44 protein-coding genes, 1 tRNA gene and 5 pseudogenes (1 of these 50 running past the window's edge) are annotated in these 57,671 nt (G+C 72.4%); 36 read left to right on the top strand and 14 right to left on the bottom strand.

Going from position 1 to position 57,671, the window contains the following annotated elements; translation table 11 throughout:
- The 4 genes from ABZT03_RS20820 to ABZT03_RS20805 form a co-directional block, all read left to right on the top strand.
- Positions 1 to 509 carry the 3' portion of a cellulase family glycosylhydrolase gene (locus ABZT03_RS20820; protein ID WP_356041369.1) on the top strand. 958 nt of this gene lie to the left of the window's left edge, so only the last 509 of its 1,467 coding nucleotides appear in the window; the start codon falls outside the window, past its left edge; the stop codon is at positions 507 to 509.
- Between the two features lie 250 nt (positions 510 to 759).
- Positions 760 to 2,478 (top strand): glycoside hydrolase family 6 protein, encoded by a 1,719-nt coding sequence (locus ABZT03_RS20815; RefSeq protein WP_356041367.1) that lies wholly within the window; start codon positions 760 to 762, stop codon positions 2,476 to 2,478.
- Between the two features lie 216 nt (positions 2,479 to 2,694).
- Complete coding sequence (locus ABZT03_RS20810) at positions 2,695 to 3,633, top strand: class I SAM-dependent methyltransferase (protein ID WP_356041365.1); 939 nt, start codon at positions 2,695 to 2,697, stop codon at positions 3,631 to 3,633.
- 216 nt (positions 3,634 to 3,849) lie between these two features.
- The gene (locus tag ABZT03_RS20805; protein ID WP_356041363.1) at positions 3,850 to 4,551 is read left to right on the top strand and encodes an SDR family oxidoreductase; all 702 of its coding nucleotides are present in this window, start codon (positions 3,850 to 3,852) and stop codon (positions 4,549 to 4,551) included.
- Between the two features lie 13 nt (positions 4,552 to 4,564).
- On the opposite strand, the gene ABZT03_RS20800 is transcribed toward ABZT03_RS20805, so the two are convergent.
- Together ABZT03_RS20800 and ABZT03_RS20795 are read right to left on the bottom strand one after the other, a co-directional pair.
- Positions 4,565 to 5,260, bottom strand: coding sequence for a glycoside hydrolase family 75 protein (locus ABZT03_RS20800; protein WP_356041361.1), 696 nt, complete (start codon positions 5,258 to 5,260; stop codon positions 4,565 to 4,567).
- 188 nt (positions 5,261 to 5,448) lie between these two features.
- Positions 5,449 to 6,285: an aldo/keto reductase gene (locus ABZT03_RS20795; protein WP_356041360.1), complete on the bottom strand. Its 837-nt coding sequence runs from the start codon at positions 6,283 to 6,285 to the stop codon at positions 5,449 to 5,451.
- Positions 6,286 to 6,698: 413 nt separating this feature from the next.
- On the opposite strand from ABZT03_RS20795, the gene ABZT03_RS20790 reads away from it, so the two are divergent.
- The 5 genes from ABZT03_RS20790 to ABZT03_RS20770 are packed head-to-tail and all read left to right on the top strand — an operon-like array spanning position 6,699 to position 15,343.
- Entirely contained in the window at positions 6,699 to 7,901 is a 1,203-nt protein-coding gene (locus ABZT03_RS20790) for a glycoside hydrolase family 88 protein (protein ID WP_356041358.1), read from the top strand.
- Positions 7,898 to 8,686 (top strand): heparin lyase I family protein, encoded by a 789-nt coding sequence (locus ABZT03_RS20785; RefSeq protein WP_356041356.1) that lies wholly within the window; start codon positions 7,898 to 7,900, stop codon positions 8,684 to 8,686. Before ABZT03_RS20790 ends, ABZT03_RS20785 begins: the two co-directional genes overlap by 4 nt.
- Before the next feature lie 11 nt (positions 8,687 to 8,697).
- Entirely contained in the window at positions 8,698 to 11,955 is a 3,258-nt protein-coding gene (locus ABZT03_RS20780) for a glycosyl hydrolase family 28 protein (RefSeq protein ID WP_356041354.1), read from the top strand.
- Positions 11,952 to 13,316, top strand: coding sequence for a glycoside hydrolase family 27 protein (locus tag ABZT03_RS20775; protein ID WP_356041352.1), 1,365 nt, complete (start codon positions 11,952 to 11,954; stop codon positions 13,314 to 13,316). The genes ABZT03_RS20780 and ABZT03_RS20775 overlap by 4 nt, the downstream gene beginning before the upstream one ends.
- Positions 13,313 to 15,343, top strand: a complete 2,031-nt coding sequence (locus tag ABZT03_RS20770; RefSeq protein ID WP_356041350.1) for a PQQ-dependent sugar dehydrogenase — start codon at positions 13,313 to 13,315, stop codon at positions 15,341 to 15,343. Before ABZT03_RS20775 ends, ABZT03_RS20770 begins: the two co-directional genes overlap by 4 nt.
- Before the next feature lie 82 nt (positions 15,344 to 15,425).
- Here the strand turns inward: ABZT03_RS20770 and ABZT03_RS20765 are convergent, their stop codons facing one another.
- On the bottom strand, positions 15,426 to 17,252 hold the full coding sequence (locus ABZT03_RS20765; RefSeq protein ID WP_356041349.1) for an AMP-dependent synthetase/ligase: 1,827 nt from the start codon (positions 17,250 to 17,252) through the stop codon (positions 15,426 to 15,428).
- 325 nt (positions 17,253 to 17,577) lie between these two features.
- Entirely contained in the window at positions 17,578 to 19,077 is a 1,500-nt protein-coding gene (locus ABZT03_RS20760) for an MFS transporter (RefSeq protein ID WP_356041347.1), read from the bottom strand.
- A gap of 120 nt (positions 19,078 to 19,197) precedes the next feature.
- Here ABZT03_RS20760 and ABZT03_RS20755 point away from each other — a divergent pair, with 120 nt between their 5' ends.
- Positions 19,198 to 20,178, top strand: coding sequence for an Lrp/AsnC family transcriptional regulator (locus ABZT03_RS20755; protein ID WP_356041345.1), 981 nt, complete (start codon positions 19,198 to 19,200; stop codon positions 20,176 to 20,178).
- 40 nt (positions 20,179 to 20,218) lie between these two features.
- Here ABZT03_RS20755 and ABZT03_RS20750 read toward each other — a convergent pair whose 3' ends face one another.
- A complete protein-coding gene (locus ABZT03_RS20750; RefSeq protein ID WP_356041343.1) occupies positions 20,219 to 21,097 on the bottom strand; it encodes a LysR substrate-binding domain-containing protein in 879 nt (292 codons plus the stop codon).
- A 189-nt stretch (positions 21,098 to 21,286) separates the two neighbouring features.
- On the opposite strand from ABZT03_RS20750, the pseudogene ABZT03_RS20745 reads away from it, so the two are divergent.
- Both ABZT03_RS20745 and ABZT03_RS20740 read left to right on the top strand, forming a co-directional pair.
- Positions 21,287 to 22,252: pseudogene (locus ABZT03_RS20745) on the top strand (bile acid:sodium symporter family protein); the annotation flags it as partial.
- A 595-nt stretch (positions 22,253 to 22,847) separates the two neighbouring features.
- Complete coding sequence (locus ABZT03_RS20740; protein WP_356041341.1) at positions 22,848 to 23,408, top strand: isochorismatase family protein; 561 nt, start codon at positions 22,848 to 22,850, stop codon at positions 23,406 to 23,408.
- A gap of 70 nt (positions 23,409 to 23,478) precedes the next feature.
- Here ABZT03_RS20740 and fdhD read toward each other — a convergent pair whose 3' ends face one another.
- From fdhD to ABZT03_RS20725, 3 genes and pseudogenes are all read right to left on the bottom strand, one after another.
- Entirely contained in the window at positions 23,479 to 24,327 is an 849-nt protein-coding gene (gene fdhD, locus ABZT03_RS20735; RefSeq protein WP_356041339.1) for a formate dehydrogenase accessory sulfurtransferase FdhD, read from the bottom strand.
- 7 nt (positions 24,328 to 24,334) lie between these two features.
- A pseudogene (locus ABZT03_RS20730) lies at positions 24,335 to 24,620 on the bottom strand (4Fe-4S binding protein); the annotation flags it as partial.
- An 87-nt stretch (positions 24,621 to 24,707) separates the two neighbouring features.
- Positions 24,708 to 24,908: pseudogene (locus ABZT03_RS20725) on the bottom strand (oxidoreductase); the annotation flags it as partial.
- Positions 24,909 to 24,995: 87 nt separating this feature from the next.
- Between ABZT03_RS20725 and ABZT03_RS20720 the strand changes: the two are divergent.
- The 4 genes from ABZT03_RS20720 (at position 24,996) to ABZT03_RS20705 (ending at position 28,411) form a co-directional block, all read left to right on the top strand.
- The gene (locus tag ABZT03_RS20720; protein ID WP_356041338.1) at positions 24,996 to 26,327 is read left to right on the top strand and encodes an OFA family MFS transporter; all 1,332 of its coding nucleotides are present in this window, start codon (positions 24,996 to 24,998) and stop codon (positions 26,325 to 26,327) included.
- Entirely contained in the window at positions 26,296 to 26,430 is a 135-nt protein-coding gene (locus ABZT03_RS20715) for a hypothetical protein (RefSeq protein WP_356041336.1), read from the top strand. Before ABZT03_RS20720 ends, ABZT03_RS20715 begins: the two co-directional genes overlap by 32 nt.
- A 150-nt stretch (positions 26,431 to 26,580) precedes the next feature.
- Complete coding sequence (locus ABZT03_RS20710; RefSeq protein WP_356041334.1) at positions 26,581 to 27,528, top strand: beta-ketoacyl-ACP synthase III; 948 nt, start codon at positions 26,581 to 26,583, stop codon at positions 27,526 to 27,528.
- Positions 27,529 to 27,733: 205 nt separating this feature from the next.
- Positions 27,734 to 28,411, top strand: a complete 678-nt coding sequence (locus ABZT03_RS20705) for a GntR family transcriptional regulator (RefSeq protein ID WP_356041332.1) — start codon at positions 27,734 to 27,736, stop codon at positions 28,409 to 28,411.
- A gap of 916 nt (positions 28,412 to 29,327) precedes the next feature.
- On the opposite strand, the gene ABZT03_RS20700 is transcribed toward ABZT03_RS20705, so the two are convergent.
- Entirely contained in the window at positions 29,328 to 30,665 is a 1,338-nt protein-coding gene (locus ABZT03_RS20700; protein WP_356041331.1) for a DUF2254 domain-containing protein, read from the bottom strand.
- Between the two features lie 141 nt (positions 30,666 to 30,806).
- On the opposite strand from ABZT03_RS20700, the gene ABZT03_RS20695 reads away from it, so the two are divergent.
- From ABZT03_RS20695 to ABZT03_RS20660, 8 genes are all read left to right on the top strand, one after another.
- A tRNA-Leu gene (locus ABZT03_RS20695) sits at positions 30,807 to 30,894 on the top strand.
- Positions 30,895 to 31,092: 198 nt separating this feature from the next.
- Positions 31,093 to 32,601 (top strand): hypothetical protein, encoded by a 1,509-nt coding sequence (locus tag ABZT03_RS20690; protein ID WP_356041329.1) that lies wholly within the window; start codon positions 31,093 to 31,095, stop codon positions 32,599 to 32,601.
- Between the two features lie 547 nt (positions 32,602 to 33,148).
- The gene (gene fusA / locus ABZT03_RS20685; RefSeq protein WP_356041327.1) at positions 33,149 to 35,197 is read left to right on the top strand and encodes an elongation factor G; all 2,049 of its coding nucleotides are present in this window, start codon (positions 33,149 to 33,151) and stop codon (positions 35,195 to 35,197) included.
- 543 nt (positions 35,198 to 35,740) lie between these two features.
- Positions 35,741 to 37,054 (top strand): sugar ABC transporter substrate-binding protein, encoded by a 1,314-nt coding sequence (locus ABZT03_RS20680; protein WP_356041325.1) that lies wholly within the window; start codon positions 35,741 to 35,743, stop codon positions 37,052 to 37,054.
- 8 nt (positions 37,055 to 37,062) lie between these two features.
- On the top strand, positions 37,063 to 38,070 hold the full coding sequence (locus tag ABZT03_RS20675) for a sugar ABC transporter permease (RefSeq protein ID WP_356041323.1): 1,008 nt from the start codon (positions 37,063 to 37,065) through the stop codon (positions 38,068 to 38,070).
- A gap of 16 nt (positions 38,071 to 38,086) precedes the next feature.
- On the top strand, positions 38,087 to 38,926 hold the full coding sequence (locus ABZT03_RS20670) for a carbohydrate ABC transporter permease (protein ID WP_356041423.1): 840 nt from the start codon (positions 38,087 to 38,089) through the stop codon (positions 38,924 to 38,926).
- 29 nt (positions 38,927 to 38,955) lie between these two features.
- Positions 38,956 to 40,314: a GH1 family beta-glucosidase gene (locus ABZT03_RS20665; protein ID WP_356041321.1), complete on the top strand. Its 1,359-nt coding sequence runs from the start codon at positions 38,956 to 38,958 to the stop codon at positions 40,312 to 40,314.
- A gap of 249 nt (positions 40,315 to 40,563) precedes the next feature.
- A complete protein-coding gene (locus ABZT03_RS20660) occupies positions 40,564 to 41,607 on the top strand; it encodes a MerR family transcriptional regulator (RefSeq protein ID WP_356041319.1) in 1,044 nt (347 codons plus the stop codon).
- 108 nt (positions 41,608 to 41,715) lie between these two features.
- Here the strand turns inward: ABZT03_RS20660 and ABZT03_RS20655 are convergent, their stop codons facing one another.
- A complete protein-coding gene (locus ABZT03_RS20655) occupies positions 41,716 to 42,492 on the bottom strand; it encodes a CDP-alcohol phosphatidyltransferase family protein (protein ID WP_356041317.1) in 777 nt (258 codons plus the stop codon).
- A 108-nt stretch (positions 42,493 to 42,600) separates the two neighbouring features.
- Between ABZT03_RS20655 and ABZT03_RS20650 the strand changes: the two genes are divergently transcribed.
- The 5 genes and pseudogenes from ABZT03_RS20650 to ABZT03_RS20630 all read left to right on the top strand — a co-directional run.
- Positions 42,601 to 43,584, top strand: coding sequence for a zinc-binding alcohol dehydrogenase (locus ABZT03_RS20650; protein WP_356041315.1), 984 nt, complete (start codon positions 42,601 to 42,603; stop codon positions 43,582 to 43,584).
- A 161-nt stretch (positions 43,585 to 43,745) separates the two neighbouring features.
- Positions 43,746 to 44,144 carry a 6-carboxytetrahydropterin synthase gene (locus ABZT03_RS20645; protein WP_356041313.1) on the top strand — a complete coding sequence of 133 codons (399 nt, stop codon included), beginning with the start codon at positions 43,746 to 43,748 and terminating at the stop codon, positions 44,142 to 44,144.
- Entirely contained in the window at positions 44,141 to 45,322 is a 1,182-nt protein-coding gene (locus ABZT03_RS20640) for a glycosyltransferase family 4 protein (protein ID WP_356041311.1), read from the top strand. Before ABZT03_RS20645 ends, ABZT03_RS20640 begins: the two co-directional genes overlap by 4 nt.
- Complete coding sequence (locus tag ABZT03_RS20635; protein WP_356041310.1) at positions 45,319 to 46,311, top strand: class I SAM-dependent methyltransferase; 993 nt, start codon at positions 45,319 to 45,321, stop codon at positions 46,309 to 46,311. The genes ABZT03_RS20640 and ABZT03_RS20635 overlap by 4 nt, the downstream gene beginning before the upstream one ends.
- Positions 46,308 to 47,384: pseudogene (locus tag ABZT03_RS20630) on the top strand (lysylphosphatidylglycerol synthase transmembrane domain-containing protein); the annotation flags it as partial. The gene ABZT03_RS20635 and the pseudogene ABZT03_RS20630, both read left to right, overlap by 4 nt.
- 161 nt (positions 47,385 to 47,545) lie before the next feature.
- Here ABZT03_RS20630 and ABZT03_RS20625 read toward each other — a convergent pair.
- Complete coding sequence (locus tag ABZT03_RS20625) at positions 47,546 to 48,316, bottom strand: creatininase family protein (RefSeq protein WP_356041308.1); 771 nt, start codon at positions 48,314 to 48,316, stop codon at positions 47,546 to 47,548.
- A gap of 38 nt (positions 48,317 to 48,354) precedes the next feature.
- On the opposite strand from ABZT03_RS20625, the gene ribA reads away from it, so the two are divergent.
- The 4 genes from ribA (at position 48,355) to ABZT03_RS20605 (ending at position 52,483) form a co-directional block, all read left to right on the top strand.
- The gene (gene ribA / locus ABZT03_RS20620; protein ID WP_356041306.1) at positions 48,355 to 49,014 is read left to right on the top strand and encodes a GTP cyclohydrolase II; all 660 of its coding nucleotides are present in this window, start codon (positions 48,355 to 48,357) and stop codon (positions 49,012 to 49,014) included.
- Between the two features lie 133 nt (positions 49,015 to 49,147).
- A complete protein-coding gene (locus ABZT03_RS20615; RefSeq protein ID WP_356041304.1) occupies positions 49,148 to 50,293 on the top strand; it encodes an FAD-binding oxidoreductase in 1,146 nt (381 codons plus the stop codon).
- On the top strand, positions 50,290 to 51,327 hold the full coding sequence (locus tag ABZT03_RS20610; protein ID WP_356041303.1) for a saccharopine dehydrogenase: 1,038 nt from the start codon (positions 50,290 to 50,292) through the stop codon (positions 51,325 to 51,327). The genes ABZT03_RS20615 and ABZT03_RS20610 overlap by 4 nt, the downstream gene beginning before the upstream one ends.
- Positions 51,320 to 52,483 carry a saccharopine dehydrogenase family protein gene (locus ABZT03_RS20605; RefSeq protein WP_356041301.1) on the top strand — a complete coding sequence of 388 codons (1,164 nt, stop codon included), beginning with the start codon at positions 51,320 to 51,322 and terminating at the stop codon, positions 52,481 to 52,483. Before ABZT03_RS20610 ends, ABZT03_RS20605 begins: the two co-directional genes overlap by 8 nt.
- 4 nt (positions 52,484 to 52,487) lie before the next feature.
- Here ABZT03_RS20605 and ABZT03_RS20600 read toward each other — a convergent pair whose 3' ends face one another.
- From ABZT03_RS20600 to ABZT03_RS20590, 3 genes are read right to left on the bottom strand one after another with little or no spacing between them, the layout of a single operon-like run.
- Positions 52,488 to 53,717 carry a serine hydrolase domain-containing protein gene (locus tag ABZT03_RS20600; protein WP_356041299.1) on the bottom strand — a complete coding sequence of 410 codons (1,230 nt, stop codon included), beginning with the start codon at positions 53,715 to 53,717 and terminating at the stop codon, positions 52,488 to 52,490.
- A gap of 59 nt (positions 53,718 to 53,776) precedes the next feature.
- A complete protein-coding gene (locus ABZT03_RS20595; RefSeq protein WP_356041297.1) occupies positions 53,777 to 55,171 on the bottom strand; it encodes an MFS transporter in 1,395 nt (464 codons plus the stop codon).
- Positions 55,172 to 55,230: 59 nt separating this feature from the next.
- Positions 55,231 to 55,812: a TetR/AcrR family transcriptional regulator gene (locus ABZT03_RS20590; protein ID WP_356041295.1), complete on the bottom strand. Its 582-nt coding sequence runs from the start codon at positions 55,810 to 55,812 to the stop codon at positions 55,231 to 55,233.
- Positions 55,813 to 55,904: 92 nt separating this feature from the next.
- On the opposite strand from ABZT03_RS20590, the gene ABZT03_RS20585 reads away from it, so the two are divergent.
- The 3 genes and pseudogenes from ABZT03_RS20585 to ABZT03_RS20575 form a co-directional block, all read left to right on the top strand.
- Complete coding sequence (locus ABZT03_RS20585) at positions 55,905 to 56,354, top strand: PPOX class F420-dependent oxidoreductase (RefSeq protein WP_356041293.1); 450 nt, start codon at positions 55,905 to 55,907, stop codon at positions 56,352 to 56,354.
- Between the two features lie 349 nt (positions 56,355 to 56,703).
- Positions 56,704 to 57,114 carry a VOC family protein gene (locus ABZT03_RS20580; protein ID WP_356041292.1) on the top strand — a complete coding sequence of 137 codons (411 nt, stop codon included), beginning with the start codon at positions 56,704 to 56,706 and terminating at the stop codon, positions 57,112 to 57,114.
- Positions 57,115 to 57,373: 259 nt separating this feature from the next.
- Positions 57,374 to 57,671 (top strand): annotated as a pseudogene (locus ABZT03_RS20575) (hypothetical protein); the annotation flags it as partial.

The following is a 57,671-nucleotide window of genomic DNA, read 5'->3' as shown; positions in this document are numbered from 1 at the left end:
CCTCCACCGCCACGCAGGCGTGGCAGTGCTGGCGGGACGGCGGGACCTGCTCCGGCATCGGGTACGAGGTCGCCGGTATGCAGGATCTCGTCGACGCGGTGCGCTCCACCGGCGCCAAGAACACGATCATGGCCGGCGGGCTCGCCTACTCCAACGACCTCAGCCAGTGGCTGACCTACCGGCCCACCGACCCGGCGGGCAATCTCGCCGCCGCCTACCACGTCTACAACTTCAACACCTGCTCGAACGAGAGCTGCTGGAACTCCACACTCGCGCCCGTCGCCGCCCAGGTACCCCTGGTGGCGGGCGAGATCGGAGAGAACACCTGCTCACACGGGTTCGTCGACCAGGTCATGAAGTGGTTCGACGACCGGGGCCTGTCGTACCTCGGCTGGACCTGGAACACCTGGGACTGCTCCTCGGGCCCGTCCCTGATCTCCGACTACGGCGGTACGCCCACGCCGTACGGCATCGGGCTGCGCGACCACCTGCGCGCCCTCAACCCGTAAAACCCCCCGCACCAGCCGCGATCCGCACCACCCCGAGATCCGCTGTGCCCGAAATCCGCACCACCACGGTCCGCACCACCGGCACCACCGGCACCACCGCTCCACCGGCACGGCTGCTCCACCGGCATCAAGTGCACCGACGGCTCCAACCGCACCGACCGCACCAACCGCACCGACCGCACCAACCGCACCGACCGCACCAACCGCACCGGAGAACGCGACACCCGCTACGGAGAAGGAACCCGCACTCATGAGTCGTACCAGAACAGCGATACTCGCCGCCCTGGCGCTGGTCGCCGGGGCGTCCGGGACGGCGCTCGCCGTCGCCCCCGGGGACACCGGGCTCGCCGCCGTCCCCTGCACCGTGGACTACAAGGTGCAGAACCAGTGGGACACCGGCTTCACCGCCGCCGTCACCGTCACCAACAACGGTGCCGCCAAGAGCAGTTGGGCGGTGAAGTGGTCGTACGCCGGGAACCAGAAGGTCACCAGCGGCTGGAACGCGAAGATCAGCCAGAGCGGTGCGGCCGTCACGGCCGCCAACGAGACCTACAACGCCTCGCTGCCGGCCGGGGGTTCGGCCAGCTTCGGCTTCCAGGGCACCTACAGCGGGACGAACGCCGTGCCCGCCACGTTCACCCTCGACGGCGTGACCTGCAACGTCGACGGCGGTGGCGGTCCCACCGACCCCGGTCCGACCGGCCCGGGCACGCCCTCCACCAAGGTCGACAACCCCTACGCCGGCGCCAAGGTGTACGTGAACCCCGAGTGGTCCGCGAAGGCCGCCGCGGAGCCGGGCGGCACCCGCGTCTCCAACCAGCCGACCGGTGTGTGGCTGGACCGCATCGCCGCCATCAACGGGTCGAGCGGCAGCATGGGACTGCGCGCCCACCTCGACGCGGCCCTCGCGCAGAAGGGCAGCGGCGAGATGGTCGTCCAGCTGGTCGTCTACGACCTGCCCGGACGTGACTGCTCGGCACTCGCCTCCAACGGCGAGCTCGGTCCGACGGAGATCGACAAGTACAAGACGCAGTTCATCGACCCGATCGCGGCGATCCTCTCCGACAGCAAGTACAGCTCGCTGCGGATCGTCACCGCCCTAGAGATCGACTCGCTGCCCAACCTCGTCACCAACACCGGCGGCAAGGCCACCGCCACTCCGGCCTGCGACACGATGCTCGCGAACGGCAACTACGTGAAGGGCGTCGGCTACGCCCTGAACAAGCTGGGCGCGATCCCCAACGTCTACAACTACATCGACGCCGGTCACCACGGCTGGCTCGGCTGGGACGACAACTTCGGTCCGACCGCGACCCTGTTCAAGCAGGCCGCCACGGCCGAGGGTGCCACGGTCGACGACGTGCACGGCTTCATCACCAACACGGCCAACTACAGCGCCCTGAAGGAGAACAACTTCACCATCAACGACTCGGTGGCGGGCAAGTCGGTTCGTGAGTCGAAGTGGGTCGACTGGAACCGGTACGTCGACGAACTGTCGTACGCCCAGGCGTTCCGCAACCAGCTCGTCTCGGTCGGCTTCAACTCAGGCATCGGCATGCTGATCGACACCTCCCGCAACGGCTGGGGCGGCACCGCCCGGCCCACCGGCCCGGGCGCGACGACCAGCGTGGACACCTACGTCGACGGCGGCCGCTACGACCGCCGTATCCACGTGGGCAACTGGTGCAACCAGGCCGGTGCCGGCCTCGGCGAGCGCCCGAAGGCCGCCCCGGCCGCCGGGATCGACGCCTACGTCTGGATGAAGCCGCCGGGGGAGTCCGACGGTTCCAGCTCCGCCATCGCCAACGACGAGGGCAAGGGCTTCGACCGCATGTGCGACCCCACGTACACCGGCAACGCGCGCAACGGCAACAGCATGTCGGGCGCCCTGCCCAACGCGCCGCTGTCCGGACACTGGTTCTCCGCGCAGTTCCAGGAGCTCATGAAGAACGCCTACCCGGCGCTGTGACGCCGTGCGGCACGGTGCGGTGAGACGCACCTGACCCGTGGGTGACACGCGGGTGATCCGCCGGGACCGGCCTCGCGGGGCCGGCCCGGCGGATCGTCGCGTCCGGCCGCCACCGGCACGGGGCGGTGCGTGGTTTTGCCGCCCCGGCAACAGGAGTGGCCCCGGTCCGGTGCGTCGGAGCACGCTGGCGGCATTCCGGACGAGAGGCTGACCACCATGGCGCACGAACACGACGAACACCACGATCACCAGGTCCACCAGGGTCAGCAGGGACCTCAGAGCCACGGCCACAGCCACCGTCACGACCACCACACGGACATCGACTGGGCCGAGATGGCACCGCATCTGGAGGCGCAGGCCGAGCTGTTCGCGCCGCTGTACGAGCGGGCCCTGTCCTGGCTGGGCCGGGAGGTGACCGAGCCGGGGCTGATCGTCGACGCGGGCAGCGGCCCCGGGGTCGTCTCCTGCCTGTTCGCCGAGACGTTTCCCGGCGCCCGGGTCATGGCGGTCGACGGTTCCGCACCCCTGCTGGAGCGGGCGCGGGAACGGGCCGGCCGGCTCGGGTACGGAGACCGCTTCGGCACCCTGGCCGGTGAGCTGCCCGGAATCCTGGACGAACTCGACTACCCGGCCGACCTGTTGTGGGCCGGCCGCAGCCTGCACCACCTGGGCGACCAGCGCGCCGCCCTCACCGCCTTCGCCGCCCGGCTGGCCCCGGGCGGGACGGTCGCGTTGATGGAGGGCGGCCTGCCCGCCCGGTTCCTGCCCAGGGACATCGGGATCGGCCGCCCCGGCCTTCAGGCGCGGCTGGACGCCCTGGAGTCGGAGTGGTTCGCCCGGATGCGCTCCGACCTGCCGGGATCCGTCACCGAGACCGAGCACTGGCCGGCGCTGCTGAGCTCCGCGGGCCTGACGCACCACCGGACCCGCAGCTTCCTGCTGGACCTGCCGGCGCCGGTGTCCGACCGGGCGCGCGCCCATGTGGCCGCGACCCTGGACCGGATGCGCGAGGGGTTCGGCGACGCGCTGGACGCCGACGACCGCGCGACCCTGGACCGGCTCCTCGACCCGGACGACAAGGCGGGCGTCCACCACCGCCCCGACGTCTTCGTGCTCGCGGCCCACACGGTGCACACAGCGGTACGGCCGAGCTGACCCCCGTCGTACGGACCTGCCGACCCTCCGCCGTACGGGCATACCAAGTGCAGCATCGCCGTACGGCCATACCAAGGGCAGTGCAGCACGCTCAAGTTGATGTCGCGTCACCCGGTCCGCGCCGACCGCCCCGCCCGCCGGACCCGCGGCCCTTGACTTCGAGAGTGCTCCAAGTGATGGACTCCGTGTCGTCCGACTCGACACAGGGGGAACACCATGACCGACTCTCCGGTCGCGCTCATCACCGGCGGCGGCAGCGGTATCGGCGCCGCCGTCGCCCGGCAACTGCTGGCCGCCGGGCAGCGGGTGGCCGTCACCGGCCGCGGTGCGGCGCGGCTGCGCACCTTCGCCGAGGAACTCGGGGAACCCGAGGGCCTGTTGACGATCACCGGCAACGCGGCCGAGTACGACGACGTGCGGTCGGCGGTCGACCGTACGCTCAAGGACTTCGGCCGACTGGACACCGTCGTCGCCAACGCCGGTTTCGCCACCCACGACACGGTCGCCGACGGCGATCCCGCCGGGTGGACGGAGATGGTGCTGACGAACGTGCTCGGCCCCGCCCTGCTGATCCGCGCCGCCGTGGACGCGCTCAAGGAGACCCGCGGACGGATCGTCCTCATCGGCAGCGTCGCCGGTTTCGTGCCCACGCCCGGCAACATCTACGGGGCGACGAAGTGGGCGGTGACGGGTCTCGCCGAGAACACCCGCCGTCAGGTCACGGAGTTCGGCATCGGGGTGACCCTGGTCGCGCCGGGCCGGGTGGAGACGCCCTTCTGGGACAGCTACGGCAGCCTGCCCCCGGGGCAACTCCTGACCGCCGACCAGATCGCCGACTCGGTCGTGTGGGCCATCCGGCAGCCTGCCGGCGTCGATGTCAACACCGTCGTCGTCCGGCCGCTCGGACAGCCCAACTGACCTTCCGCCGAACCTAGTTGTTCTGCAGGAACTGCTTCGCGAGCCGGTCGCCGAGGGTGACCGCCGCGCTGTGGCTCTCGATCGGGGAGACCTGCGAGTTCTTGAACACGATGTAGGTCACGCCCGAGTCGGCGCCGCCGGTCTCCGGGTCGCTGTCGATGCCGAGCGCGTGGGCGGTGGCGTACGAGGCCTCGCCGATGATCTTCGTGGGGCCGGTGTCGCCGACGACGGCGTACTCCACCTTGCCGTTGTAGATCACGGCGACCACGCCGCCGCCCTTGATGCCGGCGCCGGAGTAGTTCCAGATGCTGCTGGAGCTGGGCACGACGACGTACGGCAGGGAGTCGGCCTTGAGGGGCTTGCCGTCGGACTGGTGGAACGCCGTGTCGTCCTGGTACCAGGGGTCGGTGTCCTCGTTGCACTTCGACGTGCGCTGGCCGTCGCAGTCGATGTCCATGTCGGCCTTCCAGAACACCGCGCCGTTCTTGCCGCACACGGGGACGGTGGCCGACGTCTCGTCGTCGGTGCGGTACTTGCCGTTCGAGATCTGCTGACAGGACGTCACCTTGGCCAGCAGGTCGGCCGCGCTGACCGAGCCCTCCTGGGCGGACGCCGGCCGGGCGGTGCCGGACGCGTGTGCGGGGAGCACGCCGGCGGCGAGCAGCGCGGCCCCGGAGGCCGCGGCGAGGGTCAGTGTTCGTATGCGCACTGTGGGGGAACCCTTCTGTTAGGAAAGTTTCCTTACTGGGTTGCCGTACAAGGTGGACCAGTCCACATGTCCGCGTCAACCCCTCGCGCGCCGCGCGCCGCGACCCGGCCGGCCGTCACGGGGGTTCGGCGGGGTCGCGAGAGAGGCCGCCCGCCCCGGAGGGCAGGCGGCCTCGAACTCGCCGCTTCTCAGGCCGCGTTGAACGTGGAGGGGTCCGGTCCCAGTCGCCGGTCCTCGTCCAGCGCGCTGATCGCCGCCAGGTCCTCGTCGTCCAGAGCGAAGTCGAAGACCTCGATGTTCTCCCTGATCCGCGACGGCGTCACGGACTTCGGGATCACCACGTTGCCGAGCTGGAGGTGCCAGCGCAGCACGACCTGTGCCGGGGTGCGGCCGTGCTTCCGGGCGATGGCGACGATCGCCGGGACCTCCAGGAGGCCCTTGCCCGAGCCGAGCGGCGACCATGCCTCGGTCGCGATGCCCTGCTCCGCGTGGTACTCGCGGGCCGCCTGCTGCTGGAGGTGCGGGTGCAGCTCGATCTGGTCGATCGCCGGGACGATCGATGTCTCGGCGATGAGCCGCCGAAGGTGTTCCGGCTCGAAGTTGGAGACACCGATCGCGCGGACGCGCCCGTCGGAGTGGAGCTTCTCGAACGCCTTGTAGGAGTCGACGTACCTGTCACGCTCTGGCGTCGGCCAGTGGATCAGGTACAGGTCGACGTAGTCGAGGCCGAGCTTCTCCAGCGACGTGTCGAAGGCGCGCAGCGTGGAGTCGTATCCCTGGTCGCTGTTCCAGAGCTTGGTGGTGACGAACACGTCCTCGCGGGGGAGGCCGGAGGCGGCGATGGCCTTGCCGGTGCCCTCTTCGTTGCCGTAGATCGCCGCTGTGTCGATGCTGCGGTACCCGCTCTCCAGCGCGGTGGTGACCGCCTGCTCCGCCTCGTCGTCCGGCACCTGCCAGACGCCGAAGCCCAGTTGGGGCATCTCGAGGCCGTTGTTGAGGGTGATCGGGGGGACCTTGCTGCTCACGAGCTCTTGATCCTTACGGTTGTCGTCAGGTGGTACTCCTATGGTCAACGATCACGAGCCGTGATGCATTCCTGACGGTGCGATCCGCCGTGACTGACCGGCGAGTCGGGGCTCGAGTCGGGAGATTGGCCGGAAACGCATCCGATGTCATCGGTCCGGACCATTGACCGCGACGCGTCATGCCGCGACTCTGTATGGCGCCGCCGTACGAGCCGCTGAACGCGGTGCATCCATGTGAACACCGGTGAGTGTGGACTTGACCTGTGACTTTCCGTGCCCCCACCCCCTCGGGACGTCCATGCGCATCCATGAACGAGACCGTGACGCCGACCACGGAGACGGATGCCCGCATTCCGTAGACATCCGATGAAAGGGTCCGGCAAGGCCCCCGCCGCCCACCCAGAGGGAGGAACATGAGACACCGACGCCTGTCCGGGGCGCTGACAGTCCTCGCCCTGTCCGCCGTCACCCTGTCCGCGCTGCCCGCGGCGCTCCCGCCCCCGGCAGCCGCCGCGACCGCGCGGCCCGCCAGCCGCCCTGCCGCCGCGACCGACTGGTCCGTGGCCGTCGTCGACTCCACCACGGCCCGGTACACCCCGAGCACCATCGGCGGCTGGTCCTACCCGGTCGGCCTCTACCTCTACGGCCAGTACCTCACCTACCGGCGCACCCACGAAGCCCGCTACCTCACCTACGTGAAGGACTACGTCGACCGCTTCGTGAAGAGCGACGGCACGATCGACCAGTCGTTCAACAGCCTCGACAGCATGCAGGCCGGCCGGCTTCTGGTGATCCTGCACCACGAGACGGGCCTGGACCGCTACCGCAAGGCCGCCAGGAAGATCCGCGACCGCCTGAACACCTACCCGCGCACGGGCGACGGTGGCTTCTGGCACGCGGACACCGCCAGTCGCGCCCACCAACTGTGGGCGGACGGCGTCTACATGGTGAATCCCTTCCTCGTCGAGTACGGCAAGGAGTTCGGCGACAGCGCGTACGCGAACGATGAGGCCACGAAGCAACTCGCCGTCTACGGGGGTCATCTGCAGGTCGCGAGCGGCCTGCTCAGACACGCCTACGACGAGTCGAGGAGCGTGAGCTGGGCCGATCCGCAGACCGGTCTCGCCCCCGAGCACTGGTGCCGTGCGGTCGGCTGGTACTCCATGGCGATCGTGAACGTCCTGGACGCGATCCCCGCGAACCATCCGCGCCGCTCGCAACTCCTCGCCATCCTGCGCAGGTTGGCGACGGGCCTGGAGAAGTACCAGGACCCGGCGACGGGGCGCTGGTTCCAGGTGATGGACAAGGGCGGGCGCGAGGACAACTGGACCGAGACGTCCTGCTCCAGCATGTTCACCTTCGCCCTCTCCCGCGGAGCCCAACAGGGCTACCTGGACCCGCACTTCTCTGCCGTCGCCCGGCGCGGCTACCAGGGCGTCCTGGCGAAGCTGTCCCTCGGCGCGGACGGCCGGACCGAGCTCGCCGACATCTCCGTCGGCACGAACGTCGGCGACTACGCGTACTACGCCGCCCGCACCCGGGCCGTCAACGACTTCCACGGCCTGGGCGCCTTCCTGATCATGAACGAGCAACTGCGAGGTGACTTAGTGTCATGAGCACATCCAGAAGAAGGGTGCTCGGTGCCGCCCTCGGCGGCGCGGCGGGCGCCGCGGCCGGACTGCCGGCCGCGACCACGGCCCACGCCGCCTCCTGGCAGCAGAAGTGGGCCCCCTCCGCGAGCGGGGACGGCCTCGGCGCCTTCGAGACGATCGAGGACGACCGCGCGGACTCGCACCCCGCCGCGCACCCGCACATCTACGCCACCGGGAACAACTGGCGCTTCAACATGCACACCGTCGACCGCGACACCTCCACCGACCGCCAGCGCCAGGAGGTCACCGGACTGCGCACGAGCGGCAGCAGCTACCTCAAGTGGACCGAGGGCCAGACCTGGCGGCTCACGTACTCGATGTACATCCCGAGCTCGCTGAAGGCGACCACCACCTTCACGCACATCATGCAGATGAAGCAGCCCGGCAGCGGCACCTCGCCGATCGTCGTGCAGTCCCTGCGCCGGGTGAACGGCAGGCAGACAGTCGAGCTGAAGCTCGCCATCGCCGACATCCTCGTCGGCCGCACCGACCTGGACCCGCTGCACGACAAGTGGACCGACGTCGACTTCCAGATCAAGATCGGCAACGGTTCGACCGGGTCGGTCCGCTGGATCCTCAAGAGCGGCGGCTCGACCGTCGTCGACGCGTCGAAGACCGGCGTCGACACCTTCCTGGCCGACCGGGTGCGCCCCAAGTGGGGCATCTACCGCTCCCTCGGTGACACCTCCGGTTCCCTCCAGGACACCTACCTCCTGCTCACCGGCCTCCGCGGCTACCAGCTCGGTTGAGGAGTCGTCCCATGAAACCCCCCACCGCACCCGGGCGCAGGGCAGGGGCGATCGTCCTGTTCGTCCTCGCCGTCGTCCTCGGACTCACCCATCCCGTGGCACTCGCCGCCCCGAACCCGGCCCCGGGCTCCGCCCCGTCCGCCGCCGCCCTCGACGTACGCGACTACGGCGCCAAGGGCGACGGCTCCACCAACGACACCCCGGCCATCAACAAGGCGATCGACGCGGCGAACGCGGCCGGCGGCGGCACGGTCCGCTTCCCGTCCGGCAGCTACAAGTCCAAGAACACCATCCACATGAAGAGCCATGTGACCCTCCAGGTCGACAAGGGCGCCACGATCCAGGGCTCCAGCGCCGACACCTACGACAAGGCCGAGTCCAACCCCTACGACGCCTACCAGGACTACGGGCACAGCCACTTCCACGACGCGATGATCCACGGCGACCGGCTGACCGACATCGGATTCGTCGGCCAGGGTGTCATCGACGGACTCGGCAACCTCATCACCGGCAACCCGAGGTCCGGCGAGGCCGACAAGATCATCTCGCTGACCCGGTGCGACGGCCTCCGCATGGGCGACGGGCTCACGCTCCGCCGCGGCGGCCACTTCGCGGCCCTGATCAACGGGTGCCGGAACGTCGTCTCGGACCACCTGACCATCGACACCGCGAGCGACCGCGACGGCTGGAACATCATCTCCACCACCGACGTCACCGTCACCCACGCCAGCATCAAGGCCAACGACGACGCACTGGTCTTCAAGAGCGACTACGCCCTCGGCGCCAAACTGCCCAACGGTCACGTCCGCGTCAACGACAGCTACCTGTCGGCCCGTTGCTGCAACGCGCTGATGTTCGGCTCCGAGACCTGCGGCGACTTCTCCGACTACCGGTTCGAGAACATCCGCATCGAGGGCGCCGACAAGTCCGGGCTCGGCATGGTCACGATGGACGGCGCGAAGATCTCCGACGTCCACTACCGCGACATCACCATGACGAACGTCCACTCACCGATCATGCAGAAGATCGGCACACGCAAACGCTGCGGCGGCAGTCCCGGGACCGGCTCGATCAGCGACGTCACCTACGACGACGTCACGGCCACCGGCAGCAGCCCCTCCTTCAGCCCGACCCTGTGGGGCGAGGACGGCCACCGCATCAGCGGCGTCACCTTCAACCACGTGGACATCACGGTCCCGGGCGGCAGCGGCACCCTGTCCACCGCCGTGCCGGCCAACGACCCGAAGGACTACAACCCGGGAACCATCGGCCCCCGTCCGGCCTACGGCTGGTACCTGCACAACGCCGACGACGTGCGATTCACCGACAGTTCGGTGAAGTTCGCCGCCGACGACGGCCGGCCGGCGTTCATCGCCGACGCGGCGAGCGGCATCCGCCTCACCCGGTTCACGGCCGGACGCGGCGGCGACGCGCCGTACGACGCGGCCTTCCAGCACGTCACCGGCTACTGCCTGACGGACAGTCACACCACCTCGGGCGGCGCGCTGCGGGTGTCGGGCAGTGGGTCGAGCGAGGACTGCGGCAGCGCCGCGACGGCCCGGCCGCTCGACCTCGACAACCCCCGCCAGGACTTCCTCCGGGCCTCCGTCGGCGGCCTCTTCCTGCACTGGGGACTGCGCACCGCGCCCGCCCACACCAGCTGCACCGGGTGGGAGAGCGACGTCACCAACGGCGGCTGGACGCCCGACTACTGGGTGAAGGAGGCGCAGAAGCTGCACACGCAGTACCTCGTCCTCGCCACCTTCCACAGCCGCCTGGGCTACGCCCGACCCTGGCCGTCCAAGATCCCCGGCTCCTGCTCCACCAAGCGGGACTTCGTCGGCGAGCTGATCACCGCCGCGAAGGCCAAGGGCCTGAAGGTCATCCTCTACATGACCGACGACCCCCAGTGGCACGCCGACGGCGGCCACGAATGGCTCGACTCCTCCGCGTACTCGGCCTACAAGGGCACGAACGTCGACCTGACCACCCGAGAGGGCTTCGGGCAGTTCAGCTACGACAACTTCTTCGAGGTCATGAACCGCTATCCCGACCTCGGCGGCTTCTGGATCGACAACGACAACGCGTACTGGGAGAGCCACGACCTCTACACGCAGATCCAGCAGAAGCGCCCGAACTACACGCTCAGCAACAACAACGAGGACACGCCGATCATGGACATGATCAGCAATGAGCAGAAGACGGGAATGTCCCCCGCCTACGACTACCCGCAGGCGGTGTACACCGCACAACCCCGCCTGACCGAGGCCGACTTCAAGCTCCCCTCGACCGGCGCCTGGTGGTACGACGGCTCCGACCCGTCCGTCGACCGCATGCTCACCCTGGGCCGTCTCGTCACCAACGCGGGCTCCTCGGTCAAGGCACTCATGGCCGAGACCGCCCAGGTCAACGGGGTGTTCCCAGCCAACCAGGCGGCCTTCAACACCTTCGCGAACTCCTACCTCGACCCCATCTGGGAGTCCCTGCACGGCACCGAGGGCGGCGGCTACATGTACGGCGGCCTCAAACCCGGCTTCTGGAACGACGGGGCCCACGGCGTCACGACGATCGCCAAAGCCGACCCGAACCGCCAGTACGTGCACGTCCTGACCCCGCCCACCACCAGCACCCTGCGCATCCGCGACAACGGATACCGCGTCGCCTCCGTCATCAACCTCCGCACCAAGGCGGCCGTCTCGTGGACCCAGTCCGGCGGCGTGCTCACCCTGAACGGGCTCGGCGACTGGGATCCGTACGACACCGTCTTCAAGGTCGTCACAGCCGGCCGGCAGGGCATCCTCGGCGGCGTCAAGGTGAGCGCGAGTGCCTCCGCGAGCGGCCATCCCGCCTCGGCCGCCGGTGACGGCGACTACCTCACCTACTGGGACAGCGACAAGACCCTGCCCGTCGACCTGACCTTCGACCTCGGCTCGGCGAAGAAGGTGCAGTACATCGGGCTCAACCAGCGCGAGGACTCCGTCGCCTACGCCCGCTCGGACACCGAGCAGTCGGCGCGGATCAAGGACTACAAGGTGTTCGTCAGCAACGACGGCACGACCTGGGGCAGCGCGGTGAAGTCCGGGCAGGTGGCGAGCCGCCGCGGCATCCAGGGCATCGACATCCCCGCCGCGAACGCCCGTTACGTACGTCTCGAAGTCGACTCCACCTGGGCCGGCGCCGGCGACACCGCCCGCTACAAGCGGCTGCGCGTCGACGAGGCGTGGATCGGCACCTCCTACGCGACACCGGCCACCGGGAGCACCTCATGAACCGCAGAACAGCACTGGTGGCGGCGGTGGCCGGGCTGGCCGTCGCCTCGGCCCTCCCGGTGCTCGGCGCCGGCCACCCCGCCGCCGCCTCCGACAACGGCCAGTCGCTCCGGCCCGCCATGGGCTGGAGCAGCTGGAGCTTCGTGCGTCGCACACCCACCGAGGCGAAGATCGAGGCGCAGGCCGACGCCCTGGTGGCCGGCGGCCTCAAGGACCACGGCTTCGTGTACGTCAACCTCGACGACTTCTGGCAGAAGTGCGACGACAACGGCTTCGCCGTCGACTCCTACGGCCGCTGGAGCGTGGACTCGGCCAAGTTCCCCGGCGGCATCAAGGCGCTCGCCGACCACATCCACGCCAAGGGCCTGAAGTTCGGCTTCTACGTGACGCCGGGCATCGCGAAGAACGCCGTACTGAAGAACACCCCGATCGAGGGCACGTCGTACCACGCGAAGGACATCGCGGACACCTCGAAGACCGAGAAGAACTACAACTGCAAGAACATGTACTACATCGACTACGGCAAGCCTGGTGCGCAGGAGTTCGTGAACTCGTGGGCGAAGCAGTTCGCCTCCTGGGGAGTGGACTACCTGAAGATCGACGGGGTGGGCAGCCAGGACATCCCCGACGTGCAGGCCTGGGACAAGGCCCTGCGCGCCACCGGACGGCCCATCAACTACGCGCTGTCCAACAACCTGCCGATCGCGAACGCCGACACCTGGGGTCGGCTCGCCAACAGCTGGCGCACCCAGGGCGACGTGGAGTGCTACTGCGGACCGGGCGCCAACGGCAGCGGCTATCCGCTGACCGACTGGTCCCACGTCGCCGCCCGCTTCAACACCGCCGCCTCCTGGCAGCCGCACGCCGGCCCCGGCGGCTGGAACGACCTGGACTCGCTGGAGATCGGCAACGGCGACCAGGTGGGCCTCACCGCCGACCAGCGCCGGTCCCACTTCACGCTCTGGGCGATGGCCGCCTCGCCCCTGCTGCTCGGCACCGACCTCACCCACCTCGACACGGTCGACAAGGCGATGCTCACCAACGACCGGCTGATCGGCGTCGACCAGGACGGCGTGGCCGCCAGACGGATCGTCAGCAGCGGGGTGCAGCAGGTCTTCAGCAAGAAGGAGAGCGACGGCCGTTACGTCGTCGCGCTGTTCAACACCGGCACGTCCGGCAGCGCGACGGTGCGGGTGAACTGGTCCCAGGTGGGTTTCACCGGCACCGGCGACGTCACGGACCTGTGGTCCGGCTCCCACAAGGGAGAGATCGCGGACTCCTACAGCGCGACCCTGCGGCCGGGCGAGACCCGGCTGATCCGGGTGAAACCCGTCAACTCGGCTGACAGGGCGGGGTCATGAAACCGATCCGAGCACTGCCGTGGGCGTTGTCCCTGGCCCTCGCCGTCCCCCTGGTCGGTCTGGCCGGTTCCGCCGCACGCGCCGCCACCGACTACCAGGCCGAGGACGCCGGCATCTCGCAGGGCGCGGTGGCCACCAACCACACCGGCTACACGGGCACCGGCTTCGTCGACTACACCAACGTCAAGGGCTCGTACGTGGAGTTCACGGTGAACGCCGCCTCCGCCGGGACCTCCTCGGTCGCCCTCCGGTACGCCAACGGCACCTCCGCCGACCGGCCCATGGACATCTCCGTGGGCGGCACGGTCGTCGCCTCCGGCGTGTCCTTCCCGGCCACCGCCGACTGGGACACCTGGGCCACCAAGACCGTGAACGTCCCGCTGAGCGCGGGCTCCAACAAGATCCGCGCGACCGCCACCACCGCGAACGGCGGCCCCAACCTCGACCGCATCGGCGTCGGTGCGGCGGCCGACGCCCAGGCGCCCACCCGCCCCGGCCAGCCCAGTTGCCCGGACATCGGCGAGGACGGCCTCACCCTGGCCTGGGGCGCCTCGACCGACAACGTGGGCGTCACGGCGTACGACCTCTACGAACACGGCAACAAGATCGGTGAGGCGCCCGGGAGTTCGACCTCCAGGGCGCTGACGGGTCTGACCCCCGCCACCACCTACAACCTGACCGTCATCGCCCGCGACGCGGCCGGCAACACGTCCGCCGCCAGCCCCGTCGTCAACTGCACGACGAAACCCAGCTCCGACACCACCGCGCCGACGAAACCGGGCACCCTGTCCGCCACCGGCGTCACCGCGAACAGCGCCGATCTGAGCTGGGGCGCCTCCACCGACGACCGGGCGGTCGTCGCCTACGACGTGCGCAGCGACAGCACGGTCTACACGTCCGTCACGAGCGGCACGTCGACCACCCTCACCGGGCTCGCCTGCGACAGCCCCTACAGCCTGAACGTCGTCGCACGGGACGCGGCCGGCAACCTCTCCCCGTCGAGCAACACCGTCACGTTCACGACCAAGGCGTGCGCGACCGACGGCGGGGTGCCGTCCTCGATCTCGACGCAGTCCACCGGCTGGACCATCCCGTGGGGCACGTACTGGATGCCCGACGGCAAGACCGCGCTGGTCACCGAGCGGGACGACTTCGGCGTCTGGAAGCTCACCAAGGACGGCACGCGCACCCAGGTCGGCACCGTCCCCGAAGCCGTCACCACCAACGGCGAGGGCGGGCTGCTGGGCGTCGCCGTCGATCCCAGGTGGGCGACCGACCACTACGTCTACTTCATGCACACCGCGTCCGAGGGCAACCGCGTGGTGCGCATGACGTACGACGGGACGAAGCTCAGCGACTACAAGATCCTGCTCCAGGGCATCAAGAAGAACCGCTACCACAACGGCGGGCGCCTCGCCTTCGGCCCCGACGGCTACCTGTACGTCTCCACCGGCGAGGCCCAGACGCCCGCCCTCGCGCAGGACAAGACCTCCCTCAACGGCAAGATCCTGCGGATGACCACCGACGGCAAACCGGCTCCCGGCAACCCGTTCGGCACCTACGTCTACAGCCTCGGCCACCGCAACCCGCAGGGCCTCGCCTTCGACCGGTCCGGCCGGCTGTGGGAGGCGGAGTTCGGCAACAGCTCCAAGGACGAACTCAACCTGATCAAGCCCGGCGCCAACTACGGCTGGCCCACCTGCGAAGGCACGTGCAGCGTCTCCGGGATGACCAACCCCAAGGCCACCTGGAACGTCGAGGAGGCCTCGCCCAGCGGCATCGCCATCGTCCGCAACGTCGTCTACATGGCGTCCCTGCGCGGCGAACGCCTGTGGCGGATCCCGATCAACGGCGACAACGAGAGCGTCGGCACACCGACCGCGTACTACGTCGGCACCTACGGCCGGCTGCGCACGGTCACCAAGGTGCCCGGCGCCGACCAGCTGTGGGTGTCGACCACCAACTGCGACAACAACGGAGGTGCGGCGGACGGCGCGGACAAGATCCTGCGCGTCACCATCGGATAGGCGCCACGCGCCAGGAGCTGTCCGGCCGATCGGGGCGGACGGCTCCTGGCGCCGCGGCAGTCAGACGTCGCCCGCCGCGGCACTAGCCGCGGTACAGGGCCTCGACCTCGTCGGCGTACGCGTTCTCGATCGCCTTGCGCTTCAGCTTCAGCGAGGGCGTCAGCAGACCGTGCTCCTCGGTGAACGGCTGCGCGAGGATCCGGAAGGTGCGGATCGACTCGGCCTGGGAGACGAGGGTGTTGGCGGCGACCACCGCCCGCCGCACCTCCGTCTCCAGGTCGGCGTCGCGCACCAGCTCCGACGGCGTCATCCCCGGTTTCCCGCGCATCGCCAGCCAGTGCTCGACGGCCTCCTGGTCGAGGGTGACCAGGGCCGCGATGTAGGGCCGGTCGTTGCCGACGAGGATGCACTGGGCGACCAGCGGGTGGTCGCGGACGCGCTCCTCCAGCACCCCGGGCGACACACTCTTGCCGCCGGAGGTCACCAAAATCTCCTTTTTGCGGCCGGTGATGGTCAGGAAGCCGTCCTCGTCCAGGGCCCCCAGGTCACCGGTGGCCAGCCAGCCGTCGTGCAGGGTGGCGTCGGTGGCCTTCTGGTTGTTGAGGTAGCCCTGGAAGATGTTGTCGCCGCGCAGCCAGATCTCACCGTCGTCCGCGATGTGCACGGTCATCCCCGGGATCGGCCGGCCGACCGTGCCGTAGCGGGTGCGTTCGGGCGGGTTGGCGGTCGCCGCCGCGGTCGTCTCGGTGAGCCCGTACCCCTCGTAGATGTGCACGCCCGCACCGGCGAAGAACAGTCCCAGGCGGCGGTCCATCGCCGAGCCGCCCGACATCGCGTGCCGCACCCGGCCGCCCATCGCGGCCCGCACCTTCGCGTAGACGAGCTTGTCGAACACCTGGTGCTGCATGCGCAGCGCCGCCGAGGGACCCGGCCCGCTGCCCCACGCCTTGGCCTCCGTGGCGTCCGCGTACTTCACGGCCACCTCGACGGCCTTCTCGAAGGCGGCCCCCTTGCCCTCCTTCTCGGCCTTGCGGCGGGCCGCGTTGAACACCTTCTCGAAGATGTACGGCACGGCGAGGAAGAACGTCGGCCGGAAGGCGGCCAGGTCGGGCAGCAGGGCGGCCGCGTTGAGCTGCGGCTGGTGGCCGAAGCGGACCCGGCCCCGGATCGCGGCGACCTGCACCATCCGCCCGAAGACGTGGGCGAGCGGCAGGAACAGCAGGGTCGCCACCTCGTCGCCCCGCTTGGAGTGGAACACCGGCTCCCAGCGCTCGATGACGGTGTCCGTCTCGAACATCAGGTTGCCGTGGGTGATGACACAGCCCTTGGGGCGGCCGGTGGTGCCGGAGGTGTAGATGATCGTCGCCGTCGAGTCGGGCGTGACGGCCTGCCGGTGCCGGTGCACCACCTCGTCGTCGAGCGCGGCGCCGGCGTCGTAGAGCTCCTGCACGGCGCCCGAGTCCAGCTGCCACAGCTGCCCGAGCCGCGGCAGCCGGTCGATGACGGTGGCGATCGTCATCGCGTGGTCCTCGTGCTCCACGACGGCGGCCGTGCACTCGGAGTCGTAGAGCATCCAGAAGCACTGCTCGGCGGAGGAGGTGGGATAGACCGGCACCACCTGGGCACCGATCGTCCACAGCGCGAAGTCGAAGAGCGTCCACTCGTAGCGGGTACGGGCCATGATCGCGACCCGGTCGCCGAAGCGGATGCCCCGTGCGAGCAGGCCCTTGGCGAGGGCGAGTACCTCGTCGCGGAACTCCGCGGCGCTCACGTCCCGCCACTGCCCCGTCTCGTCCTTGCGGCCGAGCGCGATGTGCAGCGGGTCCTCCTGGGCATGCTGGAAGACGACGTCGGCCAGTCCGCCCACCGGCGGTGGCAACGCCGACGGAGGGTTGGTGAACTCGCGCAAACCCCGCTCCCCGCTCCTCGGCGCCCTGTGGGTGACACTCCGCTCAGCGCCGTGAAAGCTACCCCACGCGGGCACGGGGCGGGAGGGGGGCCGAAGCGGAGCAGGGCTCACGTACTCGCTGGTCACCCGTGCACAATGGGCGCACATGGGGAAGGGTCGGACACAAACCTGACGGTTGAGTAAGTTTCGGCAGCGTAATCTCCACCGAATCTGTACGACCCGTCGACCACGCCCCGCCCCGCCCCCGCCGACGTGCCGCCGGCCCCACCGTCGCCGCGCCCCCGCGCCGTCCCCGTCCGTCCCCGGCCCGCCCCGCGCCCGCCGGTCAGCCGCGCGGCACGGCCCGCTCCTCCGCAGGTTCCCCCGGAGCGGCCGGCGCCGGTACGCCGCCGTCCGCCGCGGGGGTCTTCACCAGGGCCAGGACCAGCGCCCCCGCGATGGTCGCGACCAGCCCGGCGGCCACCGCCGCGGTGTTCAGGCCGGACGCGAACGCGGCCCGCAGGGCGTGCTCGGAGAACGCGCCGCGCAGCGCGCCCGCCCCACCGCCCGCCAGGGTGTGCGCCGCCTCGTGCGGCATGCTCTCCTGCATCCGCGAGGTCAGCACGGTGCCGAAGACGGCGATGCCGATCGCGTAGCCGAGCTGCCGGAAGGTGTTCACCGCACCGCCCGCCATGCCCGCCCGCTCCGGCGGTACGGCGGCCAGCGCGGCCCCCGCGATGCCGGGCGACACCAGACCCGTACCGACCCCCACCAGCACCAGGCCGGGGATCAGCGTGCTCGCCCCCGACCTCGCGCCGAGGACCGCCATGCAGAACTGCCCCGAGCCGATCAGCAGCAGACCGCCCCCGATGGTGATCCGCGCCGGCACCCCGTGCAGCAGCCGCCCGCCGGCCGCCGCCACCACGAACGAGGCGACCGACAGCCACAGGAAGACCAGCCCGCCGCGCACCGGACTCATCCCCAGCAGGGTCTGCAGCCACAGCGAGGTGTACGGCAGGACGCCGAACGCGGCGGCGCTGAAGGCGAGCGCCCCCGCCATCACCGCGACGAACCCGGGCTTGCGGAACAGCCGCAGGTCGAGCAGCGGATCGGCGCCCCGCCGCTCCACCACGACGAAGGCGGCCAGCGCCACCCCCGCCACCGCGAACGAGCCGAGCGTCCCGGCCTCGCCCCAGCCGTGCGACCCCGCCCGCACCGCGCCGTAGGTCACCGCGCCGGCCAGCGTCGCGAACGTGGCCGTCCCCGCCCAGTCGACGCGGCGCCCGGCGGGACCCCGCGACTGCGGCACCGCCCGCAGCGTCAGCCACACCGCGGCCACACTCACCGGCAGGTTCACGTAGAAGATCCAGCGCCAGCCCGGCCCGTCCGTGAGCAGCCCGCCGAGCACCGGCCCGACCGCGGCCGCGGCGCCGCTGACCGCGCCCCACACCCCGAGCGCCACCGAGCGCTGCCGGCCCTGGTAGACCGAACCCAGCAGCGGCAGCGTGGTCGCGAACATCGCCGCCGCACCCACGCCCTGCACCACACGCGCGGCGACCAGCATCGCCGGCCCCGTCGCCACCCCGCACCACAGCGACGCCGCCGCGAACAGCACGACGCCCACCACATGCACCCGGCGCCGCCCCAGCACGTCGGCCGCGGCCCCCACCCCGAGCAGCAGCGCGGCCAGCGCCAGCGCGTACCCGTCCATCACCCACTGCAGATCGCTCAGCGACGCGTGCAGCCCCACCGCCATGTCCGGCAGCGCCACGACGACGATCGTCACGTCCAGCAACAACATGAACGTGCCCAGGCACACCGCCGTCAGCGGCCCCCATGTACGCATGTCCCCACTCCCTCACAGGTCGCGCCCGATGTACGGGCGTGCCCCGTACCATGGACGCCGACCGGACGATCGAGGCGGTCGACGGCCTCCGGCCGACGGAATCCGACACCAGGGGACGGCATGCGACGGGAATCCCCCACTTTCGACGAACTGGACGTGCGTCTGCTGAGCGCGCTGGAGGTCGACGGGCGGGCCTCCTTCAGCCGGCTGGGCGAGGTGCTCGGCGTCTCCGACCAGACCGTCGCCCGCCGCTACCGCAGACTGTGCGCCGAGGGCGGCCTGCGGATCGTCGCCGTCCGGGACGGCACCCGCCTCGGCCACGACCAGTGGACCCTGCGCCTGCGCTGCGTCCCCGACAGCGCCCTCGCGATCGCGCAGGCGCTCGCCAAACGCCCCGACACCAGCTGGATCGGCATCGCCTCCGGCGGCACCGAGGTCATCTTCGGCACCCGCCCGCGCAGCGCCGACGACCGCGACGACCTGCTCCTCGGCAAACTCCCGCGCACTCCGCGCGTGATGGAGATCCGCGCCCACCAGACCCTGCACCGCTTCTACGGCGGCCCCACCGGCTGGCTCGGCAAGTCGGGGGCGCTGACCCCAGGCCAGGTGGCGGCGCTGCGCCCCGGCCCCGTGACCGGGCGGCCGGCCGCCCGGATCGACCCGGAGGACGAACCGCTGCTCGCCGTGCTGGAACGCGACGGCCGGGCCACCCACCCGGAACTCCAGCGCGCCACCGGCCGCTCCGAGTCCGCGGTCAAGCGCCGGCTCGCCGCGCTGCTCGGCTCGGGAGCCGTCTACATCGACGTGGAGTACCACGCCGAGGCCATCGGCTACCCGGCCTTCGCCTTCCTGTGGATCACCACCGCTCCGGCCGCCCTCCGGACTGTGGGCGAGGCCCTGGCGGAACACGACGAGATCGCCTACGCCGTAGCGACGGCCGGCCCGTGCAGCATCGTGGCCACCTCGGTCACCCGCAGCACGGCCGACCTGTACGCCTACCTGAGCGGCCCCCTCGGCCGGCTTGAGGGGGTGCAGGACGTCGAGGTGTCCCTGCTGCTGCGCAGGGTCAAGCAACTGACGTACCAGCCGCCGGCGCGTTGACGCCCCGCTCGTCAGTCCTCGCGTTCACGCCCCGCTGTCGTCAGTCGTCCTCGCGCTGACGCCGCTGGAGTCGGTGGCCGCCGGCCTGGATCGCCGTCGCCAGGGCGTCCGCCGCGCCCTGGGCCGAGGTGCGGCGGGAACCGTGGACGAGCACGAAGTCGACCCGGCCGAGCTCCGGCAGCCCGGACCGCTCCGGCACGCGGACCAGACCCGGTGGGATCAGGCGCCGCGAGTGGGCCATCACGCCCAGGCCCGCGCGGGCCGCCGCGATCAGCCCGTTGAGGCTGCCGCTGGTGCACACGACCCGCCACTCGCGCCCCTGCCGCTCCAGCGCCTCCAGGGCGAGCGCCCGGGTGATGCCCGGCGGCGGATAGACGATCAGCGGCACCGGCCGGTCCGGGTCCAGCCGTAGCCGCTCCGCGCCGATCCACACCAGTCCGTCGTGCCACACCAGCTCGCCGCGCATGTCCCCGGGCCGCCGCTTCGCCAGCACCAGATCCAGTTTCCCGGCGGCCAGCCGCTCGTACAGCGTGCCCGACAGCTCCACCGTCAGCTCCAGGTCGACCTCGGGATGGTCGAGGCGGAAACCCTCCAGGATCTCCGGCAGCCGGGTCAGCACGAAGTCCTCCGACGCCCCGAACCGCAGCCGCCCGCGCACCCGCGCCCCGGTGAAGAACGCCGACGCCTGCTCGTGCACCTCCAGGATCCGGCGCGCGAAGCCGAGCATCGCCTCCCCGTCCTCCGTCAGTTCCACCGAGTGCGTGTCCCGCGCGAACAACTGCCGCCCGGTGGCGTCCTCCAGGCGCCGTACGTGCTGGCTGACGGTCGACTGGCGCAGCCCGAGCCGCCTGGCGGCCTGCGTGAAGTTCAGCGTCCGCGCCACCGCCAGGAACGTACGCAGCTGGGAGGGGTCGTACACCCCGGCAGGCTATCGCGGAACGTGATGACAGTCAGAGTGGTATGCAGGATTCCCGATCGCTGGCGGAGGGAGCACGATGGGGAGGGGCCGTCCGGCCCCGCGCCGACCGACGGACCGCCGCCGGCCCGGCCGGGCGAGGGCCGCCCGCCGGACCGCCGCGAGCACGAGCAAGTGGAGCAGTGGAGCACCGTGAAACGCCTGCGACGGCCGAGCCGGCTGCCGATCGACCCCTACATCCTGCTGCTGCTGGGGACGGTGGGCCTCGCGGCCCTGCTCCCGGCACGCGGGACGGGCGCCGACATCGCCTCCGGCGCCTCCACCGCCGCCATCGCCTTCCTCTTCTTCCTCTACGGCGCCCGACTCTCCACCCGCGAGGCGCTCGACGGGCTCAGGCACTGGCGGCTCCACACCACCGTGCTGGCCTGCACGTTCCTCGTCTTCCCGCTGCTCGGCCTGGCCGCCCGGGGATTCGTCCCGGTGCTCCTCACCCAGCCGCTCTACCAGGGGCTGCTGTTCCTCACCCTGGTCCCCTCCACCATCCAGTCGTCCATCGCCTTCACCTCGATGGCCCGCGGCAACGTGCCCGCCGCGATCTGCGCGGGCTCCTTCTCCTCCCTGGTCGGCATCGTCCTCACCCCGCTGCTCGCCGCCGCCCTGCTCGGCAACAGCGGCGGAGGTTTCTCGGCCGACTCCCTCGTCAAGATCGTGCTCCAGCTGCTCGTGCCGTTCCTCGCCGGGCAGCTGCTGCGGCGCTGGATCGGCGGCTTCGTCGCCCGCCACAGGAAGGTCCTCGGCCTCGTCGACCGCGGCTCGATCCTCCTCGTCGTCTACACCGCATTCAGCGAGGGCATGGTGCAGGGCGTCTGGCACCAGGTCAGCCCGTTCCGCCTGGCCGGCCTGCTGCTCGTCGAGGCCGTGCTGCTCGCCGTGATGCTGGCGCTGACCTGGTACGGCGGACGGGCCCTGCGCTTCGGCCGGGAGGACCGGATCGCCCTCCAGTTCGCCGGCTCCAAGAAGTCCCTCGCCGCCGGACTGCCCATGGCGAGCGTGCTGTTCGGGGCCCACGCCTCACTGGCCGTGCTGCCGCTGATGCTCTTCCACCAGACGCAGCTCATGGTGTGCGCGGTGATCGCCAAGCGCCGGGCCCGCGACCCGCTCGACCCGGCCGGCGACGGCGATCCGCGTCGGGCCGGGGATTCGGGCGGGGCGGGTGAGGCCGGCAACCCCGGCGGCTCCGGCAACCCCGGTGACTCCGGCAACCCCGGCGGCTCCGGCAACCCCGGCGGCTCCGGCAACCCCGGTGACTCCGGCAACCCCGGTGACTCCGGCAACCCCGGCGGCTCCGGCAACTCCGGCGGCTCCGGCAACTCCGGTGGCTCCGGCAACTCCGGTGGCTCCGGCGACTCCGATGGTTCCGGTGGTCCCGGGGACGCCGGCGGGGCCCGTGGTTCTGGCGGGTCCGGCGCGGGGATCAGTGCTTCGGGGGCAGCCGCAGGGTCACGAAACGCGGTCGGTACGGGGACACGTTCCGGCTGACCCGCGCCACGGCACCGCCGGCCGCGCCCCGCTCCCGTCCGCCGTCGCGCCCGTACGTCCTCGGACACGGCCGGCGGAGTGGCGGCCACCGTCCCGCCCGGTCCATGCGGCGCCCGCTGCCGGCCGCCGTGTCCGCACGCCGAACGGGCTCCGTTCACCGCCGCGTTGATCCGTGTCTCCGGCACGGACGGCTGACGCCGGATAACGTTCCGTCATGAACGCAGCAGGCACCACCGAGCCCCGACTCGCCCTCGATCCCGCGCGCAGCGCCCTCGTGCTCGTGGACCTGATGGACCGCATCGTCGCCCTGCCCCTGGAGCCCCACAAGGGTGCCGAGGTCCTCACCACCGCCGGGGAACTCGCCGAAGCCTTCCGCTCGGCCGGCGCGCTCGTCGTGCTCGTCCGCGTCGAACGGCCCGGCGTCGCCGAACAGCCGTCGGGCAGCGGACTGGCGGCCGGTCTGGCCCGGGAGGGTGACCTGGAGATCGTGAAGCGGACGATCGGCGGGTTCCAGGGCACCGGCCTGGACGACCGGCTGCGCGCGCACGGCGTCACCACCCTCGTGTTCGGCGGCATCGCCACCAACCTCGGCGTGGAGTCCACCGCCCGCGCGGCCGGTGACCTCGGCTACGACCTCGTCTTCGTCGAGGACGCCATGACGGCGCTCACCGCACCCGAGCACGAGGCGTCGGTGCGGCTGGACTTCCCGCGCCTCGGCTCGGTCGTACGGGCCGCGGAGGTGCGCTTCACACCGGGCGCCCGGGACGAGGACTGAGGCGGGGCCCCGCGGCGCAGGGGGGCGCTTCCCGCCGGCCGGGGCCCCGCCGCCGTGCCGCGCGGCCGTTTCAGCCCTGGGCGGCCGCGGCCCGCAGGGCGACGCGGTCCTCGCCCGCGTACACGTTCATGGAGGTGCCGCGCAGGAAGCCCACCAGGGTCAGGCCGGTCTCCGCGGCCAGGTCCACGGCCAGGGACGAGGGCGCCGAGACGGCCGCCAGCACGGGTATGCCCGCCATCACGGCCTTCTGCGCCAGTTCGAACGAGGCCCGCCCCGACACCAGCAGGATCACCCGCGACAGCGGCAGCCCGCCGTCCTGCAGGGCCCGCCCCACCAGCTTGTCGACCGCGTTGTGCCGGCCCACGTCCTCCCGTACGTCGAGCAGTTCGCCGTCCTCGTCGAACAGGGCCGCCGCGTGCAGACCCCCGGTCCGGTCGAAGACCCGCTGGGCCGCGCGCAGCCGGTCGGGGAGGCTCGCGAGCAGCTGGGGGTCCACCCGGACCGGGGGAGTGTCGGCGATCGGCCAGCGGGCCGTCGTACGGACCGCGTCGAGGCTCGCCTTGCCGCACAGGCCGCACGACGAGGTCGTGTAGACGTTCCGCTCCAGCGTGATGTCCGGCATGGGCACGTCGGGAGCCGTCCGGACGTCCACCACGTTGTAGGAGTTCGAACCGTCCACGGTCGCCCCGGCGCAGTAGACGATGTTCTGCAGGTCGGATGCGGCGCCCAGCACCCCCTCACTGACCAGGAACCCGGCGGCCAGCGCGAAGTCGTCGCCCGGGGTGCGCATCGTGATCGCGAGAGGCTTGCCGTTCAGTCTGATCTCCAGCGGCTCCTCGGCGACGAGCGTGTCCGGGCGGCTGGAGACCACCCCGTCCCGGATCCGGATCACCCTGCGTCGTTCCGTGACTCGTCCCATGTCCTGATCAGCCCCGGTTCTGTACGTGCTGGTAGCCGAAACGGCCCTTGATACAGAGAGTGCCGTGGGTCACCGGGTTGTCGTGCGGCGAGGTGACCTTGACGATCTCATTGTCCTGCACGCGCGGAGTGAGGTTGCAGCCCGCTCCGCAGTACGCGCACACCGTGGTCGCCCTGGTCTGCGCCGACTCGTCCCAGGTACCCGCCGCGCGCATGTCGAACTCCGACTTGGGACAGGGCGCCGGTGGGGCACACCTCGACGCAGTTGCCGCAGTACACGCACGCCGAGTCGGGCGAACTTCTGCGCCGCGTAGTTCATCTCGTCGGTGGCCGCGCGCAGGAGAACATGCCGAACGAGCCGCGCGCCGCCGCCGCCGGGCCGCCTTCGGGGTGGCCGACCACGCCCGGACCGGCCGGCTCGGTCGTCGCGTGGACGACGCAGCCGACGGCCCGTTCGGGAGCGAGCACCGCGCTGACCGCGCCGCCGGGGTCTGCGCTCTGGAGGCGGTGGCCGTCGTAGGGGCCGCCGTGGCGGTGGGAGCACCCCCAGGGGATGCCGTTCCGGGCGGCGACGACCGCCGACCGTTCGTCGCGTGCCGGATACCGTTCATCGCATACCGTCGACCGCTGACTTCTCAACGCCCGGACGCCTCCCTACCGTTCGGGATCATGAGTCCCCCACTCGCGCCCCCGGGGTGGAGCCGCTGGCTGGTTCCGCCCGCCGCCCTGTCGGTCCATCTCTCCATCGGGCAGGCCTACGCCTGGTCCGTGTTCAAGCCGCCCCTGGAGTCCGCGCTCGGTCTCAGCGGCACCCAGAGCGCGCTCCCCTTCCAGCTGGGCATCGTGATGCTCGGACTGTCGGCCGCGTTCGGCGGCACGCTCGTGGAACGCAACGGCCCCCGCTGGGCGATGACCGTCGCCCTGGTCTGCTTCTCGTCCGGCTTCCTGCTCTCCGCGCTCGGCGCGTTCACCGAGCAGTACTGGCTGATCGTGTTCGGCTACGGCTTCGTCGGCGGCATCGGCCTGGGCATCGGCTACATATCGCCGGTCTCCACCCTCATCAAGTGGTTCCCGGACCGGCCCGGCATGGCCACCGGCATCGCCATCATGGGCTTCGGCGGCGGCGCGCTCATCGCCTCCCCCTGGTCGGCGCAGATGCTGGACTCCTTCGGCGCCGACAGCTCCGGCATCGCCCTGGCGTTCCTCGTCCACGGTCTTTCGTATGCGGTGTTCATGCTGCTCGGCGTGCTCCTGGTGCGCGTGCCGCGCGGCGAGAAGCCGGCCGAGGACAAGCCGAGCGTGGTGGCGGGCCCCCAGGTCTCGGCCCGGGACGCGGTGCGCACCCCGCAGTTCTGGTGCCTGTGGGTCGTGCTGTGCATGAACGTCACCGCCGGGATCGGCATCCTGGAGAAGGCCGCTCCGATGATCACGGACTTCTTCGCGGACACCTCCACCCCCGTGTCGGCCTCCGCGGCGGCCGGTTTCGTCGCCCTGCTGTCCGCCGCCAACATGGCGGGCCGCATCGGCTGGTCCTCGACCTCGGACCTGATCGGCCGCAAGAACATCTACCGTCTGTACCTCGGCGCGGGCGCGCTGACCTACACGCTCATCGCCCTGTTCGGCGACTCCTCCAAGCCGCTGTTCGTCCTGTGCGCGCTGGTGATCCTGTCGTTCTACGGCGGCGGCTTCGCGACGATCCCCGCCTATCTGAAGGACCTCTTCGGCACCTACCAGGTCGGCGCCATCCACGGGCGGCTGCTCACCGCCTGGTCCACGGCGGGCGTCCTCGGGCCGCTCATCGTCAACTGGATCGCGGACCGGCAGGAGGCGGCCGGCAGACACGGCTCGTCGCTGTACGGCCTGTCCTTCGTGATCATGATCGGTCTGCTGGTCGTCGGGTTCGTCGCCAACGAGTTCGTCCGCCCCGTGCACGCCCGCCACCACATCCCCGCCCCCAGGGAGGCCGCCGATGCCGAACGACAGCAGTCAGAGTCCGCCTGACCGGCGGGGCCTCATCGCCTTCGCCTGGCTGTGGGTGGGAGCGCCGCTCGCGTACGGGGTCTACGAGCTCGTGCAGAAGGCGACGCAGCTGTTCACCGGGTGAGGTCCGCGGGAGGGTCCGGGCGCCCGGGGGGCTGTGACGGAAGCCGACAACCCCGGCGCCCGAATCCTGTGACTTCACCTGCCGTCGTACCCGCGAGTCACTGATCAGACTGGTGGATCCCGCTACCCAAGGCAACGAGGGGAACCACCCATGAACGGCTCGCGCATCGCCGCCGTCGGCCACTACCAGCCCGCGAAGGTACTCACCAACGAGGATCTGGCGCGTCTGGTCGACACCAGCGACGAGTGGATCCTGAGCCGGGTGGGCATCCGGACGCGCCACATCGCCGGCCCCGACGAGCCGGTCGACGAGCTGGCCGGCCACGCCGCCGCGAAGGCGCTCGCCTCGGCCGGCCTGACCCCCGCCGACATCGACCTCGTCCTGGTCGCCACGTCGACGGCCGTGGACCGGTCCCCGAACATGGCCGCCCGGGTCGCGGCCCGGCTCGGCATCCCCTCGCCCGCCGCGATGGACGTCAACGTGGTGTGCGCCGGATTCACCCACGCGCTCGCCACCGCCGACCACACCGTGCGGGCCGGCGCCGCGACCCGGGCCCTGGTCATCGGCGCGGACAAGATGTCCGAGGTGACGGACTGGACCGACCGCACGACCTGTGTGCTCGTCGGTGACGGCGCGGGGGCCGCCGTCGTGGAGGCCTGCGCGAACGGTGAGGAGCCCGGGATCGGGCCCGTGCTGTGGGGGTCGGTGCCCGAGATGGGGCACGCGGTACGCATCGAGGGGCAGCCCGCGCGGTTCGCGCAGGAGGGGCAGAGCGTCTACCGCTGGGCCACCACGCAGCTGCCGCCCCTCGCCCGTCAGGCCTGCGAGCGGGCCGGGCTCGCCCCCGAGGACCTCGCCGCGGTCGTCCTGCACCAGGCGAACCTGCGCATCATCGAGCCGCTGGCGCAGAAGATCGGCGCGGTCAACGCGGTGGTCGCCCGCGACGTCACCCGATCGGGCAACACGTCGGCCGCCAGCATCCCGCTCGCCTTCTCCAAGCTGGTGGAGCAGGGCGAGATCTCTTCCGGGGACCCGGTCCTGCTCTTCGGCTTCGGCGGCAACCTGTCCTACGCCGGACAGGTCGTCCGCTGCCCCTAGGGCCTGCCCTCGGGCGGACCGGAGGATGGTGTTCCGCTGGCGGCGGCCGGTGGTGTGATGGTTGCCCTCGGCACATCTCACTGGCCATTGTGCGCCGTAGACTGTAGACGAAAGACAATCGACACTGGTTGTCCAGTGACCGTGACGGCGCGGGCGCGGGCTCTCCGGCCGCGGTCGCCCGGCGTCGTCCAGGAGGGGGACCGCGATGTTGTCGCCAGGACTGCCACAGGGAGCGGTGCCCAAGCTCGAACGGCCCGGCCCGCTGCGCGACCGCGTCTACGAGGCCCTGCTCGAACTCATCACCACCCGGGCCCTGCGGCCCGGCCAGCACCTCGTCGAGAGCGAGCTCGCCGGTCACCTCGGTGTCTCCCGCCAGCCGGTGCGGGAGGCGCTCCAGCGGCTCAACACCGAGGGCTGGGTGGATCTGCGGCCCGCCCAGGGCGCGTTCGTGCACGAGCCGACGGAGGACGAGGCGGACCAGCTCCTCACCGTCCGCACGCTCCTGGAGGCCGAGGCCGCCCGGCTCGCCGCGGCGAACGCCGACAGCGCCGGCATCGACGCTCTGGACGACCTGCTCGCGCAGGGCCTCAAGGCCGTCGCCTCCGACGACGTGGACACCGCCGTCACCCTCAACGCCCGCTTCCACGCCAAGGTCATGGAACTCGCCGGCAACGCGGTGCTCGCCGAACTCGCCGCACAGGTCGACCGCCGGGTCCGCTGGTACTACACGCCGGTCGCCAGGCAGCGCGGACACCAGTCCTGGATCGAGCACCGCGAGCTGATCGGCGCGATCGCGACGCGCGACGAACAGCGCGCCACGCAGCTGATGCGCGAGCACACCGAACACACCCGGCGCTCGTACCAGGCCCGCGGCGAGTCCTGACGAAACGTCATACGTCGGACAAGCAAGGGGACTTGGGCAGCGAGTCGGACGACGCCACGGCTCCCGGCGCTCCCGCCCACGCCACCGCCTCGGTGTCACACCGCAGGTGACTCACCCCGCGACGCGGGGAGAGTCACCCAGAACGGGGGCGCGGGCCGCCTCCCTGGATCCCAACTCGTCGCGGACTTCCCGGAGATCGCGCGGTCTCGGCTCCGTGGTCGTCGCAGCGTGGGGCTACGACCGGGCGTACGCGCTGGCCAAGCGATAGGTGACCGAGGGGCTTCAAGGCGTACGAGGTCGTCGCCCAGGCCATGGGCGGATCCATGTCGACCAACCGGGACGCGGCGCGGGCACCCGGGGGGTCCGGCCGCGGGCGTCGGCTGACGGGCGGGGCGCGTTCGTCGGCGGCGCACTCCTCGTGCGGGCCGTGACCCAGGGCCCGGCGGGGGAGCGGCTGCCCGGAATCTTCCCGGACCACCAGCTGACGCCGTGACGTGAGGTGGCATGACGTGACACGGGCGGCCGGCGCGGGAACGCCGTACCGCCCGCGTCCACGACGCCCGCACCGTCCGACGCATCGGTCCGCTCCGGACGAGGGCCAACCCGGCCCGGCCCGGACCTGAGCCCGGCGCGGCACGGAGCGGACCGGACCCCGTGCCGGGTGGGACCCCGTGCCGGGTGGGACCCCGTGCCCGACCGGACCCCGGCCCGGCCCGGACCGGACCTGAGCCCGGCGCGGCACGGAGCGGACCGGACCCTGTGCCGGGCGGGACTCCGTGCCGGGTGGGACCCCGTGCCCGACCGGACCCCGTCCCGACCCGGCCCGGACCCCGGCCCGGCCCGGACCGGAACCCGTACCGCACCACCAGGCGTCCGGGGCCCGGGCCCCGGACCGGCGGGTCGATGCCGGCCGCGGTCACCCGATGCCCTGCCGGTCCGGCTGGAGGGCGAAGGCGCGGTCCGCGGGCTCCGGCACGGCCCGCTCCACCGCCCGGACCAGCAGCGCGCGCTGCCGTACGAGCGGCTCCCGGCGGTCCGCGGGAACGACCCGGAGGAGATCGTCCACCCCGGCCAGCAGCCGTCGGGTGACCTGCGGACTGCAGGTCGCGCATCCCCGGATCTCGGCGAGGGCGAGGTCCACGAGCCGCGGCCAGTCCGGCACGGGCCGCACCAGCCGTACGGTGCCCGTACGGTCCCGGTGCACCGCGGTGCCGAGCGGGCGCGGCGCCACCGTCGCGAGGAACAGCAGGATGCGGTCCACGGCCTGCACCGCCGTCGTCGGGTCGTTCACGGAGGACGACAGGGCGCGCAGCGCGATGTCCGTCAACTGGCGCAGCCCGAAGGCGAGATCCTGGTGGAAGGTGCGTTCGGCGCTCACCGACACGAGGGAGTACGGCGCCGCCGGTCCCCGGCCCGGGACGCCGCCGTGCACGGCGAACACCGGCGTCCCCGGCACGACGAAGTCCCCGATCCCGGGGATGAGCCGCAGCGCGATCCCGTGCCGTCGCGCCGTACGGACCAGCCGGGCGATGTTCACGTCCCGCAGCACTCCCGGGGCGCCGCGATGGGTGAGCCGGGCGGTCTCGGGGCCGAGTCCGGTCGCCTCTCCGGCGGGGCCGGCCGGTGGCAGGTCGGCGACGACCCGCAGTGACTCCGCGGTGATCAGGTCGACGACGTGCCCCACCCGCATCAGCCTCAGCATGGCGTTCACGTACATCACGAACAGGACCACGCTCAGTGCCACCATCAGCAGCGTGAGGACGGACTGGACGACCGGCGTGGAGGACACCAGCGCGGGATCGGGCTGACTGTCGTAGGAGGTGAGGACGAGCAGCGACAGGACGAAGGTGGCCAGAAACACCGCGAAGGTGGCCTTGGTGATCCGGCTCCGCACGAACACCGACACGACGCGCGGGCTGAGCTGGCCGGCGGCCATCTGCACCGCGACCAGCGAGATGCTGAAGACGACGCCGATGAAGGTCATCATCGCCGCGCTGATGGTGGTGACCACGGTCTTCGCGTCGTCGGCGATCCCGTGCAGAGCGCTTACGGCGGCCTCGTCGCCGGAGTCGCGCAGCGCGGTCAGGATCGCGTCGTCCGCCGTCGACCCGGCCGCCCAGACCACGCACACCAGGACCAGGGCGACGGTCGGAGCGAACCAGAACGTGTCGCGCAGGTGCTCCCGCAGCGGCGACCACGTCCGGGGGCGCCGTCGCCCGGGAGGCGGGCCGGCCGTAGTGTTCCAGTCACCCATGGTGAGACTGTAGAGGCAGCGTCCGCTCCTCCAGGGGACCCCCGCCGGGGCGCGGATATGCAGGTGAAAGCCACTCCGAAAGCTTGGTATTGTTGTCCACGTCGCCGCGCGGAGCACCTCCGTCCAGGCGGCGGACACCTGGTCCGGGTGGCGGAATGGCAGACGCGCTAGCTTGAGGTGCTAGTGCCCTTTATCGGGCGTGGGGGTTCAAGTCCCCCCTCGGACACCAGCAGTTTTCCAGCAGGACCACGCACTGCGGGTCGGGAACCCTCCCGGTCCGCGTTTTTGCGTTCCACGCGGCCGTGACGCACCGTTTCCGGCCATCCCTGTCGCCCCGCCGTGTGCGGTCGTCGACCCGGCCGTGCCCTCGACCGGCGAACTGTAGGGTGAAAAACGGTAGTACAGACCATAGGGGGAAAGGTGGGCCATGCCCGTCGGCCGTAACGCCACGCTGTCACGCGCCAGTCGGCCGCCCCGGACGCCGGTTGTCGCCGGCCCGTGGTGGCGGGTCAGGGGCGAAGGCTGGATCGCGGTCGTGGCGGGCGTCTTCGTGCTGGCCCAACTCGCCCTCGTGCCACCGGGGATGGGCCTCGGCTGGGACGAGGCGGTGTACGTCAGCCAGGTCAGCCCGCATGTACCGAGCGCGTTCTTCAGCGCGCCCCGGGCCCGCGGCGTCCCGCTGCTGGTCGCACCGATCGCGTCGTGGTCCTCGTCCGTCACCCTGCTGCGGATCTACCTCGCGGTGCTGTCCGGCCTCGGTCTCCTCCTCGCGCTGCGCGCCTGGCGGGGCCTCTTCCCGGTGTGGGTGCGCGCCGTCGCGGGCGGCCTGTTCGCCTCCCTCTGGGTGACGGTCTTCTACGGCCCGCAGGCCATGCCGAACTACTGGGTCGCCGTCGGCGCCCTGGCCGGCACCGGCTGCTTCCTGCACGCCCAGGCCGACAGCCGTGACCGAAAGGCTCTTTGGGGCGTGGGTCTGAGCGCCGCCCTGATGGCCTGGATGCGTCCCACGGACGCCGTCTGGGCGGTCCTGCCGCTGCTCGCCCTGCTGGTGGCCGTACGGCGGTGGCGGCGCCCCGCACTGCTGGCGGCCCTGCTCGTGGGCCTGGCCGCCGGCGCTGCCGAGTGGGTCGTCGAGGCGTACGTGTCCTATGGCGGCCTGGGCCGGCGGCTGTCCGACGCCTCCGCGATCCAGGGCGGCCTCGGCTGGCACATAGCCGTCGCGGACCAACTGCGCAGTCTGGGCGGGCGGGCGCTGTGCCGTCCGTGCGGCGGCGCCATGCCCCATCCGGCCGTGACGCTGTGGTGGTTCGCGCTTCCCGTGTTCGCCGCCCTCGGGCTCATGATCGCCGTGCGGGCCCGGCGCATTCCGGCGACGCTGGTGCCGCTGGCCTGCGCCACGACGGTGGCCGTCCCCTACCTCTTCATGATCGGGTACGCCGCCCCGCGCTTCCTGCTGCCCGCCTACGCGCTGCTCGCCCTCCCGGTGGCCGACGCGCTCGTGCACCTGGTCGCCTCGACCGGCCGGTCCCGGCGGCCTGTCGTGGTGCTGCTGGTGGCGCTCGCACTGGCCGGTCACCTGGCGGTGCAGTACGTCGTGCTGGACCGCACCGTCCAGCGCACCGACGCCGCCCACGAGGACTGGGAGCGCACCGCCACCGCACTGCACCGGCTGGGCGTGAGCGCGCCCTGCCTGGTCACCGGCTACGAGAACATCCCCATCGGGTACTACGCCGGCTGCTCGTCGGCGTCGACCGGCGGCCACAACGCCAACACCACGGTGAAGGGCATCCGGAGGACCGCCAGGCGGATGCCGGTCGCCGTTGTGGTGGCCCCCGGCGGCCATCGGCCCCACTATGCCCGTTCCTGGACCCGCGACCGGGCGGGCGCCCTGCGCGTGTACCTGGCACCGGGCGTGGCACCGGAACCCCGGCCGTGAACGTCACCGGCACGGGTGACACGGCGGCGAAGGCCACCCGGCCTCCGCCTCCACGGTAGGGGCGCCCGCGCCCTCCCGCGGCAGCCCTTCCGCACGCTCCTCCAGGCGGTGGCCCCGGCACCCGGCGTTCGGTGGCACGCGGACGATCCGGCGCGGGCGTCCCGGCGACCGGGAAAACCCGGTGCCCCGCCCGACTCCGCTTCCCTACACTCACCACACGACCTGCGCGCCCCGTCACAGCGGCCCGTGCACGCCGTTCCAGCCCGACCAGTGAGGGGAGCCCGGCCGTGCGTGACCACACCGCCGTCGTCGTTCCCCGATCCCGGTACGAGGTGATCCTGGTGTGCTCGTCCGCCCGGTGCCCGCTGCGCGGCCGGCACCGGAAGCCGTGACACAGATCTGACGCCGACCGGCCGCAACCGGTGGTCCCGCAGCCCGTCCTCATACGTCGCCGCGTGAACCCCGCCTGCCTGTACCTTCCATGACGATCCGTCAGAGTCCGGCCATCGCGCTGCCCCTTTCCCGAACGACCGAAAGGCCATGGGCCGTGCGCACCCACAGCAACCCGCTCACCTCCGTCCGCAACCTGGGCATCCTCGCCCACGTCGACGCGGGCAAGACCACCGTCACCGAGCGGATCCTCTACGCCACCGGAACCACCCACCGGCGGGGCGAGGTCCACGACGGCACCACCGTCACCGACTTCGACCCGCAGGAGCGCGACCGGGGCATCACCATCTTCGCCGCGGCGGCGAGCTGCGACTGGGACGGTCACCGCCTCAACCTGATCGACACGCCGGGACACGTCGACTTCGCCGACGAGGTGGAGCGTTCGCTGCGCGTCCTCGACGGCGCGCTCGCGGTGTTCGACGCCGTCGCCGGGGTCGAGCCGCAGAGCGAGTCGGTGTGGCGGCAGGCCGACCGGCACGGCGTGCCGAGGATCGCGTTCGTCAACAAGCTCGACCGCGCGGGCGCCGACCTCGACACGGCCGTCGCTTCGATCCGCGAGCGGCTGCACCCGGCCCCGCTGGTGGTGCAGGTGCCGATCGGGACGGAGCACGGCTTCACCGGCGTCGTCGACCTGCTCCGGCTCCGGGCGCTGACCTGGGCCGACGCGAAGGACGGCGTCGAGGAGGGCCCCGTACCCGAAGGTCTGCTGGAGGAGGCGCGGCGACGGCGGCGGCTGCTGGAGGAGGCGGTGGCGGAACTCCACCCCGGCGCGCTGGAGGAGTTCTGCGAGCGCTCCGCCCTCACACCGCGGACCCTCGCCGCGGCCCTGCGGGATCTCACCCGCAGCGGCGACGGACTCGTGGTGCTGTGCGGCTCCGCGTACCGCAACCGCGGGATCGAGCCGCTGCTCGACGCCGTCGTGGCGTACCTGCCGTCCCCGCTCGACGTGCCCGCCGTACGCGGTACGCACGACGGGACGGAGCAGGAACGGGTCGCCGACCCGGCGGCCCCGCTCGCGGCGCTCGCGTTCAAGGTGAACGCGACGGCGACGGGACGCCTGACGTATCTGCGGATGTACTCGGGAACGCTGGAGCGGGGGGACACGGTGTGGGACGCGGGCGCGGGGCGCGCCGAGCGTGTCGGGCGGATCCTGCGGGTGCAGGCCGACCGGCACGAACGGCTGGAGCGGGCGGTCGCGGGCGACATCGTGGCCGTGGCCGGGCTGAAGTCGGTCCGGGCCGGCGCGACGCTGTGCGCGCCCGGGGCGCCGCTGCTCCTCGAACCGCCCGGTGTCGCCGAGCCGGTGGTGTCCGTGGCCGTCGAGGCGCGCGGCGCGGGCGACGGCGACCGGCTGGCCACGGCGCTGGCGAGACTCGCGGAGGAGGACCCGTCCCTGGTGGTCGGGACCGACCCCGAGACGGGCCAGACGCTGGTGTCGGGCATGGGTGAACTGCACCTGGAGGTGGCGGTGGAGAAACTCCGGCGCGCCCACGGGCTGGAGGTCACCGTCGGCCGGCCTCGGGTGTCCTACCGCGAGACGGTCGCCCGAGGGGTGTCCGGTCTGGTCTTCCGGCACGTCAAACAGGACGGCGGGGCAGGGCAGTTCGCCCATGTCGTCCTCGACGTGGAGCCGCTGGAGCAGGGCACCGGGTTCGAGTTCCGGTCCGCCGTGGTGGGAGGGCGGGTGCCGCAGGAGTACGTCCGCGCGGTCGAGGCCGGCTGCCGGGACGCCCTCGGTGACGGGCCGCTGGCCGGTCATCCGGTGACCGGGGTGCGCGTCACCCTGACCGACGGGGCGACCCACGTGAAGGACTCCTCGGAGGCCGCGTTCCGCACCGCGGGCCGTCTCGGTCTGCGGGAGGCCCTGCGCGCCGGCGCGATGGCGCTTCTCGAACCGGTCGCCGAGGTGACGGTGACCGTGCCCGAGGACGCGGTCGGCGCGGTGCTCGGCGACCTGGCGGCCCGGCGCGGCCGGGTCCGCGGTTCCGTCGCCCGGAGCGGCACGGCGGCCGTCACCGCCACCGTGCCGCTGGCCGAACTGTTCGGCTACGCGACCCGGTTGCGCGGCCGCACCCAGGGCCGCGGCACCTTCACGGTCCGGCCCGCCGGCTACGCGCCGGCGCCGGCCGGGGCACCGGCGCGGTAGGTGCCGGGCGGCTCCTGTCCGTGTCCCCGAAACCGGGGGTGCGGACGGGAGCCGCCGCGGCGGGCACGTCAGGGGTAGGACACCACCGTCGACGGCACGGTGGAGGTGCCCGAAGTGGGCGTCCCGGTCTCGTTGGGGACCCGCTCGTACCGGCCGGATCGAAGTCGAGGGCGTTCGGGGCGAGGTCGCCGCCGCCGGGCAGCGCGCGGACGCGCCCGGACCTCGGGGCCGCCGCTGCCGGCACGGCCGGGAGCGCGGCGAGCGTGGGGACGGCTGCGGCGGCGGCGAGCGCGGTGCGGCGGCGCTCGGCGGACGGGTCGGGGGGTGGGGCATGGGGCGGCTCTCCCGTTCGGGAAGTGAACGGGAGGCGGACTGGGAGCGCTGTCTCGCCGGGAGATGCCTCAACTGACCGAACGGGTGCGTCAAGAGGTGCGACCGGAGTCGCGCAAGGTGTGCCGCACCCCTTGACGGGACCGCCTTCCGAGGTTTAACTCACGTCCTAAATTAAGCCGTGAAAAACTCCGGAAGGGACACCCGGGAGCCATGCGCAGCATCCGAACCGCGGCCGTAGGCGCCGTCACCCTCTCTCTCGCGCTCGCCGCCTCGGCCTGCGGCGGCGGTTCGTCGACGGGCGGGTCCGACGACTCGCCCAAGACGCTCACCTACTGGGCCTCCAACCAGGGCGCCAGCATCGAGGTCGACAAGAAGGTCCTCCGGCCCGAGCTCGACAAGTTCGAGAAGCAGACGGGCATCAAGGTCAAACTGGAGGTCGTCCCCTGGTCGGACCTGCTGAACCGGATCCTCACCGCGACCACCTCCGGCCAGGGCCCCGACGTCCTCAACATCGGCAACACCTGGAGCGCCTCGCTCCAGGCCACGGGCGCGCTGCTGCCGTGGGACGCGAAGAACCTCGCCGCGATCGGCGGCCGGGACCGCTTCGTCGACTCGGCGCTCGGCTCCACCGGGGCCCAGGGCAAGGACCCCGCCGCCGTGCCGCTGTACTCGATGGCCTACGCCCTCTACTACAACAAGAAGGCGTTCGCCGACGCCGGGATCGCGAAGCCGCCGGCCACCTGGGACGAGCTGATCGCCGACGGCAAGAAGCTGTCGAAGGACGGCAAGTGGGGCCTCGGCGCGGAGGGTTCGAACCTGTCGGAGAACATCCACCACACCTTCGTGTTCGCCAAGCAGCACGGCGCCGACTTCTTCACCGCCGACGGGAAGGCCGACTTCACCAACGACGGGGTCGTCACCGCCGTCAAGCAGTACGTCGACCTGATGGCCAAGGACAAGATCATCGCGCCGGGCAACGCCGAGTACGCGCAGAACCAGTCCGTGAGCGACTTCGCCAAGGGCAAGAACGCGATGCTGCTGTGGCAGTCGGCGTCCGCCAACCTCACGTCCCAGGGCATGAGCGAGGCCGACTACGGCATCGCGCCCGTCCCCGTCCAGTCCGGCACCCCCGGCACCGGCGCCAACGTCAACTCCATGGTCGCCGGCATCAACCTGGCCGTCTTCAAGAACACCCACAACCTCGACGGGGCGCGGAAGTTCGTGAAGTTCATGACCGGTGACGCGGAACAGAAGATCCTCAACACCGCGTACAGCTCCATCCCGCCGGTGAAGACCGCCCAGTCCGACTCCGCGTTCAACACCCCGGCCAACGCCGTCCTCAAGAACACCCTGGCCGGCAGCGCCGCCGCCCTGCCCCAGGTCGCCGACGAGTCGCAGTTCGAGACCGCGGTGGGCACCGCCGTCAAGGACCTCTTCGCCGACGCGGCCGCCGGACGCGCCATCACCGAGGAGTCGGTGAAGGCGAAGCTCGCCAAGGCGCAGCAGCAGATGCCGGCGAAGTGAGCGACGCCGTGACGACCACTGCCACCGCGGAGGCCGCCGTGACCGGGAACCCGGCCGGTTCCTCCGCGGCGGCGGCGCCGGGACCGCGCCGCCGCCGCGGCGGCCGGATCCGCCGCGCCGGACTGCCGTACCTGCTGCTCCTGCCCGCCCTGGTCCTCGAACTCCTGGTCCACCTGGTGCCGATGGTGATCGGCATCGTGATGAGCTTCAAGGAGCTCACGCAGTTCTACATCCGCGACTGGGGCACCGCCCCCTGGTCCGGCCTCGACAACTACTCGGTGTCGGTGGACTTCGACGCCCCCGTCGGCAAGGCGCTGCTGCACTCGTTCCTCGTGACCGTCGCCTTCACGCTGCTGTCGGTCGCCCTGTGCTGGCTGATCGGCACCGCCGCCGCGATCTACATGCAGGACACCTTCCGAGGCCGCGGCCTGCTGCGCGCCCTGTTCCTCGTGCCGTACGCCCTGCCGGTCTACACGGCCGTCATCACCTGGGTGTTCATGTTCCAGCACGACAACGGCCTGGTGAACCACGTCCTGCACGACCAGCTGCACCTCACCGGCAAGCCGTCCTTCTGGCTCATCGGCGACAACGCCTTCTACGCCCTGCTCACCGTGTCGGTGTGGAAGGGCTGGCCGTTCGCGTTCCTCATCGTCATGGCCGGCCTGCAGAACATCCCCCGGGAGCTGTACGAGGCGGCCGCCCTGGACGGCGCCGGGATGTGGCAGCAGATCCGCCGCATCACGCTGCCGTCGCTGCGCCCGGTCAACCAGGTGCTCGTCCTGGTGCTGTTCCTGTGGACGTTCAACGACTTCAACACGCCGTTCGTGCTGTTCGGCCGGACGGCCCCGGAGGCGGCGGACCTCATCTCGGTCCACATCTACCAAGCCTCCTTCGTGACCTGGAACTTCGGCACCGGCTCCGCCATGTCCGTCCTGCTCCTGCTGTTCCTGCTCGTCGTGACGGGCGCCTACCTCGTACTCACCTCACGCGGACGGAGGGCCACCACCGATGCCTAGCTCCCCGGCCTCCCCGATGGCCCCGCCCCGGTCCTTCCACTGGTCCCGGCGGATCTTCCTCACCCTGCTCACCGGCTTCGTCCTGCTGCCCGTGTACGTCATGGTCTCCAGCTCCCTCAAGCCCCTCGCCGACGTCACGGGCAAGTTCCGCTGGCTGCCCAGCGGCCTCACGCTCCGGCCGTACGTCGACATCTGGTCCACGGTCCCGCTCGCCCGGTACTTCGTGAACTCGCTGATCGTGGCCGGCGCGGCGACGGTCTGCTCGGTGGTCATCGCCGTCTTCTCCGCGTACGCGGTCAGCCGCTACGACTTCCGCGGCAAACGCGTGTTCACGGTCACCGTCTTGTCGACCCAGATGTTCCCCGGCATCCTCTTCCTCCTCCCGCTGTTCCTCCTCTACGTCAACATCGGCAACGCCACCGGCATCGCCCTGTTCGGCTCCCGCGGCGGCCTGATCCTCACGTATCTGACCTTCTCGCTGCCGTTCTCGATCTGGATGCTGATCGGGTACTTCGACTCGGTGCCGCGCGACCTGGACGAGGCGGCACTGGTGGACGGCTGCGGACCGCTCGGCGCGCTGTTGCGGGTGGTGGTGCCGGCCGCGATCCCCGGGATCGTCGCGGTCGCCGTCTACGCCTTCATGACCGCCTGGGGCGAGGTGCTCTTCGCGTCGGTGATGACCAACGACACCACCCGCACCCTCGCCGTCGGGCTCCAGGGCTACTCCACGCTCAACGACGTGTACTGGAACCAGATCATGGCCGCCTCGCTGGTCGTCAGCCTCCCCGTGGTCGCGGGCTTCCTGCTGCTCCAGCGCTACCTCGTCGCCGGACTGACGGCGGGTGCCGTCAAGTGACCGACTCCGCCGCACACAAAGGGACTTCAGTGACCATCGACCTCGCCGCACTTCCGCACGACTTCCTGTGGGGCACGGCCACCTCGGCGTACCAGATCGAGGGAGCCGTGGCGGAGGACGGCCGTTCGCCGTCGATCTGGGACACCTTCTCGCACACCCCCGGCAAGATCGCGGGCGACGACCACGGCGACCTCGCCTGCGACCACTACCACCGCTGGCGCGAGGACATCGCGCTGATGCGCCGGCTCGGCACCAACGCCTACCGCTTCTCCGTCGCCTGGCCGCGCGTGGTGCCGGGCGGCGACGGGCCCGTCAACGCCAAGGGCCTCGCCTTCTACGACGAGTTGGTCGACGGCCTGCTGGAGGCGGGCATCACCCCGTCCGCCACCCTCTACCACTGGGACCTGCCGCAGGCCCTCCAGGACCGCGGCGGCTGGCCGGAGCGGGCGACGGCCGAGCACTTCGCCGCGTACGCGTCCGCCGTCGCCTCCCGCCTCGGCGACCGCGTCACCCACTGGGCCACCCTCAACGAGCCGCTGTGCTCGGCCTGGATCGGCCACCTGGAAGGCACCATGGCCCCCGGTCTGACCGACCTGACGGCCGCGGTCCGCGCCTCCTACCACCTCCTGCTCGGGCACGGCCTCGCGGCGCAGGCGATCCGCGCCGCGGTCCCGGACGCCGAGGTCGGCATCGTCAACAACCTGTCCACCGTCCACCCGGCCACCGACCGGCCCGAGGACGTCGACGCCGCCCGCCGCATGGACGGCCACACCAACCGCTGGTGGCTCGACCCGGTCCACGGCCGCGGCTTCCCGGCCGACATGCGCGACCTCTACGGCGTGGAACTCCCCGAGCAGGCAGGCGACTTGGCGACGATCGCCGCCCCGCTGGACTGGCTGGGCCTGAACTACTACTTCCCCGCGACGGTCGCCGACGACCCCACCGGGCCGGCACCGCACGTCCGTTCCGTGCGCCGCCCCGGCGTCCCGCGCACCGGCATGGACTGGGAGATCGACGCGAGCGGCATCGAGGCGCTGCTGCTCCGGCTCACCGACGACTACGGCGCCCGCAAGCTGTACGTCACCGAGAACGGCTCCGCCTTCCCGGACGTCGTACGCCCCGACGGCACCGTCGAGGACCCCGAGCGCCAGGACTACCTGGCCGGCCACCTCGCCGCCTGCGCCGCCGCGGCCCGCAAGGGAGCCCCGCTGGCCGGCTACTTCGCCTGGTCCCTGCTGGACAACTTCGAGTGGGCGTACGGCTACGAGAAGCGCTTCGGCCTCGTCCACGTGGACTACCGCACCCAGACCCGCACGATCAAGGGCACCGGCCACCGCTACGCGGAGATCATCCGGGGCCACCGCGAACGCCGGCGTGACGCGGCCTGAGACCCACGGGGGCGACGGGGGAACGGCCGGTGGGCGCGGGTGCGGGAGCCCGCCCCGCCGGCCGGTGTCGCGACCGGCCCGGCACCCTCAGGGAGCGGTCACCGGCCGGCCGCCGCGAGTCGCCCCGCCCCCCGGGACGCGCGTGCCGGCCTGCCCGGCTTGACCCTCGACCTGGTGCAGGGCACAGAGTTCCGGGTGTGGAGAGCGAGATGCGCAGCATCGGAGATGGCCCGGGACAGTGGGCTGAACGTGAGCGCCCTGCGGTTCTACGACCGCGCCGGGGTGCTGGTACCCGCGTGGGTCGACCCGGTGACCGGCTATCGCTGGTACGAGGCCGCTCAACTGGACGAGGCCCGGCTGCTGGCCCGGTTGCGCCGGGCCGGTATGCCGCTGCCGGACGTGCGGCTGGTACTGGCCGGCTGGTCCGGCGCGGACACCGACCTGGTGCGCGAGCTGCTGCGGGCCCATCTGCGCCGCCTCGAACAGGGGCTGTCCGATGCCCGCGGCGAGTTCTCCACGGTCCGAACGCTACTCGAGGACAGAGGACGACCCATGACCACTCCGCTCCGTACCGCCGTCATCCGACTTGACGTCCCGGCAACCGAGTTGGGGGCCGCGCTGGACGCGGTCCGGTTCGCCGCCAGTACCGATCCGGAGCTGCCGATGCTCGGTGGCATCCTGTTCGACGTGGAGGACGGGGCACTGCGCCTCGTGACCACCGACCGGTACCGGATGGCCGTAGCCCACGCGACTGCCACCGGTCATGACGGGAGCCGTACGCAGGTCATCGTGCCGTTGCCGCTCGCCGACGCGATGCGCGCGCTGCTGAGCGGTGAGCAGCACGCCCGACTGGTCCTGGAGGACGGCCGGATGACGCTGGAGACCGGGGACCGGCGCACGACCGGGCAGTGCCTCGACCACGACTTCCCCGACTACCGCCGTCTGGTCCGGCTGCCGGCCGGGCGCCGTGCCCCCGTCGACGTGCCGGCCTTCCGCGAGGCGGTGCTGACCGGCCCCGTCCGCCAGGGCGAGGGGCGGGAGCCGGACGGCGTGTCCTGCGACCTGAGCGTCCTCAAGGTGACGGCGGAGAACACGGTGGTCGTCTGCGAGGACGGCGCCACCGACCCGGACCAGGTCGCCGTCAACCGGGAGTTCTTGCTCGACGCGCTCGCCGCCGGAGCCCGGGACCGGCTGAACGTGGAACTCGGCACCTCCACAACACCCCTGGTGATCCGCCGGCCCGACAGCGAGGAGACGTTCTCGCTCCTGATGCCGGTCCGTCTGGAGGACTAGGGCCTCCCGTCTCGATCAGGCCGAGCTCGCGGGGTGCGGCCGAAAGACCCCGGGAGCTTCGGACTCCGGCGGCCGGCGGCATCGGCACGGCTACCGCCATCGCCGTCGTCAGGAAGCGATCCGCTCCCGCTCCGGCATCAGTTCCAGGACCTCCGCCAGGCACTCCTCCTCCATGCGGGAGGTGCGCCACAGCCACACGACGTCCCGGCCGAACGACCAGACCAGCAGCGCCAGCGCCACCGCGACGACCGCGAAGGTGCCCGTGTACGGCAGCAGTGCCGACGCGCCCAGCAGCAGGAGCACGCCCTGGAGCGCGGCCACCGTCTTGCGGGCCGTGCTCGGGGGCAGCGGCGCGTTCAGCCAGGGCAGGACGCGGGCCGCGGCGACGAAGGCGTACCGCATGCCGCCGATCAGCAGGACCCACGGGCCCAGGGACATCGAGACGTACACGCTGAGCACCAGGATGAGGAACGCGTCGACCTCCATGTCGAACCGCGCGCCCAGCGGGGTGGAGGTGCCGGTGGCGCGGGCGACCTTGCCGTCCACGCCGTCGAGGATCAGCGCCACCGCCGTCAGACCCACGAACAGCGTCACCGGCGGCGAGCTCTCGAAGGAGTCCGCGACCAGCGCCGTCACACCGCCCACCAGGGTCGCCCGGCCCAGCGTCACCCGGTTGGCCGGGCCGAAGGTCCGCGGCCGGGTGCGGTGCAGCGCCCGGGAGAGGACCGCCCAGGTGGCGATGGCGAAGGCGAGTCCGGTCAGCCAGCCCGCGGGCCCCATGCCTATCGCCGTGCCGAGCAGAGCCAGCAACAGGACCTGCACGCCCGCCCCCACAGCGGTCTCCTGCTGGACCAGCCTTGCTTCGTACGTGTTGTTCAGGGCCACCGCACATTCCTCCGGCCAGGTGACAGATTTGATCAAGGCCGCGTACTGTGCGCGACCTGTGCACTCCTCGGTACGTGCACCGGTTGCCGATCGTTCAGGAGGACGCCGATGAAGCGCTCCGCACGCGCCTTTTGGCTCAGCTCTCCCGGCCGGGGGGAGGTCCGGGACGTCACCCTGCCGGACCCCGGGACGGACGAGGTCGTCGTCCGCTCGCTGTGGTCCGGAGTCAGCCGCGGCACGGAGACCCTCGTCTTCCGGGGCGGGGTGCCCGAGAGCCAGCACGCGGCCATGCGGGCGCCGTTCCAGGAGGGCGACTTCCCCGCACCGGTGAAGTACGGCTACCTCAACGTCGGTGTGGTGGAGGAGGGGCCGGCGGACCTGGTCGGACGGACCGTGTTCTGCCTCTATCCGCACCAGACGCGGTACGTCGTCCCCGCGAGCGCCGTGACGCCCCTGCCCGAGCACCTGCCCGCCGCACGCGCGGTCCTCGCCGGCACCGTCGAGACGGCCGTCAACGCGCTGTGGGACGCGGCGCCCCTGGTCGGGGACCGGATCGCCGTGGTCGGCGGCGGTATGGTCGGCTGCTCGGTGGCCGCCCTGCTGGGCCGCTTCCCGGGGGTCCGGGTCCAGCTGGTCGACGCCGACCCCGCCCGCGCGAAGATCGCCGAGGCGCTCGGTGTGGGCTTCGCCCTCCCCGCCGACGCGCTCGACGGGTGCGACCTCGTCGTCCACGCCAGCGCCACCGAACAGGGCCTGGCCCGCGCGCTGGAACTGCTCACCGCCGAGGGCACCGTCCTCGAACTCAGCTGGTACGGCGACCGCCGGGTCAGCCTCCCGCTGGGCGAGGCGTTCCACTCCCGCCGGCTCGTCATCCGCAGCAGCCAGGTCGGCAGCGTGTCCCCGGCCCGCCGCTCCAGCCGCACCTACGCCGACCGGCTCGCGCTCGCCCTCGACCTGCTCGCCGACCCGGCGCTCGACGCTCTCGTCACCGGGGAGTGCGCCTTCGAGGAACTGCCCGACGTGCTGCCGCGCCTGGCCTCCGGCGAGATCCCCGCACTGTGCCACCGGGTCCGCTACGACGACGCCGGGTGACGGACCCGTTCCGTCCGGTACGGCCGGAGCCGCCCCGCGGCGCCTGACCTGAGAAAAGGGTGAGGAACGGCTGAACAAGGGGAACCGAGGAGCCGTACTAGACGGCATCCCCGGCAGCGATCGGCGGGGGATCAGAGGCGCCGCACCTGGAGGGTCGTCCGTTGTTCAGCATCACCGTCCGCGATCACATCATGATCGCCCACAGCTTCCGCGGCGAGGTCTTCGGTCCCGCGCAGCGTCTGCACGGAGCGACCTTCCTGGTGGACGCCACCTTCCGGCGCGAGCAGCTGGACGACGACAACATCGTCGTCGACATCGGTCTGGCCACCCAGGAACTCGGGGCCGTCGTCAGCGAGCTGAACTACAGAAACCTCGACAACGAGCCCGACTTCGCGCACGTCAACACCTCGACCGAGTTCCTGGCCAAGGTCATCGCCGACCGGCTCGCCGACCGCGTCCACAAGGGCGCGCTGGGCGAGGGCGCCAAGGGCCTGGCCGGGCTCACCGTCACGCTGCACGAGTCGCACGTCGCCTGGGCGAGTTACGAGCGTGCGCTGTGACCGACACGACCCTGGAGAAGGCCGCGCTCGGCTATGTGCCCGTGCAGCAGCCCGTCCTGAAGAACGCCGAGATCATCCCCATGTCCCTGCGCTCCGTGCACTTCGTGATGCCGGGCAGCGTCAACGACGCGACCGCGCCGAGCGGCGGCAACGCCTACGACCGGCGCGTGTGCCTGGACCTGCCGGGCTTCGGCTGGCAGGTCCACCGGCACCTGGCCGAGGGCGACTGGCCGCGGCCCGCTCAGGCCGACCGCGCCCAGCTCGCCCGCACCCTGCGCGAGCTGCCGGACGGCACGGTCGTCCTGCTCGACGGGATCGTCGCCTGCGGGGTCCCGGAGATCGTCGTCCCCGAGGCGCAGCGGCTGCGGCTGGCCGTCCTGGTGCACCTCCCGCTCGGCGACGAGCGGGGCATCGACCCCGCCGTGGCCGCGGAACTCGACGCGCTGGAGCGCACGGTGCTGCGCGCGGTGCCCGCCGTGATCGCCACCAGCGACTGGGCGGTCCGCCGCCTCGTCTCCCACCACGGGCTGGCCCCCGAGCGGGTCCATGTCGCCGCCCCCGGCGCCGACATCGCGCCCCTCGCCTCCGGCACCGACGGGGTCTCCCGGCTGCTGTGCGTGGCCTCGGTGACCCCGCGCAAGGGGCAGCACCGCCTGGTGGAGGCGCTGGCCACGGTGACCGACCTGCCGTGGAGCTGCGTCTGCGTCGGCGGCCTCGGCCACGACCCCGAGTACGTGGCCGGACTGCGGGACCTGATCAGGAAGCACGGCCTGCAGGACCGCCTGCACCTCGCGGGCCCCCAGGCCGGTGCCGAACTCGACGCCAGCTACGCCGCCGCCGACCTGATGGTCCTCACCTCCTACGCCGAGACGTACGGTATGGCGGTCACCGAGGCCCTGGCCCGCGGCATCCCGGTGCTGGCCACCGACGTCGGCGGGCTCCCGGAGGCCGTCGGACGCGCCCCCGACGGCGGGGTGCCCGGCATCCTCGTCCCGCCGGAGGACCCCGCCGCCCTCGCCGCGGAACTGCGCGGCTGGTTCGGCGAGGCGGACGTACGGCGCCGGCTGAAGGCGGCGGCCAGGGGCCGGCGAGCCGCCCTGGACGGCTGGGCGACGACCGCCCGCAGTCTGGCCGGAGTGCTGGGCCGGCTGCCGGGGGAACCCAGGAGGGTGGCATGAGGGAGACGACCATGACCCAGCACGGCGGAAAGATCGCGGCTCAGCCCGGACCCCGGGAGGCCGCCGACCACGCGGACTCCGTCATCGCCGGCGCGGGCCCCACCGCCCGCCCCGGCGAGCGCGCCACGGTGCGGCTGCGCGACGCCGGCCCCGACGAACAGGCCCGCTACGCACCCGAGTGGCTGGAGCTGCGCGAGGGCGCCGACGCCGGCGCCCGCTCGGGCGACCTCCTCGACCCGCTGCGCATCCGCCTCGCCAACCTGCCCGGCCGCAGCGAGGGGCTGGTCGTCCACGACCTGGGCTGCGGCACCGGTTCGATGGGCCGCTGGCTCGCCCCCCGCCTCGACGGCGCCCAGCACTGGATCCTGCACGACCGCGACCCCTACCTGCTGCACTTCGCCGCCGTCGCCTCGCCGCGCTCCGCCGCCGACGGCAGCCGCGTCACCGTGGAGACCCGGCGCGGCGACGTCGCCCGGCTCACCCCGGACGCCCTCGCCGGCGCGCAGCTGGTGACCGCCTCCGCGCTGCTGGACGTCCTCACCCGTGAGGAGATCGACACCCTCGCCACCGCGGTGACCGGAGCGGGCTGCTCGGCGCTGCTCACGCTCTCCGTGGCCGGACGCGTCGAGTTCGCCGACGCCGACCCGATGGACGCCGAGCTCGCCGAGGCGTTCAACGCCCACCAGCGGCGCGGCGGCCTGCTCGGCCCGGACGCCGTCACCGCGGCCTGCGAGTCCTTCTCCGAGCGCGGCGCCACCGTACGGCTGAATCCGAGCCCCTGGCGGCTGGGCCCGGCCGAGTCGGCGCTCACCGCGCAGTGGCTGCGCGGCTGGGTCGGCGCGGCCATCGAGGAGCGCCCGGAGCTCGAAGCGCGCGCCGACCGCTACCTGCGTGAACGCCTCGCCGCCTGCGCGGCCGGGGAACTGCGGGTCGTGGTCCACCACACCGACCTGCTGGCGCTGTCCCGGCCGACGGGCGGGGCGGCATGAGCGTGCAGACCGTGAAGACGCCGGTCGGCCGGCCCGCCACGATCCCGCTCGCGCGGCGGCCGGAACCCGCCGTCGCGGTGGTCGTCGCCGGTCCGCGCCCGTCGGCAGGACGGGCACCCGAGTCCGAGGGGGACGCGGGAGTCCGCTCCGACGCCGCGGTCTCCGCGGCCCGCGTCGGCGTGATCGTCACCGCGCCCCGCGCCGACGCGGCCCCGCGCCCCGCGGGGGCCGGAGCCGCCCTGCGGGCCGCGCTGGCCAAGCTGAACTCCCGCGCCGTGCGCACCCACTTCGGCACCGTCGCCGGTGTCGTGATCCTCGCCGTGCTGCTGTGGCGGCTGGGCACCGGCGTCTTCCTGGACGGGCTGCGCCGGATCGACGCCGTCAGCCTGCTCGCGGCGCTGGCGATCGGCCTGGTCACCACCGTGTTCAGCGCCTGGCGCTGGCAGCTGGTGGCCCGCGCGTTGCGCGTCCGGCTGCCCTTCGGCCCGGCCCTCGCCGACTACTACCGCGCCCTGTTCCTGAACGCGGCCCTGCCCGGCGGCGTCCTCGGCGACGTGCACCGGGCGGTACGGCACGGGCAGAGCGCCGGCGACCTGGGCCGCGGCGTCCGCACGGTCGTCCTCGAACGGGCCGCGGGGCAGGCCGCGCTGGCCGTGGTCGGCGCCGCCGTGCTCCTGACGATGCCGTCCCCGGTCCAGGCCGACGCCCGGCAGGCCGCCCCGCTGATCGGCCTCGCAGCACTGGGCGCGCTCGCGATCGTCGTGGCCCTGCGGATGAACCGGGCACCCTCCCGGCGAGGGCGGGCCCTGCGGGCGAGTCTGGCCGAGGCGCGCGAGGCCCTGCTGTCGCGCCGCAACGGACCGGGCGTCGCGCTGTCGTCCGCCGTGGTGCTGGCCGGCCACCTCGGGATGTTCGTGCTCGCCGCCCGCGTCGCCGGATCGGCCGCCTCGGTCGCCGTACTCCTGCCGCTCGCCGTCCTCGCCCTGCTCGCCATGGGCGTGCCGCTGAACATCGGCGGCTTCGGGCCCCGCGAGGGCGTCACCGCCTGGGCGTTCGGGGCCGTCGGCCTCGGCGCGAGCAGCGGCCTCGCCGTCGCCGTCGTGTACGGCGTCCTCAGCTTCGCGGCGAGCCTGCCCGGCGTCCTCGTCCTGGTCGCCCGCTGGGCCGCCGGACTGCGGGGCGGCTCCCGGCCGGACGAGCCGGCCCAGGAGCCCTGCCCCGCGGCCCGCGACGACTACTCCCGGCCAAAGCCGTCCTGTGAGGTGAGCAGGTCCAGGTACGCGCCGAAGGAATCCGCCAGGCTCGCCAGCAATTCCTTCCCCTTTTCCGCAGACCCCAGCGAGGGACGGCCTATGACACCTGAATCGGTGTAGCCGGACATACCGAGGGAGAGCAGATGGCGCCGGTCGTCCGCGACGAAATCGGAAGTCTCGTAGCCGGGACGGAGCAATTCGGGATGAGCGTGCAGAAGGATGGAGGTCTCGATTTCCCCCGCGTGCATGTCGGTGAGGAGCGAGGTCACGACCCCCGCCCGCTCACGCGCCGTCTCCCAGTCCTCCGCGGCCGGGAAGAGCGCCATGCGCTCGCCGCGGGCGGAGGATTCCTGAACGACGTTGCCCAGTACGTAGTTTCCGCCGTGTCCGTTGACCACCACCAGGCAGTCGACGCCGGACCGGCGGAGCGAGGCGGCGATGTCACCCACCACCGCGTGAAGGGTCACTGAGGAGATGCTGACGGTCCCCGGCCAGGCCGCGTGCTCGTGCGAGCAGGAGATCGTCACCGGAGGGAGGAGGTGCACCGGGTACGCCGCGGCGATCTCCCGGGCCACGGCACAGGCGACGAGCGTGTCCGTCGCCAGCGGGAGGTACCGGCCGTGCTGCTCGAAGCTGCCCACCGGAAGGACGGCCACCTGTCGTGGGACACCCGCCCCCCGCGCCCGTACGTCTTCCGTGGTGTCCGTCGGCAACATACCGTGTACCGCCGACCTCACCGGTGAATCACTCATTTCTCCACGGCCTTTCGTCTCTGCTTAGGAACCAGATCATGACAGACAACATTGGCGTACTCGGCAAGAAGTCCCCGCAGCGCACGGGCGTCGAACGCGTCGTGAATGCGCCGCTGCCCACCGTGTACGGGAAATTCGAGGCGGTCGGCTATCTGGACCACGACCGCGGTGACGAACAAGTGGCCCTGGTCTACGGCGACATCGGCACCGACGACGTGCTGACCCGACTGCATTCCGAGTGCCTGACCGGTGACGCGTTCGGCTCGCAGCACTGCGAGTGCGGCGACCAGCTCGCCTCCGCGCTGCGCGCGGTCGTCGCCGAAGGACGCGGCATCGTCGTCTACTTGAGAGGGCACGAGGGCCGGGGCATCGGTCTGCTCGGCAAGCTGCGTGCGATGGCGCTGCAGGCGGAGGGCCTGGACACCGTCGAGGCGAACCTCGCCCTCGGCCTGCCGGTGGACGCCCGCGACTACGGCGTCGCCGCCGAGATCCTGCACGACCTCGGCGTGCGCTCGGTACGCCTGATGTCCAACAACCCCCGCAAGCGTGAGGCGTTGGCCGAGCACGGCATCGAGGTGGCCGAGACGGTGCCGCTGCTGATCCCGCCGTGCGAGAACAACATCACCTACCTGCGCACCAAGCGGGAGCGGCTCGACCACGTCCTGCCGCATCTGGACGCCGTGGCGCACTGGTCCTGAGCCGCCCGCGCCCCGGCCCGGTCAGATCTCCTCCTCACAGGAACCCCCCACCACAGGGCCGGTGCCGGCAGCCGGGGCGCGGCAGCCGCCCCCGCCGCCGGCACCGACCAGGCCAGGCCAGGGAGACATGCCCGTGAACACGCAGGCCGCAGTCGTCGTCATCGGCGGCGGGGTGATCGGGACGAGCATCGCCTACCACCTGGCCCGGGCCGGGGTGCGCGACGTCGTCCTGGTCGAGCGGGACGAACTCGCCGCCGGTTCCACCTCGCGGGCAGCGGGCGGGGTCCGCGCGCAGTTCTCCGACGAGCTCAACATCCAGCTGGGAGCACGCAGCCTGGAGGCGTTCGGCCGGTTCGAGCAGGAGACCGGGCACGACATCGGCCTGCACCGGGTGGGCTACCTGTTCCTGCTGTCGACACCCGAGGACGTCGCCTCCTTCGAGGCGGGCGTGCGGCTGCAGAACTCCCTGGGCGTGCCCAGCCGCATGATCGACCCGGCGGCGGCCCGGCGGCTGTCCCCGCTGATCACCACCGACGGCCTGCTGGCCGCCGCCCACTCGCCCGACGACGGCCACTGCACCCCCGAGGCCGTCGTCCACGGTTACGCCGCCGCCGCCCGCGCGCACGGCGCCCGGATCCTGCGGCACACCGAGGTCACCGGCGTCGAACTGCGCGGCGACCACATCACGGCCGTCACGACCACCCTGGGCCGTATCGCCACCGGCACCGTCGTCTGCGCGGCCGGCGCCTGGTCCCGGGCCGTCGGCGCCATGGTCGGCGTGGACCTGCCCGTGCAGCCGCTGCGCCGCCAGATCGCCGTCACCGAGCCGCTGGCCGCACTGCCGCCCGCGTTCCCCATGACGATCGACTTCAGCACCAGCCTCTACTTCCACGCCGAGGGTCCCGGTCTCCTCGTCGGCATGTCCGATCCCGACGAGCGCCCCGGCTTCGCCACCGACACCCACGACCGCTGGATCCCCCGGCTGTACGCCGCCATGGAACGGCGCGCCCCCGCCCTGCTGGACCTGCGCCGCACCGGCGGCTGGGCGGGCCTGTACGAGGTGACCCCGGACCACAACGCCCTGATCGGCGAAGCGTCCACCGTCTCCCGTTTTCTGTATGCGACAGGCTTCTCGGGTCACGGTTTCCTCCAGGGGCCAGCCGTCGGAGAAGTCGTCCGCGACCTCTGTCTGGGCCGCGTACCCTTCGTGGACGTCAGCCCGTTGAGCGCCGGCCGGTTCGCGGCCGACGCCCCGCGTCCGGAGGTCAACCGCGTATGACCGAGCTGCATCTGTGGCTGCGCCACGAGGACCGTTCCACCGAGCGACGCACCCCGCTCGTGCCGTCCGACGCCCGGCGGCTGCTGGCCGAAGGCGCGACGCTCACCGTGGAGGAGTCCCCGCAGCGGATCTTCCCCGTCGAGGAGTACGAGGCGGCCGGCTGCCGGACCGCGCCCGCGGCCTCCTGGGTGTCGGCGCCCGAGGACGCCGTGATCCTCGGCCTCAAGGAACTCCCGGACCGGCCCGCCGTACTGGCCCACCGGCACATCTTCTTCGGGCACGCCTACAAGCGGCAGCCGGGCGCCGCGGACCTGCTCGGCCGGTTCGCCGCCGGGGGCGGCGCCCTCCTCGACCTCGAGTACCTGGTCGACGCCGACGGCCGCCGGCTCACCGCGTTCGGCTACTGGGCCGGCTACCTCGGCGCGGCCCTCGCCGTCCTGCACCACCGCGGCCGGCTGCCCGTGCCCCTCACCCCGACCGGCAGGAAGGCACTGGACGAGAGCCTCCGGCGCGCCGCCGGTGACCAGGAGTTCACCGCGCTGGTGGTCGGCGCCCTGGGCCGCAGCGGCCGGGGTGCCCGTGCCGCCTTCACCGCCGCCGGCGTCGACCCCACCTGCTGGGACCTCGCCGAGACGAGGGACCTGGACCGGCCGGCCCTGCTGCGCCACGACGTGATGGTCAACGCGGTCCTCGCCACCAGCCCCGTGCCGCCCTTCGTCCGCGAGGCGGACCTCGACGACCCGGCCCGCCGGCTGCGCACCCTGTGCGACGTCACCTGCGACGTCGGCTCGCCCCTCAACGTGCTGCCGGTCTACGACCGCACCACCGAGTGGACCGAGCCGGCCCGCCGGCTGCGCGAACGACCGCCGCTCGACCTCATCGCCATCGACAACCTGCCCTCCCTGCTGCCGGAGGAGTCCAGCACCGACTTCTCGGCCGCGCTGCTGCCCCAGTTGCTCGACTTCCCCGGCGGCGCGTGGGCGCGCTGCCTCGACCGGTTCCACCAGGCACTGGAGGAGGCCCGACGTGACTGACCGGGTTCCCGCGAGCGGCACCGTGCACTGGGTCGGCGCCGGCCTGTCCACCGGCAGCGGCCTGGCCGCGCTGTGCGACAGGGCCGCCGAGGTCCGGCTGTGGCACCGCACCGAGGAGCGTGCCGCGGCAGCGCTGGACACACTGGGCCTGGCCGGACGCGTCGCACCCCGCGCGTACACGCCGTCCGGGCTCGCGGCCGAACTGGCGCCCGGCGACGTCGTGGTGTCGATGCTGCCGGCGCCCGGGCACCCCGGGCTGCTGGCCGCCTGCGTGCGGGGCGGGGCGCACTTCGCGTGTTCGAGCTATGTCTCCGACGAGCTCGTCGCGCAGGTGCCCGGGGCCGCACGGGCCGGGCTCGTCGTCCTGACCGAGGCGGGCCTCGACCCGGGCATCGACCATCTCTTCGCGCACAGCCTGACCGGCCGGGCCAGGGTCGCGATCGGCGCCTCGACGCCCGGGACCTCCTACAGTCTCACCTCGTGGTGCGGGGGCGTGCCCGCGGTCCCCGACGACTTCCGGTACCGCTTCAGCTGGGCGCCCGCCGGGGTCCTCAACGCGCTGCGTGCTCCCGCCCGTTACCTCCAGGACGGCGCCGAGACCACCGCCGGGCGGCCGTGGGAGGCGACCCGGCGACTCGTCGTCGACGGGGAGACCTTCGAGGCGTACCCGAACCGCGACAGCGTGCCCTTCGTGGAGCAGTACGGTCTGCCGTCCGCCTGGCGGCCGCGCGACTTCGTCCGCGGCACGCTGCGTCTGGACGGCTGGCTGCGGGCCTGGGACGCCGTCTTCGACGAGCTGAAGGGCGGCGACGACGCCCGGATCGCCGCGCTGGCGGCCGAGTTGGCCGCCGCGCACCCCACCACGGAGGCCGACCGGGACCGGGTCGTCCTGGCCGTGTCCCTCGACGTCCGCGCCCCGCAGGGCCGGACCTGGTCGGGCCGCTACCTCCTGGACCTGGTGGGGGACGCGCGGGAGAGCGCGATGGCCCGCTGCGTCTCCCGTCCGCTGGCGCTCGGGGTCCGCCACATCCTGGACGGTTCCCTGCCGCCGGGCCTGAACCGGGCCGCGGAGAACGCGGCGCGGTCCGAGCGGTGGCTGGGTGAACTGGCCGAGGAGGGGCTCGACTTCACTCTGCGCGTCGACCAGCGGGAGTAGCGGCTCAGTCCAGGACCGCCTCGTGGACCAGCCGCTTGAGTTCCGGGTAGAGGGCGTGCGAGCCCTTCGGCCGCACCTGGGTCATGAACTGCACGGTGAGGTCGTGGACGGGGTCCACCCAGAACGTCGTCGTCGCCACCCCGCTCCAGCCGTAGGTGCCGAGTCCCGCCGGGGCCTCCGTCCGCTCGGGGTCGATCACCACGGAGACGCCGAGGCCGAAGCCGACCCCGTCGTTGCCGGGCCCGTCGTGCGCCGGACGGCTGCCGAAGGAGCGCAGGTCGGCGCCTCCGGGCAGCTGGTTGGACGTCATCAGGTCCACCGTCCGCGGCGCGAGCAGCCGGGTGCCGTCGAGCTCGCCGCGGCGGCGCAGCAGTTCCGCGAAGCGGTGCACGTCGTGGGCGGAGGCCACCATGCCGCCGCTGCCGGACAGGAAGCGGGGGCGGCCGTGCAGCGGCAGCCCGGGGATCGGCTCGATGCCGCCGCCCTCGGCGTCCCCGTACAACTCGGCCAGCCTGTGGCGCTGTTCGGGAGCCACGCAGAACCCGGCGTCCGTCATTCCGAGGGGGCCGAAGATCCGCTCGGCGAAGAACGTGTCGAGCGGCTGCCCGGACACCACCTCCACGACCCGGCCCAGGACGTTGGTGGCGACCGAGTAGTTCCACTCGGTGCCCGGCTCGTACTGCAGGGGCAGACGCGCGTACACGTCGACCGTCTCGGCCAGGGTCGAGCCCGGCACCACCGCCGACTCCAGACCGGCCTCGCGGTAGAGCGCGTCCACGGGGTGGTTGTGGTAGAAGGCAAAGGTCAGACCCGCCGTGTGGGTCATCAGGTGCCGGACCAGTATCGGCCCGTCGGCCGGGCGCGTCCGGAGGTCCGCGCCGAAGCCGCCGACGTACACCTGCGGGTCGGCGAAGGCCGGCAGGTGGCGGGCGACCGGGTCGTCCAGCGACAGCCGGCCCTCCTCGACCAGCAGCAGCGCGGCGACGGAGGTCACGGGCTTGGTCATGGAGTAGATGCGCCACAGGGTGTCGGCCTCGACGGGCAGCCCGGCGGCGAGGTCACGGTGGCCGTGCGCGGTGAGGTGGGCGACGCGTCCGCCGCGGGAGACGGCCACCAGGAATCCCGGCAGGCGCCCCTCGTCGACGTAGTGGGCGACGTGCTGGTCGAGCCGGTCCAGCGCCTTCACGTCCAGCCCGGCCTCGCCCGGGTCGACCTCTTGTCGCAGCAGTGCCATCGTTCTCCTCCGAAGTGCGTTCGTCGAGGTGCCGTCCGACCTACCCCGCCGGAATGCCCTCAGACCTCATCGTGGCGCAGGAACACGCGATCGGTCCCTCGGTTCGCGGTGATCGTCTCGCGGTGATCGTCGCGCGCCGCGCCGAACGGCCCCGGCAGAAGGGCCCCCGCCCCGGCGCCGGCCACCGCCACCCCGGCGAGGACCCCGAGCGGCAGCCCCGTCCCGGCCCGCAGCCCCATCAGCGCGGCCGCACCGGCCACCCCGAGCGCCGGCCCGACGTTCATCGCGGTCTGCTGCAGCCCGCCCGCCACCCCGGCCGACTCCACGGGCGCCCGCCGCACCACGACATGGGTGGCCGCCACCATCACCGTCCCGAACCCGGCCCCCAGCAGCCCGAACCCGGCGCAGAGCGCGGGGGTCCCGGAGGCCCGCGACAGCACCAGGACGCCGAGGGCGAGCACGGCCATCGCGGAGACGGTCGTACGGCGGGCACCGGCTCTGCGCAGCAGCACCGCGCCCCCGGGGGCGGACGCCACCATCAGCACCGCGAGCGGCAGGCTGCGCAGGGCGCCGCCGAGGGGGTCGAGTCGCAGGGTGTCCTGGAGCAGGTAGGTGCAGACGAAGAGTGTGCCGGACAGCGCCGCCGAGGCCGCGACCAGGACAGCGAGGGCGGCCGCCACGCTCACCGAACCGACGAGGTCCGGTGGCACCAGAGGGCTCGCGGTACGGCGTTCGTGCCGGACGAAGGCCGCGCCGGTCAGCACGAGCACCACGAGACCCCACCCGCTCCCGGCCGGCCGGCCGGCCCCCGGCAGGACGACGAGCGTGTGCACCAGAGCGGCCAGGCCCACCGCGAGCAGCAGCGCACCCGGCACGTCCAGCCGGGCGGAGGAGACCCGACGCGGTTCGGGCGCGGCGAGCGCGAGCAGTCCCATCAGCAGGGCGGGCCCGATGTTCACGAGGAACACCGCCCGCCAGCCCGCCCCGGTCACGAGCGCCCCGCCGAGGACGGGTCCGGCGGCGACGGCCAGCCCGATCGCCGCGGTGCGTACGGCGATCGGTCCCCGCAGCCGGTCGGGCGGGAACGCGGTCCGCAGCATCCCGAGCGTGGCGGGTTGCAGCAGTGCGCCGAACACGCCCTGGACGACGCGCAGGGCGATCACCCAGCCGATGCCGGACGCCAGGCCGATCCCGGCGGAGGCGACACCGAAGCCGGCCGTTCCGGCCGCGAACAGCCGCCGGTGCCCGTACCGGTCGCCCAGCCGTCCCGCGAACACCAGCAGCGCGGCCACCGCCACCAGATAGCCGGTACTGGCCCACTGCACCTCGGCGAAGGACGCGCCCAGGTCCCGGCGCAGGGTGGGCTGCGCGACGGTCAGGACGGTGCCGTCCAGCGCGACGATCGCCGCCCCGGCCACACTGCTCACCAGGGTGAGCCGCTGGTGCCGGGTCATGGGGGTCCTGGCCGGTACCGGCGCATCGGGTGACGGCGGGTGTCCATGAGCCGTACGGGTCATACGGCGGTCTCCGGGCCCAGGTGCGCGTCCAGGGCGGCCCGCAGGAAGGGCGTGAAGTCGGTCCCGCCCGCGGCGAGTTGCAGACTTCCCCAGCTCCACAGCTGTACCAGACCGTGCAGGTTCGCCCACAGGGCGCCCGCGACGAGCGGGGCGTCCGCGTCCGGGCGTACCCGGCCCACCAGGTCCACCAGCCGGCCGAACAACGGGAGGCTCGTGTCCCGCAGGCCCAAATGCCCGCTTTCCAGCAGGTCGTGACGGAACATCAGCTCGTACATGCCGCGGTTGTCCAGCCCGAACTCGAGGTAGCAGCGGCCCAGTGCCGTCAGCTGGGTGCGCGCGGGGGCCGTCCCGTCGCCGGCCGCCGCCGTGACGCGCTCGGCGAGGTCGGCGAAGCCGCGGCGCGCGATGGCCGACAGCAGCTCCAGATGGGTCGCGAAGTAGCGGCGCGGCGCCCCGTGCGAGACCCCGGCCCGGCGGGCGATCTCGCGGAGGGTGAGCGCCTGCACGCCCTCCCGGGCCACCAGATCCACGCCGGCCTCGACCAGCCGGACCCGCAGCCCCGTCTCCGAATCAGTCATAGACACTGTCTACCAGGGCGGGTAGACAGTGTCTACCCTCCGGACGGCGGTACGCCGGGAATGCTCCGCCCCGCCCGGCGGCTCTACCGGGTATGACTCAGGACGCGACGCAGGACGCACTGCTTCAGCTGCTCTCCGACACCGGCGGCGGGGTGCTCGTCACCCTGAAGCGCGACGGTCGGCCCCAGCTGTCGAACGTCACTCACCGCTACGACCCGGCCGAACGGACCGTCCGGGTCTCACTCACGGACGACCGTGCCAAGACCCGCAACCTGCGCCGGGACCCCCGCGCGTCGTACCACGTGACCAGCCCCGACCGGTGGGCCTACACGGTCGTCGAGGGCACGGCCGACCTCTCGCCCGTCGCGGAGGACCCGCACGATGAGACGGTCGAGGAACTCGTCCGCCTCTACCGCGACGCCGCCGGCGAACACCCCGACTGGGACGACTACCGGGCCGCGATGGTCCGCGACCGCCGGCTGGTGCTGCGGCTGCGGGTGGAGCGGGCCTACGGCATCCCGCGGGCCGGCGAGGGGAGCTGAGCGGACCGGAGCCCGGGTCGGCCGGGGTACGGGTCGGCGGCGTACGGGGCGGCCCGGTGGCGGGGAGCGGCCCGCGCGCTCCGGCCGCCCCTGAAACCGGCCGGAGCGCGCGGAGTCGGGCGGGCGCGGCCGTCCGCGGCCGTCTGCGGGACGGTGCTTTCCGCTTGTTCCGGCCGATGTTCTTGCGCCGCCCGCCATCTGTCAACGGTTCCAGAGCCGCCCGGTCACCGCTGTGCCACAGTCCTAGGGCGGCAGGCGCAGGGCCGACGGCCGATGGCCGGGGGAGCACCGGGTCCCTAAGCTTTTCCGCAGCTTGACCGTCCCGCGCACGCCACGAGAAGAGGACTTCATGCCCGTCAACGGCCGCAGCCACATCCGCGTCGCCCGCCCGTCCCGGGACCTGGCCGCGGCCGAGCGGTTCTGGGCCGGCGGTCTCGGCCTCGACGTGCTCTGGCGGGCCGAGGGCGGCGGCATCCCCGGGGAGCACGACCTGCTGATGCTGGGCTGGCCGGACGCCGGCTGGCACCTGGAACTCGTCCGGGAACCCGCCGACCCGGTCGAGCCCAGCCCCACCGAGGACGACCTCCTGGTGGTCTACGTCGACGGCCCGGTGCCGGAGGACCTGGTCGCCCGGCTGGAGGCGCACGGCGGGAAGCGGGTGCCCTCGCCCAACCCGTACTGGAACGAGTGGGGCGTCACCGTCGAGGACCCCGACGGCTACCGGCTGGTGCTGTGCGAGCGGGGCTGGAGCAGCGTCTGAGAACGGCTGCGTGACGGGCGCCGCGGAAGCGTCGCGGGACCTCCCCGCGCCGCCGCCGCCCTCGGCCCGCCGACCGCGACCGCCGACTGCATACCGGCGACGGCCGACCCGCATCCTCAGCGCGCCGACTGCATACCGGCGACTGTCGGCCCGCACCCTCAGCGCGCCGACCGCATACCGGCGACTGTCGGCCCGCACCCTCAGCGCGCCGACCGCCGGCTGCATACCGCCGACCGGCGCCTGAGCCCGCGCCGACCGTATGCCGGCGACCGCCGACCGCCGACTGCATACCGCCGACCGGCGCCTGAGCCCGCGCCGACCGTATGCCGCCGACCGTATACCGCCGACCGGCACCCTCAACCCGCCGACGCCCTCCGGCGACCGCAGGCCGCATACCGCCGCCCCCACCCAGGCGACCGCCAACCGGCAAGCAGAACGGCCCGGGTTCGCGCCCTTCGCGCGCGCGGTCGGACTCCCCCAGACGGTCGTCCTGGCCGACGACCTGACCCGGGAGGCGATCCTGGACGGCATCCGGGCGGGCCGGTCGTACGTGGCGG

This window comes from Streptomyces sp. NPDC005574 (genome assembly GCF_040605435.1).
Taxonomy (GTDB): domain Bacteria; phylum Actinomycetota; class Actinomycetes; order Streptomycetales; family Streptomycetaceae; genus Streptomyces.
This window is presented reverse-complemented; position numbering and strand designations above follow the sequence as displayed.

Bases quoted from the DNA above. Each gene is read 5' to 3' on its own strand.
- ABZT03_RS20760 (WP_356041347.1), bottom strand. From the start codon at position 19,077: ATGCGTACATGGGGGCCGCTGACGGCGGTGTGCCTGGGCACGTTCATG.
- ABZT03_RS20780 (WP_356041354.1), top strand. From the start codon at position 8,698: ATGAAACCCCCCACCGCACCCGGGCGCAGGGCAGGGGCGATCGTCCTG.
- ABZT03_RS20585 (WP_356041293.1), top strand. From the start codon at position 55,905: ATGACTCAGGACGCGACGCAGGACGCACTGCTTCAGCTGCTCTCCGAC.
- ABZT03_RS20810 (WP_356041365.1), top strand. From the start codon at position 2,695: ATGGCGCACGAACACGACGAACACCACGATCACCAGGTCCACCAGGGT.
- ABZT03_RS20805 (WP_356041363.1), top strand. From the start codon at position 3,850: ATGACCGACTCTCCGGTCGCGCTCATCACCGGCGGCGGCAGCGGTATC.
- ABZT03_RS20775 (WP_356041352.1), top strand. From the start codon at position 11,952: ATGAACCGCAGAACAGCACTGGTGGCGGCGGTGGCCGGGCTGGCCGTC.
- ABZT03_RS20625 (WP_356041308.1), bottom strand. From the start codon at position 48,316: ATGAGTGATTCACCGGTGAGGTCGGCGGTACACGGTATGTTGCCGACG.
- ABZT03_RS20770 (WP_356041350.1), top strand. From the start codon at position 13,313: ATGAAACCGATCCGAGCACTGCCGTGGGCGTTGTCCCTGGCCCTCGCC.
- ABZT03_RS20720 (WP_356041338.1), top strand. From the start codon at position 24,996: ATGAGTCCCCCACTCGCGCCCCCGGGGTGGAGCCGCTGGCTGGTTCCG.
- ribA (WP_356041306.1), top strand. From the start codon at position 48,355: ATGACAGACAACATTGGCGTACTCGGCAAGAAGTCCCCGCAGCGCACG.
- ABZT03_RS20715 (WP_356041336.1), top strand. From the start codon at position 26,296: ATGCCGAACGACAGCAGTCAGAGTCCGCCTGACCGGCGGGGCCTCATC.
- ABZT03_RS20710 (WP_356041334.1), top strand. From the start codon at position 26,581: ATGAACGGCTCGCGCATCGCCGCCGTCGGCCACTACCAGCCCGCGAAG.
- ABZT03_RS20785 (WP_356041356.1), top strand. From the start codon at position 7,898: ATGAGCACATCCAGAAGAAGGGTGCTCGGTGCCGCCCTCGGCGGCGCG.
- ABZT03_RS20755 (WP_356041345.1), top strand. From the start codon at position 19,198: ATGCGACGGGAATCCCCCACTTTCGACGAACTGGACGTGCGTCTGCTG.
- fdhD (WP_356041339.1), bottom strand. From the start codon at position 24,327: ATGGGACGAGTCACGGAACGACGCAGGGTGATCCGGATCCGGGACGGG.
- ABZT03_RS20595 (WP_356041297.1), bottom strand. From the start codon at position 55,171: ATGACCCGGCACCAGCGGCTCACCCTGGTGAGCAGTGTGGCCGGGGCG.
- ABZT03_RS20590 (WP_356041295.1), bottom strand. From the start codon at position 55,812: ATGACTGATTCGGAGACGGGGCTGCGGGTCCGGCTGGTCGAGGCCGGC.
- ABZT03_RS20705 (WP_356041332.1), top strand. From the start codon at position 27,734: ATGTTGTCGCCAGGACTGCCACAGGGAGCGGTGCCCAAGCTCGAACGG.
- ABZT03_RS20650 (WP_356041315.1), top strand. From the start codon at position 42,601: ATGAAGCGCTCCGCACGCGCCTTTTGGCTCAGCTCTCCCGGCCGGGGG.
- ABZT03_RS20700 (WP_356041331.1), bottom strand. From the start codon at position 30,665: ATGGGTGACTGGAACACTACGGCCGGCCCGCCTCCCGGGCGACGGCGC.
- ABZT03_RS20790 (WP_356041358.1), top strand. From the start codon at position 6,699: ATGAGACACCGACGCCTGTCCGGGGCGCTGACAGTCCTCGCCCTGTCC.
- ABZT03_RS20580 (WP_356041292.1), top strand. From the start codon at position 56,704: ATGCCCGTCAACGGCCGCAGCCACATCCGCGTCGCCCGCCCGTCCCGG.
- ABZT03_RS20600 (WP_356041299.1), bottom strand. From the start codon at position 53,717: ATGGCACTGCTGCGACAAGAGGTCGACCCGGGCGAGGCCGGGCTGGAC.
- ABZT03_RS20635 (WP_356041310.1), top strand. From the start codon at position 45,319: ATGAGGGAGACGACCATGACCCAGCACGGCGGAAAGATCGCGGCTCAG.
- ABZT03_RS20740 (WP_356041341.1), top strand. From the start codon at position 22,848: ATGAACGCAGCAGGCACCACCGAGCCCCGACTCGCCCTCGATCCCGCG.
- ABZT03_RS20610 (WP_356041303.1), top strand. From the start codon at position 50,290: ATGACCGAGCTGCATCTGTGGCTGCGCCACGAGGACCGTTCCACCGAG.
- ABZT03_RS20690 (WP_356041329.1), top strand. From the start codon at position 31,093: ATGCCCGTCGGCCGTAACGCCACGCTGTCACGCGCCAGTCGGCCGCCC.
- ABZT03_RS20670 (WP_356041423.1), top strand. From the start codon at position 38,087: ATGGCCCCGCCCCGGTCCTTCCACTGGTCCCGGCGGATCTTCCTCACC.
- ABZT03_RS20815 (WP_356041367.1), top strand. From the start codon at position 760: ATGAGTCGTACCAGAACAGCGATACTCGCCGCCCTGGCGCTGGTCGCC.
- ABZT03_RS20680 (WP_356041325.1), top strand. From the start codon at position 35,741: ATGCGCAGCATCCGAACCGCGGCCGTAGGCGCCGTCACCCTCTCTCTC.